This window comes from Oribacterium sp. KHPX15 (assembly GCF_900107835.1).
GTDB lineage: Bacteria > Bacillota > Clostridia > Lachnospirales > Lachnospiraceae > Oribacterium.
In genome coordinates this window covers 1-57671 of the sequence record NZ_FNRG01000006.1, presented here as the reverse complement: position 1 = coordinate 57671, position 57671 = coordinate 1, and the positions used below count along the sequence as shown (strand labels likewise).

Below are 57671 nucleotides of genomic sequence, written 5' to 3'. Positions count from 1 at the left end.
AAGGAGATAACTGACCGCCTTGAAAAAGGAGTATCAGAGATCTTTCAAAGTGAAAAGTATCAGAAGTTCCTTGATACCATGTCAAGGTTTCCTCACTACAGTCTTAACAATAATCTTCTTATCATGATGCAGAAGCCCGATGCCACACTTTGCCAGTCCTACACCGGTTGGAAACAGATGGGCCGCTTTGTGAAGAAGGGTGAGAAAGGAATCCGTATCCTGGCTCCGTCACCTTACAAGATAGAAAGAGAGCAGAACAAGCTTGATGAAAAAGGAATAACGATTCTCGATAAGGATGGAGAGCCCGTAAAGGAAACCGTGCAGATCAATGTCACAGCATTTAAACCTGTGAGCACCTTCGACATATCTCAGACTGAAGGAGAACCGATACCAACTATCGGAGTGGATGAACTCACAGGAAATGTGGATGGATATGCAAAACTCTTTGAGGCTATAAAAGAAGTAAGCCCGGTTCCTATAGGTTTCGAGGATATCAAAGGTGAATCCAAAGGATATTTTCAGACTGCAGAGAACAGGATCGCTATTCAGGAAGGCATGAGTGAGATACAAAATATCAAGACAGCAATCCATGAAATGGCTCATGCCAAACTCCACAATATGGAAATACAAAAGAACAGAGAGGATGGCGGACAATCGAGATCCAGTAAAGAGGTTGAAGCCGAATCCGTTGCTTATACCGTTTGTCAGCATTTCGGCATAGACACATCCGATTACAGCTTCGCTTATGTGGCCGGATGGTCAAAGGGAAAAGAAACGCCTGAGCTTAAAGAATCTCTGAACACCATAAGGACGGCGGCTTCGGAATTGATCACAGCGATCGAGGAGAAAACGATGGAACTTACAGTTAATAAAGAAAATACTGAAACAAAAGATGATCAAAGGAAAGACTTGATCAAGGATAATCCATTGAAAAATGCGGAGATGCAGGTTGAGGATGATTACAACACAATAGATGGCATCATTAACAATGGATCAAAAAAAGACATGGAGGAAGATCTCAAGACGGAACAGAAGTCTGTCAGGGTGAAGATAAGGGAAAACAGAGAAAAGCTGAAAAGTGAACATATGGATACTCCAAAAAAACATAAGGAGCGCCATTGCCGGGATAGAGGTCTTTGCTGATGGAAAGTAAACGAGATATGCAGATCCACTTCTTTGTAACCCCGGAAGAATCAGAACAGATCCATAAAAGAATAGAAGAGTCAGGAATCAAGAATGAATCCGCCTACTACAGGAAAATGCTTCTAAACGGCTACATTATCAAAATGGACCTTAGTGATGTAAAGGAAATGATCCGGCTCCTTCGCATCAATGCTAATAACCTGAACCAATATGCAAGAAAGGCCAATGAATGCGGATCTGTCTATGTGGATGACATAAGGGATTTGCAGCAACAGCAAAAACTCTTATGGGTAGAAATGAGAAAGATACTGGAAATGCTCAGCAAGCTAAACGAGTAATTTAAGAAAGAAGGTGCACACACATGGCTGCCACCAGACTGATAGCGATGCATCAGAATAAAGGAAGATCTGTAGCACAGTGCCTGAAGGACAGAACGGATTATGCCAAGAACGGTGAAAAGACAGAAAACGGAGAACTCATTTCTTCCTATGCCTGTGACAAGGAAACCGTTGACCAGGAGTTCTTACTGTCAAAGCAGGAATACTTGAGAATCACGGGTAGGAAACCAAAGGGAGATATCATCGCCTATCAGATCAGGCAGTCCTTCAAACCCGGTGAGGTCACTCCTGAAGAGGCCAATGCCATCGGCTACGAAACAGCCATGAGATTCACCAAAGGCAATCATGCTTTTATTGTAGCGACTCATACCGATCGGGCACACATACATAATCACATTATCTTCAATTCCACAAATCTTGATTGTGACAGAAAGTTCAAGGATTCCTGGTTAATAGCTCTGGTCCTTCAGAAAGTCAGCGACATCGTTTGTCTCGAACATGCATTGTCTGTAATAAAACCCAGAAAACCTTCTGAGCGTGATAACAGGAATCCTTATCACAGAGAATCCTTCAGAAAAGTTCTTAGGGAGAAAATCGACAGTATCTTAAATGAAGAGCCAAAGGATTTTCGGGAATTCCTTGATAGCTTAAAAGCCTCCGGCTACGAAATAAAGAATGGAAAGCACACAGCCGTCAGGGGACAAGGACAAAAGCGGTATATCAGATTATCATCACTTGGAAAAGGCTATACTGATGAAGAAATCAGAAAACGTATCACCGGAGAAATGGAATTTGATCCCGAGGAGCAGAGAAAGGAATTCCTTAGGAAGCACACAAAGAGAAAATCTATGGTTCCCGACCGTGGCTTTGACCTTCTTATAGACATCAACAAAAAGATGCAGGAAGGAAAAGGTAAGGGTTATGAACGCTGGGCTAAGGTCTTTAACATAAAGCAGGTTTCCAAGGCACTTCTGTTTTTACAGGAACATGGGATACGTAACTATGAGGAACTTTCAAAAAAAGCATCATGTAGTGCTGAGACATTCCGAACACTTTCAGATTCCATAAAAGAGAAGGAGAGCAGACTTAAGGAGATATCAGATCTCAGGACTCATATCATTAACTACGCAAAGACAAAGGATGTATACAAAGCTTTTGTGGAATCCGGCTATAGCAGAGAGTTTGAAGAACTTCACCGAAAGGAAATACTACTCCATAAAGCTGCAAAGGAAGAATTCAAGAAACTTGATGGCAAAAAGCTCCCTAAAGTGAAGGAGCTGTCAGAAGAATATGCAAAGATCCTTCAGGAAAAGAGAAAGCTCTATGAGAGCTACAAGGAAACTCGAAAGGAGATGATGGACTACCAGATTGCAAAACAGGACATCGACAGATTCCTGGAGATTGATGAAAAGCAAAAAGACAAAGAGCAGAAAAAAGAGATACAACTATAATTTCAAGAGGGCAGATAGCTATTAAATATGGCTATCTGCCCTCTTTTTTTAATGTGCAATTTTTTGCTTGGTCAATATGTTACGTTATGTATAACTTAAAAAGAATCACCCCTCAAAATGATTTCTTTTTAAAACATAGCTGCATCCGTGACCAATACAATGGCGGATGCATTATATTTCTATAACAATATATATATCTTTAATCAAATGATTATTGGGAGGATTTAATGTTTAGGACTCTTAAGAAGAAAACAATTATGGTTAAGAACATAGATGTGAGAATCAAATATGCTGCCGGCTACGATGATTATGAGATTGCAGAAAGCTGTGGTATGGATTTGAATACTTTCCGTGAAAAATGGAGAGAAGTTCTTGACCAGGAGAATTATCTTTACAAGCAGGGGTTTGATACAGATGCAAAAGATTTTATACGGGACGGAATCTTCTGTATAAAAGGTATGAATCAATCATGAACTAAATGTCAATAGATCTTAAATGTGAGGTGTGGCATGGAACGAGTATTATTTGAATCTGAAATTTTTAACGAGGAAGCAAAGGGAATGTTTCCCTTCAGGATCAGAGTATCTGAATCTATAGCAAATGGAAATCATACGGTGCAAGTCATCCGTGAAGAATTTGATAAAGTTGGAGACAATCTGGTGGTTAAAAACCAAAAGTTATTGAATGGTTCAGTATGGCATGAGTGAAAACCCGAGAACAAGTTGCTAATGGTTTTGAAAAACTTCACGAACTGATGTAGAGACATCCAAAGAAAACATTATGATTAGCCCTGCTCGTCAACGAGCAGATCAGGGGGATTGGGGGCTTCCCCTCAACAAGCAACGGAGACATTCTGTACAGGATGTCACTGCTTGCCAGGATTAGAGAATTGTTTTGAACTCATCAACATCAATATGAATCAAATCTTTACAAACTTAAAGATTTTCTGAACGATCTATTTGGCTCACCTTCATAAATATAGTATAATTTTCATATGTTGCGTAAACTGACAAGAGAGGTTTAAAAGATGGCTATATCTTATAACGGACTATGGAAATTGTTAATTGATAAAAATATGAATAAGACTGATCTGATGAATGAGGTAAATCTTAGCAGCGGTACAATTGCTAAAATGAGTAAAGGTGAACCTGTGTCTATGTTAGTACTTGAGAAAATATGTAAGAAACTAGATTGTGACTTCGGTGATCTTGTTCATTTTGTTAAAACTGACAAAGTAGAGGAAAAGGAGAATGGTTAATAATAAGAATAATTCTCCTTACTACGGGAATGGAAGCTTGACTAGAGAACAGTTCTTATTTCATGAGTCTAAAATTGTTGCAAAACTAATGACTGATGAAGGTTTGTCTGATGAAGACATAATAAATAGAGTGGTAGAAGATAATCTATTTCAGTTTCCTACAGAAAGAATGATTAAAAATATATCCAAGGTGTGTCTTAGGCGGTTACATAACTTAAATGATATTAGCTTGGTGGGAGTTATAGCGCATAGTCCATTAGAAATAGGAAAACAGATATGTCTGTACGCAATGATGAAGCAATATCGACTAGTCTGGGATTATATGATAACTGTAATCGGGGCAAAGTACAGAGAGCAAGATTTCTCTTATGGCCGCATCGACTTAAACGTATTTTTTTTTAGGATACAAGAACAGGACGATGAGGTGGCAACATGGAGCGAGTCTACCGTGAATAAGATAAAACAGGTACTCAATAAAGTTCTTATAGAGAATGAATATATCGATGGCCCGAGGGCAACAAAGCTTAATCCGGTGATGATATGTTCAGAGGTTGAAAATGCTATCAGAGCAAACGGCGATGAAGTAGCATTGCCCGCATTTAATTGTTTTTATTAAGGAGAGACATTTATGAGCGACATTTTGGAAAGGCTTGATAAACTAAAAGCCAGATTACAGGATGAGGATTTTCTCAAAGGAAATGGTCTCAGCAATGAGGTAAACATACATATTTTCTGTTACGATCCCGCAGATGAAATGGCAGTAAGATACTTTATAGAACAGCTTGCTGTAGATCAGGATGTAAATTGCAATGTTAAAGTGAAAAACTTATATAAGATCTTCCTTAAGCTGTGTACAGATAAGAGACTGATAGACAAGATTCCAGGTTTGGAAAAGAGCAAGGGATCTGAAATATTATTAAAAAATCTCGAGGGAAGAACGGCTTCGGCAAAGAACTTCGTTCAAGAAATCTGCAAGGATGGTTTTTCAGAAGGAGATGTGTTGTTAATAACCGGAGTAGGGGAGGCTTACCCTTTTATAAGATCTCACGATGTCCTTAATGCAATACAACCACAGGATTCAGGGAAGATTCCAATAGTTGTGTTGTATCCGGGGACTTTCGACGGACGCGATGTCAAGTTGTTTAATAGGCTACCCAAGAAGGGATATTATAGGGCATTTAACATAATAGGAATGGAGGAAAAACTGTAATGAGAATTGAACAGATGTTTAAAGATGACATCAATAGAACGATAAATGGCGTAGTACAAGTAGAACAAGAAACAGAGCGAGTTCTTATTCAGGAATTAGATGAATACGTTGTAACAAAGGAATTAAAAAAGCATTTTATCACTCTGTTCAACAAATACAGTGATGCTTTTGATTCAAAGACGAATGATATAGGTGTATGGATATCCGGCTTCTTTGGAAGTGGTAAATCTCATTTCTTGAAGATTCTGTCATATATTCTTGAAAATAAGGAAGTACAGGGAATAAAGACGGTTGAGAGATTCCGTAGCAAATTTGAGGATGATCCGGCTACATTTATGCTGATTGATAAGGCCACAAAGGGTGAGACGGATACCATTCTTTTCAATATTGATATCGAAGGTTCTATTAACAAGGATGCTACAGCAGTCCTTCGTGTATTTGCAAAGATGTTTTATAACCATCTTGGTTTTTATGGCGAAGACCTAAAGGTGGCAAAGCTTGAACAGTTCATCGCAAAGCAGGGCAAGACAGAAGAATTCCGTAAGACATTTGAAGAAATCAATGGGGATACATGGCTCAATACCCGAGAGTCCTTTGCTTTCTTCGAGGATGATGTGGTTGAAACACTTAAGCGTGTACTGGGCATGAGTGAAGAGGCAGCCCGTAACTGGTTCAATGGTACAGAAACAGTTGAAACAAGTATTGCACAGCTTGTATCGGAGATCCGTGACTATGTTAATTCAAAGCCCGATAATTACAGGCTCCTGTTTATGATAGACGAGGTTGGCCAGTATGTAGGTGATAACAGAGATCATCTGCTTAACCTCCAGTCACTTGTAGAGGATATAGGTAATAAGTGCGAGGGTAAAGTCTGGGTAATGTGTACCGGACAGGAAGCACTGGACGAGATTATCAAGACCAGACAGGATGAGTTCTCTCGAATCAGAGCAAGATTTAAGACAACACTCTCACTGTCTTCAACATCTGCAGATGAGGTTATTCAGAAGAGAATCCTTTCCAAGACTCCAGAGGCAGACAAGGAGCTTCAGAAGGTCTATGAGGAGAAAGCATCTGTTCTCAGTAATCTCTTAAAATTCAACAGAGACGATGCACTTCAGGATATCAGAGGGTATGAGTCTCCGCAGGAGTTCTCAAGAGATTTTCCATTTGTACCGTATCAGTTCCTGCTGTTACAGAAAGTGTTTAACGAGATCAGAAAACACGGTAATGCAGGTAAGCATCAGTCTGGTGGAGAGAGATCTATGCTCTCAGGTTTCCAGGAGGCTGCTCAGAAGCTGAAAGAAAAAGATGAAAATGCAATCGCACCATTTTATCTGTTCTATGACACCGTTCATGGATTTTTGGATGGTGCTATTCGACGTGTTATAGAAAGATGCCAGACAGCGGCAGACGAGGACAGAGGCATCAAGCAGCAGGATGTGGCTGTACTTAAGCTCCTATATCTTATCCGCTATGTGGATTCTGATATTAAGTCAACGCTTGATGCAATCGTCATTCTTATGACTGATAACATCAACCTCGATAAAATAAAAATGAGAGAGCAGGTGCGTGAATCTTTAGACCGTCTGCTTAGTCAGAACTATATCGGAAGGAATGGTAATACCTATAATTTCCTTACTGACGAAGAGCAGGATATCGCAAGGGATATCAAGGATACATCCGTAGATACAGCGCAGATCATAGAGAGAATAGGTCATTTGGTATTTGGTGAGATTTATGACAAGAAAAAATACCGCTATCAGATATATGATTTCCCATATGATCAGTATGTAGACGGAACCGCTATCGGCTCTGTGACGGGAGGCATGAAGCTCCAGATATATTCTATTGCAACAGATGATTATGAGAAGCAGGATCTCCGTCTGCAGACCAACTCCAAGGGACAGGCTATCGTAGTCCTTGGTGATGGTAAGTATTATGAGTGCATTGAGAATGCATTAAAGATCAGAAAGTATGTAAAGACAAGGAATATATCACAGCTCCCGAAGTCTGTGCAGGATATCATCCGCACACAGCAGGACGAGGCAACCAAGTACGAAAACGATGCCCTTGACTACATTAAGAGGGCTATCGAGTCTGCTGAATTTTATGTGGATAGTGAACATATTGATATCAAGGGTGGGGATGCCAAGAGTAAGCTGGATCAGGCTTTGGAGTATCTTGTGACCCATGTATATTATGACTTGGATCTGATTGGCGAGAATGCAAATGATGATTCGGATATAGTTACGATACTTACACAGATGCAAAGCTATACTCCCGGTACTCATCCAAACAGTGGAGCTGCTCAGAAGATAGAGGAATATCTTGAAATGCAGGATATGAAACACATCACAACCAAGATGTCCGACATTCAGAGCAGATATCAAGCTATTCCGAGCGGATGGAGAGAGATCGATATAGCTGCGGTTGTAGCCCTGCTTATATATGAGCAGAAAGTTACCATCAAATACGGTGGCATGACCATACAGCCAAATGATCCGAAACTTCCGGATATGCTCCGCAAAAAGAGCGAAGTCGGTAAGACTGAAATTACAAAACGTCATGTGGTAAGCCCTACAAAAATGAAGGAAGCAAGGGAGTTCCTCAGAGATTTCCTCGATGTGATGGATGTCCCGGCTGATGAAGACGGACTCATTGCATTTATCATAGAGAAGTTTACGGATCTGGAAGAACATTATGATTCCCTCAACAAGAAATATGAAGGACGCAAGTATCCTGATCAGAAGCTTGTCTGGGATGCAGTAAGGCTTGTAAAAGACGTGCTTTCACAGAAGAGCGACAATATTGCCCTTATAGATAAGGTCGTAAACAGTGAGGATGCCCTGTATACGATGCAGGACAAACTGAAGAATATAGAAAGTTTCTTCAAAACACAGGTCGCTTTGTTTGACAGTGCAGCAAATTTTGTTGAGAGCATTAAGAACGATCTTGATTATATCGACAGTGATGAAGAAGCTAAACATGCTCTTAACCAGATGCGTCTTATCACAAATATATTTGACGGAAAGACCTATGACTATTCAAGGATTCCTGAGCTGAATGAACTCCAGAGTACGGTTGAGAAGTCTCACAATGCAATGCTCGAAGAAAAGAGAGAGACACTGTATGAGGTAGTACGTTCATGCCTTGAAGAGATTCACAAGAATGCCATGGTAAATGAAAAGACCAAGGCTATCTCTGATAAGGCAGACAGCTTCTACACTCAGAAGAAAGAGCAGATAGCAGCGGAGAAGAGCCTTGCACTTCTTGATGGTGTATCAGTGCCGATGTGGTCATATAAGGATCAGGCAACCATGGCTATTGAAGCTGCTATGGCACCGCAGGTAGAAGAGAAGCCGCCTGTAAAGGGTAGTGATGAAGCTGAATCGCCTAAGAAGGTAATTATAAAAAAGGTGGCAAGACAGCAGATGTTCCCGGCAAAAGTTCTGAAAACAGATGATGAGATTGATGCCTATGTTGAGAATATCCGTAAGCAGATGAAACAGTATTTACAGGGGAGCGATGGTATCCAGATAACCAACTAAAGGAGATGCGCAGATGGATAAGAATGCGATAAAAAAATATGCGGTATGGGCAAGAAGAGAGCTTATAGAAAAGGTCTCTCAGAAAGCTTGGCAATATGGAATAGAGGAAGGAGCGAAACTTGATCCAAAGTTAGATAGCATCAATGGAATCCTTTTGAGTGATGATGAGAAGAAACAGCGTCAGGCTCTTATCCGCAAAATAAATGAAAATGGCTATGCACAGATGATGGAGGAAGTTGCATATACCTGGTTTAACAGATTCATTGCGCTCAGATTCATGGAGGTAAATGGATACTTGCCGAGCCATGTACGTGTATTTACTGATGAAGCAGGAGAATTTAACCCCCAAATCATGTCAGAAGCACTTCATTTGGAACTTGAAGGCTTAGACATGGAAAAGGTGTATGAGCTGAAGAGCGATAACAGGGATGATGAACTTTTTAAGTATCTCCTTATAACTCAGTGCAATGCACTATCTGGAATATTCCCTAAGATGTTTCAGAAAATTGCGGATTATACCGAACTGCTTCTGCCAGATTATCTTCTGCGAGAGGGAAGTGTTATTGAGCAGATGGTTAATCAGAAAGATGGTATTCCCGAAGCGGATTGGCAGGATCAGGTACAGATAATAGGATGGCTGTATCAGTATTACAATACGGAGCCTAAAGATAAGGTTTTTGCTGACCTTAAAAAGAATGTAAAGATAACCAAGGAGACCATTCCGGCAGCTACGCAGTTATTTACGCCGGATTGGATTGTTCATTACATGGTAGAAAACAGCCTTGGTAGATTATGGCTTGAAGGGCATCCGAATGAATCCTTAAAGTCTGAGTGGAAGTATTATCTCGATGAAGCAGAGCAGGAACCTAACGTTCAGAAACAGTTAGAGGAGATACGCAAAGAGCATGCAGGATTAAAGCCAGAGGAGATTAAGTGTATTGATCCGTCTATGGGTTCTGGACATATTTTATGTGTTTTGTTTGACACACTTATAAAAATTTACGAAGACTATGGTTATACTGCAAGAGATGCAGCTGCAAGTATTGTGAAAAACAACCTTTGGGGATTGGATATAGATGAGCGTGCTGCTCAGCTTGCATATTTTGCTGTAATGATGAAGGCGAGGCAGTATGACAGGCGATTCTTTACCCGTGGTATTCAGCCTCATGTTTATGCTATTGAAGAAAGCAATGGTTTGAAATATGACGGTGATTATGGCGATTTTTTGCTTAATAAGAATCAACAAGAGACACTTACATACATGTTTGATGTGTTCAAGGATGCAAAGGAATTCGGCTCAATCCTCAATGTGGAACAAAGAGATTATGATGATTTTATAAACGCATGGAATTTGACAGCAGAGCAGACTATGAGTGATGTTCGCATGATGGGATGGCACATGTATGCAGGCGAAAAGATATCTACGCTTGCAAATCAAGCAAAGGCTTTATCTCAGAAGTATCATGTGGTTGTTACAAATCCACCTTACATGGGCGCCAAAGGTATGCCGGCTACATTAAGTGAATATGTAAAAAAATATTATCCAGACACAAAGTCTGATTTGTTTTCTTGCTTTATAGAAAAGGGCAACCAGTTAATTTGTAACAATGGAATAAATTGTATGGTCACAATGCAGAGCTGGATGTTTATTGCAAGTTATGAAAAAATGAGGAAGTCTATTTTGTCTTCCTTTGATATAACAAACTTAATGCACATGGATAACATGGTTATGGGCATAGCGTTTGGAACTGCGGTCACATGTTTCAGAAAGTCGCACATAACAGGATATAAGGGTACATATAATCATATAAAGTTACAAGATATTGTAAATGAAGAACCAGAAGAGTTTCCGGCAACTGGAAATAGATTTAATCAGATTAGCAGCGATGTATTTTTGGATATCATGGGGTGTCCAATATCATATTGGGCTAATGATGCATATTTGGCTATATGTAAAAGAGGATACACTATTAATTCATTAGCGTCTCCTAAGACGGGAATGACTACTGGTGACAATGACCGTTTCTTAAGACTTTGGCATGAGGTGTCCGCTAGTAAGATGGATATATCCGCAGATAGTGCGGATTCAGCATTGGAGGGTGGTAAGAAATGGTTTCCATATCTTAAGGGCGGCGATTTCCGCAGATGGTATGGGAATAATGATTATGTGATAAACTGGGAAAATGATGGATACGAGATCAAAAACAATATAAAGCCCAATGGTCTGAAGGCAGCCAGTGTAAGAAGCGAACAATTGTATTTTAAACCGCTTATATCATGGTCGGCTGTTACATCTGGTTCATTTGCATGCAGATATAACTATGGAGGGGCATTATTTGATTCTGGGGGCTCTAGTTTATACATAGACAGGTATAGGTTCTACATTTTGGCTTTATTAAACTCTAAAGTAGGACAGTATGCTTTAAGTTTGACTAACCCTACAATTAATTTTCAGCCAGGCGATATTGCTGGTATTCCTTTATGTTTTGAGAACATTGAAATGGTAGAACGAAAGGCTGAGGCATGTGTAAAAATAGCGCAAATAGATTGGGATAGTTTTGAACGTTCATGGAGTTTCAAAGCACATCCATTGGTAATCGATAGGAGTAAAGAAGGTAATAATGTACAGATTAAAGAAAAATCATTGAAGCTATCAGAAATATATAAAACCTGGAGTGAAGAATGCGATGAACGCTTTTATGAACTAAAGAACACAGAAGAAGAATTAAACCGGTTATTTATAGATACCTACGGTTTATGTGATGACGTTTCTTTTGAAGTTGAAGAAAAAAATATAACTGCGACTAAGGCTAATTTACAACGGGATATCAAGGGATTGATTTCCTATGCGGTTGGTTGCATGTTTGGAAGATATTCTCTTGATATGTTTGGGCTGGTATATGCAGGTGGAGATTGGGATATATCAAAATATAATTCATATATTCCTGATAAAGATGCCATCATCCCAATTTGTGATGATGAATATTTTGAAGATGATATTGTTGGTCGCTTCGTAAAATTTGTTGAGGTGGTTTACGGCAGGGATGCACTTGAAGATAATCTTAAGTTCATATCAGAAGCACTTGGGGGAAGTGGTACATCTCGTGAAGTTATTCGTAACTACTTCATAAACGATTTCTTTACTGATCACGTGAAGACGTATCAAAAGAGACCAATATATTGGTTATTTGATTCTGGGAAAAAGAACGGCTTCAAATGTCTTGTATATATGCATCGCTATAAACCTGATACTATTGCACGTATTAGAACTGATTATGTGCATGAGCAACAGGCACGATACAGGACAGCAATCGAAGAAATTGAAAAGAGGATCGATAGTGTATCAAGCTCAGAAAAAGTGAAACTCAATAAGAAATTAAACACTTTAAGAGATCAAGATGAAGAGCTTCATGTTTATGAGGAGAAGATACACCACCTTGCAGATCAGATGATAAGTATTGACCTGGATGATGGAGTGAAGCATAACTACGCATTATTCCAGGATGTTCTCGCAAAAATAAAGTAAAGGACTGAAGACATGGATTTAGCAACAATAAGTCAGGAACTGAATAAGCGTTTTCTTGCTCCGTTGCCGGAGTTTTATAAGAGAAGGATTGTTGTTTGGTATGACGAGGAAAAGGAATTTGAGGATCAGATAGGCGAACTGGAATTGCAGGATGCCAAGGTTCTCTGTGTTACTGGCAATAACTATTTTGAGACAAAGAAAACACTTGCCGTGGATGAACCTAATCAAAATTTCCTTTTGTATAATCCTATGAACTATGAAAAGCCGGAAGATGACTGGTTGATTGATGTGGAGTTATATAGCGAGGAGTTCAGGGCGGATCTCATTTCAATATGGATGGATGAGATGGGAATTCCCTCATCTGTGGCACTTCGTAATCAAGTGAAGAAGTACCGTAAATTCCTTAATGCCAAGACAAGACGTGACGATGTGGTGAAGCTGTCGGATGGACTTGATTCACCTATGAAGTTGCAGCTTGCGGTTATGGCTTCCATCGGTAAGGCACAGAGGACAGATCCGATTTCAATCATCAAGTCTGTATTAAAAGCCGGACTGAATACAGATGACAACTATCTGTATCAGGAATTTGTAAAATACGAAGCGTCTGATTTGTTTTGGAGCATGGCAAATCGTATTACGGGCTATGGTGATGATCATAACCTTGGAAAGTTGGCTGTTCATATTATTCTGACAGCTGCAAGCAGAACCCTTCCCACCGCTGTATTTGACGGTCTTTCTGATTATATGTCACAGAATGGTCAGCTACAGGCATATTGCAGTGACCTGGTATCGGATTGGGTTCATAGCGACGACGCGACTTCATATATGGCAATGGCAGAAAATGTAGAGGAGGAGATGCATCTTGTAAAGAGATTATCAAAGCAGAGTGCATCAGAACTTGCAGACACAGAGATTTTACCGTCTATTAACAAGATTATTTTGACAAAAATAATGACGGACATTAAGAACGAAATTGTAGAGCCGGATAAGATATATTCCATAGCAGAAAAGCGCAGGGCATCTGCATGGTTTTCCGGGTATAAGGATTATTATGATGGCATTTTAGCTCTTGCAAAGATGGAGGATTTCTTTAAGGAAAATGCGGCCGGATTCCATATTGTTGGAGCTAAGAATATATGGAAGGCATATACAACTGATTATTACAAGATGGATACCTATTATCGGCAGTTCCATATGAGCTATGAGAACAGCAAGAAATCCTATGGTGGGGATCTTCAGGATCTGTTTACAGCGGTATGCGATAAGGTTGAGCGTCTTTATACAAATTGGTTCCTGGATGGCCTCGGACATAACTGGTCTGAACAGGCTGCGGCAGAGCTTGCAGAAAAAGGATATATCGATGAAATAGATCGACAGGAAAAGTTCTACAATAAGAAGATAAAGAATGCCGATAATAAGGTTTACGTTATCATATCGGATGCGTTGAGATATGAAGTGGCCGCATCATTACAGGAAGAACTGAGCCGTGAGATGCAGGGCAAGGTTAATCTTTCAAGTATGCAGGGCATATTCCCTACAGAGACCAAGTTTGGAATGGCAGCGCTTTTGCCGCATAACGAACTGACGGTAGAGATTAAGGAAAATGATGCCGGAAAGAAGATACTTAAGGTGTTGGCAGATGGTCAGTCATCTGACAGCGTGAACAGAGAGAATCTTTTGAAAGCTTCTAATCCTGAAAGCGTTGCTGTTAAAGCAAAGGATCTGATGGCAGTAAGCCGTGCAGAACGTTCGGAGCTTGTGAAGGGTAAGGATGTCGTTTACATTTATCATGACACTATTGATGAAACCAGCCATACGTCGGAGACAAAGGTATTTAATGCTTGTGAAGAAACGATAGAAGAGATCATTACGCTTGTAAGAACTATAGTGAATGATTTTGGCGGTATCAATATCATGATCACTTCGGATCATGGATTCTTATATACATACAGTCCGCTGACCGAGGAATCAAAAACAGAAAAATCCGAATTTGTTCATAGGATAGTAGAGTATGCAAGACGATTCGCCATTCTTACAAAGGGAGACGATCCGGAATATCTGCTTCCTGTAAAATTCATGGATGGCAAGACAGATTATTATGGGTATGCTCCGAGAGGGGATATCCGCATTAAGACAAGTGCCGGATCGGGTATGAACTTTGTTCACGGTGGTGTGAGCTTGCAGGAAATGTGCGTGCCGTTAATTGAGTATAAACATTTACGTAACAGCTCCAAGGAGTATCAGAAGAATAAGGATAAGTATGATACGAAGCCTGTTGAGGTAATGCTTTTATCTGCAAACCATAAACTTACAAACATGATCTTCTCTTTGAACTTCTACCAGAAGGATGCGGTAGGAAGCAACAGGGAGAAGGCTGTTTATGATGCTTACTTTGTGGATTCGAGCGGAAAGAAGATTTCTGATGTGCAAAAGATATTTGCGGATAAGATCGGGGCTGATGCTCAGGATAGAACATTCAGGTGCAATTTCAGCCTGAAGTCACAGGCATATGACAGCAAGGAAACCTATTATCTGATCATAGAGCAGGTGGATAGTACAGATCTTCCGCAGAGAATAGAGTTCCAGATCGATATTGCGTTTGCGGCAGATGATTTTGGATTTTTTAGCTAAGGAGACGGTGTAGTTATGGATTACATGGATGGGTTTAACGGGCAGAATCAAAATGAAGAGAAGGATTCTGATGTTGCTACAGCAGGTAGCCGAGAAGAACTGAATAAAAAGCTTCGCCAGATATTTGATGGGAAGATTGTCCGTAAAGACCTGACAAAGCATATCAAAGAGGGGGCAAATGTCCCTATCTATGTTTTGGAATATCTGCTGGGACAATACTGCAATTCTGATGATGAAGCAATCATTGAGCGCGGAGTAGAAACAGTAAAGAGTATCCTTGCCAATAATTATGTGAGACCGGATGAGGCACAGAAAGTTCTTTCTGTGCTTCGTAAGAAGGGATCCCATACGGTAATAGATCTTATCACTGTTGAGCTTAACATGAAGTATGATGAGTACGAGGCTACATTCTCGAATCTTGGTCTTACAAGGATTCCTATTTCAGAAGACTACCCGGAGCAGTATGATAGACTGCTCTGCGGTGGTATTTGGTGCATCGTCCAGCTTGAATATGGGGCTGAAGATGATGACTTTGGCGAAGTGGATGATTATGGCGCTGAACAGCGACAGAAGAAATCAAAGCAGAAAAATGATACACCGGTTTCAATAACGAAGCTAACGCCGATTCAGATGCCGAATGTGGATCTAAATCAGCTGAAAGAGGGAAGAAAAGCATTCTCTAAGGAAGAGTGGATAGATGTAATGCTTCGTTCCACCGGTATGGAGCCGGATGAGCTGACATATCGTGAAAAGTGGTTGCTGCTTACCCGTATGCTTCCATTGGTAGAGAATAACTTTAACCTTTGTGAGCTGGGACCACGATCCACGGGTAAATCTCATCTTTATAAAGAAATATCTCCGAACAGTATCCTTGTTTCCGGCGGTCAAACCACGGTTGCAAATCTGTTTTATAACATGAGCAGAAGAACGATGGGTCTGGTCGGATTATGGGATGTTGTGGCTTTTGATGAGGTTGCCGGTATCAATTTCAAGGACAAAGACGGCATTCAGATCATGAAAGATTATATGGCATCCGGATCTTTTGCCAGAGGTAAAGAAGAGAAGGCTGCTTCCGCATCAATGGTATTCGTAGGCAACATCAATCAGAGTGTGGATGTGCTTTTGAAGACTTCCAGCTTGTTTGATCCATTCCCGCCTGAGATGGGAACCGATACAGCATTTCTTGACAGAATGCACTGTTACAATCCGGGCTGGGAGATTCCGAAGTTTAGACCGGAGCATTTTACAAATGATTATGGATTTATCACTGATTATCTTGCAGGTTTCATCCGCGAGCTTCGCAAGGTTCAGTTTGGCGACGCAATAGATAAGTATTTCAGGCTCGGTAAGAACCTGAATCAGCGTGATACCATTGCTGTCCGCAGGATGGTGGATGGATATCTGAAGCTTCTGTATCCGAATGGAGAGTTTGGAAAAGAAGAAGTGGCAGAGGTATTGGAGATATCTTTGGAAATGAGACGACGTGTCAAAGAGCAGCTTAAAAAGCTCGGAGGCATGGAGTTTTATGATGTCAATTTCTCATACATTGATATGGAGGATATGGGAGAGCATTATGTTTCCGTTCCTGAGCAGGGTGGCGGCAAGCTGATCCCTGAGGGTATGTGCAATCCCGGACAGGTCTATACGATATCGCACGGTAAGTCCGACATGATCGGTGTGTTCCGTTTGGAATCTCAGATGCTTCCCGGAAATGGTAAGTTCGATAGGACTGGTCTTGGAAGCGATAGGGAATGCAAAGAAGCTGTGGATACAGCGTTTAATTTCCTGAAGGCAAACGGAAACCGGATCAGCGGATCTCTGGCTACGATGAACAAGGATTTTGTGATCAATTATCAGGATCTGCAGGGTATAGGGATGACAAAGAAACTTGCACTACCTACGCTTATTGCATTGTGCTCTATTGCTCTTGGAAGACCGGTGCAGAGCTCTATGGCTGTTATAGGTGATTTCAGCATAGGCGGAACGATCATGAAAGCGGATAATCTTGCAAGTACATTGCAGGTGTGCCTTGATAGCGGTGCGAAGAAGATATTATTGCCTCAGACATCGGCGGTTGACCTCGGAACAGTACCAGCAGAGCTCATGAGTAGCTTCAGCCTTGTGTTCTATCAGAGTGCCGAAGACGCGGTGTTTAAGGCGCTGGGGGTTGAGTAAAGAGGTGAGAAAAGTGATTGCGGAGCTGATATCTGCCATATTGGAAAATTTCATATATGACATTACTAGCTCTGGAATTAAGAGTTGGTTTGATAAAAGACGTCAAAAGAAATTTCTTAAGAATCTCAGGAAAGAAATTGATGAATTTTGTAGTAGAAATGAAAGCATTTATATTGATTCAAGCGCTTTCGAATATTTTTTAAGAAACAAGAGATTCATTGAAAAAGTCATTGAGAGGGCAATAGCCACTAAGCTAGAGAATAGTAATAAAGAGTTTCTAAAGATTGAAATTAAGAAAGCGCGTGATATAGCTAAAGCTGAAGAAATAGGATTCTCAAATGATGAGGAACGGATTATTAAGGATCTGTTCCATATTATTGATGAACGAGTTGGGAGTTATTATAGGGAAAAACTGTCAGTTGAACAGCGACATATGGTATCTGTTTGTCTTGATAAATTATCATTGTTACAGGAATCAGTAAACATTGGACTTAAAAATGACCAAAAGATACTTGAAGCGATAAATTCGAATAAGAATTTAACCGATGCGGAGGCTGTTATAATAGCAGATTTACTTTCAAAGGGACTTCGTGAAGGACGATTTGAAGAGTTTGATAATTTGGCTATGGTCGTAAAAGGAAAATCAAACGATCTTGCTATTTTTCAGGATTGTTTAACACAAATAATCCAAGCAGATAATTGTGCAGATGCTATAAAACGACTAGCTGATGTTCATAATGCACAAGTTCGGGATAATGCCATCAGAATTGCTTTGCCGGTGCTTTTGTTTAGAAGAGAAAAGATTGAAGGCCTTTCAAACCTTGCCTCTGCGGGGGCTCTTAGAGAGCTGGCATCATGTCTCGAAAAAAATGAAATAAATGGAATTTTGTCAGAAACAGTTACAATTGATTCAGGATTAGAGATACATAATTTTGAAGTTAATAAAAAATTGGCTTTCGAAGAAGAGTGGCTGACAAAACAGATTGCAGTACAGGTTTTGCATGGCAAGAAAATACGTAATATATACTCCGCAATGGAGGAAATTGAGAAAAATAACAATTCTTGGCTGACGGAAGTCTTAATAGCAGATAGAAAAATCGAAAAGTATATCGATGAAGTTGAATCCGAGGATGGCAACGCAAGACTTGAAGCTATATTGAATTCATTATTGCAGAAAAGAGATATTTATGATCGGATGGGTCGTGATATACGAGCATTTTATTATTCTGTTATTGCAAAAATACATCTAATCTTGGGCAGATGCGATGAAGCAGAGAAACTGCTTCCAGAGGACTTGTTGGTTTATACACCGCTTTCTGATTATGTTATTGCAATTAAGAATGAGAAGCAGGAAATTGATATTAATGAAATATATGAGTACGCTGTTAAGAATGATACATATTGGCTAATAAACAACTATTTTGTTGCAAAAAAAAATGAGAACGAGCTGATCTTATTCTGTAGAAAACATGAGGAGGTTTTAGACAAAGATATTTCTCTCTTTTTTATGTATATAAGTGCGCTTAGTATCGCCAATCTTAATGAGGAAAAAGAGAAGCAACTAAAAAAGTATTCAAATAGATTACAGCATACATATGAATACTGGACGGAAATATTTACAATAGATGCTTCAGAGGATATGAAGCAATTATTTATTGAGGCGTGCCGTGATGGAAAAATGAGTGGACTATTTGCTGGTTCAGAATATCGCATTATAGAAAGGCTGCTTCATTTTGGGGAATATGATATTGCTGAAATATATCTAAGAAAACACGAAAAGTGTGGTGAGAACAATTTTAGAATAAAAAAATACAATGCCATTATTCAACAGGGGAAGAAGAATGATGTAGAAGCAATAAAATGGTTCAAAGCTTCATTTGCAGAAAACCCAAGAGATATTTATGTAATAGATTCTCTTATTACATTGTCGTTGATGAATAAACGGAACATAGATAAAACGGTTATTGATGCGGCAATAAATGCGGATACTTCGCGACTTCACATGCTTGTTGCGGTGTGGTACTTATCGGAGGGTGATGTAACTAAAGCTAAGAATGAAAATATAAGATCTATTCTAATGTCAGAAGAGGGATATAATCCTGCATTCGGTCAATTCCTTTCAATAAAGACTCGTTCTGATAATAACGATGTCATTAGAATAAGCGGAATAGAAGGTGGTACTGCAGCATATTGTAAGGACAGTAATGGATTGTCGCGTTGGTTGTGTATATACAAGGATAATATTCTTCCGAGTTCTCCACATATTTGGAATGGTGACTATCATATTCATGTAGAAGATGCTGCGGGAATGGGATTTTTAAGGAAGCACAAGGGCGATCATATTGATATCGAGGGAGTAGATTATGAAGTACTGGATATCATACCTATTGACGCTTATCTTTTTAGAACATGTACCTCAAAAATGACGCAAACTGGTTTTGCAAAAGAAATCTCAATTCCTTCAAAAAATGGAAAAATGGATATTTCCGCTTTCAATGATTGGATCATTAATAATACACCGGATGAAAGAGAGACTTATAATTGGCTTGATCAATATAACAATATTCAAGACGTTCCTATGCCCTTGTTTGCATATAAGCGATTTACGAGGCTTACATATGTACAATTCGTTGATCAGATTCTAATGTCACAGGGAATATTTGTGAGGGAATTATTTCAGCAATCGCAACAGGCCAAAAAATACGTCATTTCATTTTCGGCACTTGTTGCCTTGTATAAGATAGGCTTCCCTGCTGAACAGATAGTAAACGCTGGCGGATTCATTATGGAATCAACTTTATTACAAGTAGAATCAGATGTATCAGAAATCATTAAGGAATATGATCGAGATACAGTGGCATCCCTTGGCGTTATTGATGGGAAAATCTTTTATAATCAAGTTGATGATGTGGGAAAGGATTTCTGGCTAAAAGAGGCAGGTTCGTTAAAAAGATATTGTGAAGCTATACCAACGGTCAATAGTGAAAATGACTTATCCGGACCGTTTTTTGGTGGATTCGAAAGTAAGGAGCTTCTAGGAATTTGTGATTATGATGCAATATCGTTCGTCATGCACAACATGGAATATTCATTAATAACGATTGAAGCGATGATATATTCAATGTCGATGAATGATGAAGTAAAGCTTAAGGTGACATCTATTCCAGACTGGTTTGTTAATCTGAATATTGACGCTTCTAAGTTGATATCATACATTAAGAAACTTTTGAGTCTGGGATGCTTAATGTCAATAACAAAAGAAGTAATAGAGCTACTTTCGGAAATTATAAAGAAATCTGATGAAGCTACAAAAAATAAAATATACTCCGATTGGGACAACATGCTCTCTTCAATTGATAATTTTCCAGAAAAATACAGGATTGTTGCTATTCAGGCTATTTCAGAGGTGTTTGGGTTATTTGGAGATAGGGCAATGGATATTGATAAGGAGTTGACACACATTCTCGTGAAGAACATGTTGATGCTTAGAAAACAAAAAATAGAGATGTTCATAGATGAAAGCGGTCAACTATTAGTTTCGTTAGTAGATATTAGCCCGGATGATCAGATTGCAGAAATAAAGGATCAAAAATGAATTATCCAGTTATAACACTTTGCGGTAGCACAAGATTTAAGGATGAATTTATAGAGGCTCAGAAGAGACTGACACTTGAAATCAGCGTAGGTCTGTTCGGACATTCCGGAGATCAGGAAGTTTGCGATGGGATGGAATGGATGAAGGCACTCTCTCAAAAACGAAAGAGATGCTGGATGACATGCACAAACGAAAGATCGATATGGCAGATTCTATTTATGTGATAAATGTCGGTGGATATATCAGAGAGAGTACGAGATCTGAGATCGAATATGCAAAAGCACATGGTAAAGGGATTGCTTATCTGGAAGAGCAATAATCCTTAAAATAATTTATAAAGGAGAAGTGAAATGGCAAAGAACATTGAACCGAAACTCAGAAAGATAGGCGACTATCTGCAGTTAGAGGATGATACAGTTTTTATAATCCCGGAATACCAGCGTCCGTATTCATGGGGTACTGATCATTGTGATAAATTATGGCAGGACATAGAGGACTTTATTGCGAGTGACAGCAAGGATAGATATTTCTTTGGAACCATAATTATCAACTGTCAGGACAATGATACTAAGTTCGGTCTGATCGATGGACAGCAGAGAACCACAACATTTCTTCTCCTTCTGAAGGCATTGCTTGTTAGGATTAATGTGGCTATAGGTAAGACCGAAGGAGATGAGGATTCTGAAAATCTTTGCAGAGGTTTGAAGGAACGTCGAAGAAGAATAATGGGAATCCTTTACAAGGCTGAGACGGAAGATATTCCTGATAAGCCGGATATCAAACGCGATACTGAGATATGCAGTGGCATTTCTATTCTTGAAAACTATTCTATAAATGAGCATTACAAGACCGAGCTTAATACTATTCTGCAATCTGTGGATTATGTAGAAGCAGAATCCAAGGTTATAAAAATACCGAGAAAACAGAAGGACAATAGATATACGAATTTCTTCCGGAACTTCAAGTATTTCTACGAGATGATAGATTCGTTATCTGAATCCGAATTGAATAAAATGGCAAAGGCTGTTACCGACAGTTGTGAAGTAATTGAAATCAAGAGCTGGCAGGTTGAGCAGGCCATTACAATGTTCAATTCATTGAATTCAGATGGACTTCCTCTTTATGATGCGGATATTATATCTGCTCAGCTATATGCGGAGGCTGAGAAACAGGGATCTGTTGATAAGTTTAAAGTATTATGGAAAGAGCTTCTTGATACAATCGAAGAATTGAAAGAAGCGGGGATTGCTAATATTGATTCCATCCTTATGCAGCAGATGTATTATGTCAGGACGGTTAAGAAGGAGACCGTAAGTGATACCGGATCTATCAATGTTACTACGCCTGGTTTAAGAAGATATTTTACAGAGATTAATAAGGATCTGTTGAATCATCCTATAGAACTGTGTGAGGGGATGATAAATCTCTCAAAGATATGGCTGAAAATATCAAACTATCCAATCGCACAGGTGCTATTCAAGTTTAATGAAAATACGAAGCTGTTCCTGGCAAGCTTTTTCTATCGATTCAAAGAGGAAGATGTTACAGAAGAATCTGTGAAGACAATTCTGGAAAGTGTTTTGAGACTGTTTACCATTATGGAGGTTGTTGATATAGGATATTCCAGCAGCAATTTCAAAACATTCCTTTTTGGTGAAGAGGTTAAATTTGTAGATCCGACCATCAGCGTCGAAGAAATAAAAGCTGACTTTGACAAGCATATCAGCGAGAAATGGAGCAGAGACGCTATTAAGGCGGCAATAAAAGATTATGACAAGCATATGCTGGTATATCTTAATGAATTCCTGTTTGCAAAAGAGAAGGGATTAGATTTCAGCATCGGCGCAAAGTATGATATCGAACACATAATGCCATATAGTGGGAAGAATCTTTCTGAGATCCGAAAAGATGCGGATATTGAGAGCGAAGAAGAGTTCAGAAACATTGTAAATAAGCTTGGAAACAAGATCCTGCTTGAAGAAAAAATAAACAGATCCATCGGCAATGAATGGTTCAGAACTAAAATATCCACAAGACTTGGTAATAGAACTGGGTATATTGATAGTAAATATCCAATTGCGTCTACATTAGTAGCTGACTATAAAAATGTTAATAAGCCTTATTGGAAGAAGGAAGATATAATTACGGCTACCGAAGCAGCTTCTGAACGTATTGTTAAGTTTATTTTTGGATTTTGATTTTAGATTTTATGATAGATAACCAGTCAAATATAGATGCAAAAAAGCTTATAGGAATGCAGGTAAGAAATACAACAACATTTTCTACCGGTAGAATAGAATACATAAAAGACGGAATCATGGCCGTAGATCATCATGGTGAGATAAGAAAATACTTATTTCCGGATGCATTTGCGGGGATACTTGAACTTGAAGATGAAGAAATACACGAAACCATGCGCTCACATGGTGTGGGTGCTTCGTTTGAATGGTTTAAAAACACCTACAAAGCAGCCATCTTAAGTGAAATCAATTATCTAAAAGCAACCGGTGGAAAGAAATACAGGATCGTTGACGGTGAAAGAATTTCTACAAAAAATGACGAGTACCTTTATGCATTTGATACTGATACTGATCTGCATTTTCCTGATGGAACAGGCATTAAATTATGGTTCCCAGAAAAAATAATCCTGGGATATATTATTTCATGTGAAGACTTTAGTATCGTATTAAGAACCAAGGAATATCTTGGTGAAACTATTGAAATTGTTGAGTTTACTGCTGATCAATGGCAGTTGCTTGAATCATTGATGGAACGCATGGATGAGATGGATCCTGATGAAAATTCTCTTGCTTATGAAATAGCATGTAATGGTAAATCGCAGATATCTTTGGGACAGAGAATTAGATCTGGTCAAAATTATGCGCTTAACAGAGCTACTTCAGAAAGGATAACATTTATCTGGGGACCACCCGGAACCGGTAAGACTGAGACCCTTGCAAGAATAGCATTGGAACATATTGAGCGTGGAAGAAGGGTCCTAATGCTTTCTTACAGTAATGTTTCTGTAGATGGAGCTTTATTACGAATAGCAAAAATAACAGATATAAGAGACGGAAGGATAATCCGTTATGGATACCCACGAGTGAAAGAGCTTTTAGATAGTAAAACTCTTACGTCTTACCAATATGTTTTATATAAGGATTCGGTTCGTGCAAAAGAATATGAGGACCTTATTGCTCAAAAGAAAAAAATAAAAGGAAAAACATTAGAGAAAGTAGAAATAAATAAGAAGATTAATAAAATACGAGATCAGCTGCTACTAGAAGAAATGATGTTGATCCAGAGCTCTGATTTTGTTGCTACAACTGTATCAAAGGCCATAGTAGATAAAGCCATATATTCTCAAAAGTTTGATGTTGTCATATTTGATGAGGCCAGCATGGCGTATGTACCGCAGATTATTTTCTCAGCCGGTCTTGCAAAGGATTATTTTGTATGTTTGGGTGATTTCTGTCAGTTGCCAGCTATAGTTCAAAATCCAGCGAATGATAGACTAATGAATGATATTTTTGATCATACCGGGATAACATCTGCTGTACAGAATAATCAAAATCATGAATGGTTAGTAATGTTGGACACCCAATTCCGTATGCATCATGATATAGCGGATTTTGTAAGTATAAATATGTATCAGGGTCTTCTTAAAACATCAGATAAGATAACTGAAAGCAGAGCAGAAATAGCAGAATGTTTACCATCTCCAGGGTCAGCTATGTCCATGGTGGATTTAAGCGGCATGTATTCCGTGTGTACCAGGACCATGGATGGATCCAGGATTAATATATTATCTGCGTTAATGTGCATGAGAATAGCAGAAAGGAATATCTCAAAGTATGAAGTAGGAATCATAACTCCATACAGTGCTCAATCACGTTTGATTTTATCGATGATCCGTGATATGCAGGAAATAGATGAAAGATGGCTGAAAGTAACTTGTGCAACTGTACATCAGTTCCAGGGATCTGAGAAGCCTGTAATAATCTACGATGCAGTAGATTGTTTCAGAATGCCATTCCCGGGAATTTTATTAACATCTTTGAAAAACGATACGGCAAATAGACTTTTCAATGTTGCAATGACTAGATCCAAGGGTAAATTCATCCTGGTAGCTAATAATGATTACTTAAGCCGAAAACACATTTCCAAAAAGCTAATGTTTTCCAAAGCTATGTCGCTCATTGAGAAACAAAAACATATTACAGGCGGTTTTGAGATATTGGATGAGATGATGCCGTCTGATAATGAAGAGCCTAGTGTATATATAGAAGACAGGGAGTCAAGCTGGAAAAAATATATTGAAGACTTGAAAAATGCTCAGAAAAAGATTCACATAGATATGCCTGATGTAATAGGTGAAAACGATAAAGCTATAAAAGAATTGATCCAAGTTTTGGTGCAGAAAAAGAGCGAAGACGTGGAGATATGTATTCGAATTCCGGAGGATATAGATTTGCCTAAAGGGTTGCAGGTATATATCAAGAATCATGAGTATGTAACAAATCCGGTAACATTGATTGATAAAAAAACATTATGGTTTGGTCAGCCATTATATGCCGCAGATTTTATTTCAGAAGGTGAAATACTCGATACAGAATATTTCCCTTGCGTCAGATTTACGGGTTCACATACCGCCAGATCTGCTCAAGCATTCTTAGAACTTTAAAGGTAGGTAACTTGATTTGAATTTGAATGATCATCTTGAGGATTTTAATAAAGAAGAACAAAAAGTGCTCGATGCTTTGATTTCCAAAATGAACAATGTTTTAAAAGACTTGGATGACAGGATGAAAAAATATGTCGCAGAGGCAAAGAATGCGGATATATCAGTAAATCCTGATGAATACCTTGCTAAACTTTTAGCGCAAAATGGAAAAAAAGATACCGAGGAAAATAGAAAAAAATTTCTTCAGGCGCGAGATGAATTATATCATACACGCTTACTTTTACGTGGTGAATCAGACTATTATGGCACAGACATAGAAGAACTCAAAATAGGTCTCCATTCTTGCAGTATAAATAGCGATCCATGTGTAGTGTCTTGGACGATGCCATTATGTAGACATTATCTTTTAGATAATGCTTCAACTGAGTATGAAAGTATTGTTAAAGAAAGCCTAGGTAAAGTATACCATACTCATTATACATTATTGGTTAAAAATTCAGTAAAGCTAAGATTTACCCATGTTGTTAAAGCTATGAATCTGTATCCAGGTATCTTCAACGATGAAGAACTGAAGATGATGAAGGGTAAAGATTTCTTTAGTGAAGAATTTTTGGATGAAATGATAAATCGTTTCAATCCTGATGAATATGATCCTGAAAGTGCTGCCAAGATCATATCAGATGAATTTCTTCAGGAGCTTCTTGAAAGAAGATCTTCGCCGGAGTTTAAAAATATTGTTTTCTCAATCCAAAAGAAACAGGGCGAGATTATACAGGCACCATATAAAAGGAATATGATAGTTCAGGGATGTGCCGGATCAGGGAAATCTATGATTATGATGCATAGACTGCCGATTCTTTTATATGATAATCAAACCAGCATTAGCCGTAAAGGTCTTTATATAATCACACCTTCTCAGATGTATATCCAATTAACTGAAAACATGCGCGATCAGCTTGAGATCTCTGATATAAATATGGGTACACTTGAGCAATATTATGATGTTTGTATTGAAAAATACTTGGGCCATAAAGCCGGTGAGTATGGAAGAATCAATTATACAAGTAAGATTAGCAGTGATAATGAAGCCTATGTATATTCAGAGGAATGTATTAATGACATCAAACGTTATTTTAGTGATCACTTAGATAAAGAGGGAGTTTCTCTTGAAAAGGCATATACAGATTTGAACCTACAAGAAAAAGAACAAACTTTAGGAACCACTTATATTCAAAAAATCAATAAAAGATCTTCAAAGCTACAATCAATATTATCAGCCAATAACGAGTCTTTAAGAATATATTTCAATGGTATAAAGGATGCACTCGAGGCTCTTAAACTTTTGGATGTTGCACTTCGTTATCGCAAGGATGGAGTTATCCGAGAATTATCAAAAGCAATCTCTGCAAGTGAAGATGAAATATTACAAGCACAAAAAGAAATTGAGAAACTTAATGAGAAAGACAATGAGATTGCTATAAAAAACCGAAAAATCACTATAGAAAATGCGAGAAAGAATATTCTGGATCTTACTGAACGAAAAATAACAGTAGAGAATGATACAAAATATTTTGATTCTTTAAACAATGTGAGTTTAAAGCTAACCTCAGTAATATCTCCAATAAAAGATTTAAAGGATGAGTTGAGTCAGAATACCATTAGTGATATTTACAATGCAATAAACAACATTGGTATGCTCATTGGCGGATTCTATATGGTGTCATGGGAGATTTCCAAAATCGAAGATAAGTATTTTACTTATGTAGAGCCGTTTAGTAGAGCTATCGATAACGCTCAAAAAGCTATCATAGTCCTTCAGGGATTGAATGCAAAATATCTGGAGTACGAATACTACAGTAAAATCAAAGAAGAAAACGATAACTTGGTAAATGAACTTGGCAACGGGGTTAGAAACGCATACAAGACCATAATGGAAAAAATCGGTGTCAAACCAAATGAAGATGGAAGTATCAGAGCTCTTAGATGTTCACCATACATATATCTTCAAGCACTTTATCATTTCATGGGAGCACCAATCCTTAAAAAAGAATATCTTCTGGCAATTGACGAATCTCAGGGAATTGCTCCTGAGGAAATCAGATTGCTAAAAAATATAAATGGTGAAAATGTTGTATTTAACCTCTATGGAGATATTTATCAGCATATTGAAGGAACAAAAGGTATAGACAGCTGGGATGCATATCGTGATGTTATAGATTTCGATATGTATGAGATGAATGAAAACTATAGAAATGCCTCTCAGATCACCGAGTATTGCAATAACCAGTTTGGCATGGATATGAATGCGATCAACACCCCAGGAAAGGGTGTTCATGAAATGCATGACTTTGATGAATTCCGATTAGGAATGATAGATCAACTTATGGACGATCAAAGAGCTGGACTTGCGGCTATCCTTGTGGGAAGTGATGCAGAAGCAAGATATCTTCTGGGAGAATTTTCTGTTTATGAGCAGAAATTCCATGATATGACGGATGAAGACTTTAGCATTCATCGTACAAGATGGAATATCATAAACATTGATGACGCTAAGGGTCTTGAGTTTAGCTCTGTTATAGTACTGTCCGGACGTATGACGAGAAATCAGAAATACATTGCCTATACAAGGGCTCTTGATGATCTGTATGTTTATCCAGAAGTCATCGATGTAAAGGATTATGAGAAGAAGCCTCGAAAGAAAGATGATGATAAAACAACCGATGATAAAGAACCTGTATCTAATGGGGACTCGACTCCAAATATAAACGTTTTATCAAAAACTTTACCAAAGCATTCTGCTCCAAAGAGTGTCACCAATCACGAAGATAGTGCGGTAAGAAAATTCTTTGAAGATAAAGGTCTTGAAGTTATCGATAATCGTGATTCTGGCGGAAGATTATGGGTTATTGGTGAGAAATCTGATATCAGAGACATTGTGAGTTCGGCCATTTCAAGGTTTGGAATATCTGGAAAGTATGCTTCAAATAAAGAAAGCCGCAATAGAAATGGATGGTATACTAAGTCCGACAAATAGTTTCAAAGTACAATAAATAGATAGTTATGGATTCTACAAGATACATGGTTATAGCCAAAGGACATATATGTACAGATGATGTCGAGACTTGCACTTATAATGCATCTACAAACAGCTATGACATCGTCTATAAAAATGGAAAATGTTACCCGTATTCTGCGGGTAACGTTATTTTCATGGAGAATCCAATCAAACTTGATCCTAAAAATTACATTATAGAAACCCAAAATGGTAAATATCTTTATGATATTAAACAGATTTATGAATTTACAGGACCTTATAGTAAGTACTGGCATATAATATTCGCTAATTTCGTACATAACTATAAGAAGGACGATTTAATAATACAGAACAACTGTCTGACAGATAAAAAGTCAGGTAGCACATTTGATTACCTTAGAGAAATATCTGGTCTTTGTAAACTTCCAGATGAATATAAAGACGAGGAAGTTATCTTAAAGAAGTATTTTGAAAACATAGGATTTGTGTCGGATGAAACGGTTTTAAGCCTATATCTCAATCCAAATAATGAACCAATTCATCGATGTGAAGAAAATCTGATATTTCCATTTGGATGTAATCAAAGCCAATATGATGCTGTTAGAAATGCCCTAGAGAATCAGATCAGTGTTATACAGGGACCTCCGGGAACCGGAAAAACACAAACAATCTTAAATATCATTTCAAACCTAATAATTAAGAGAAAATCAGTACTTGTCGTTTCAAATAACAATTCAGCTATAAAAAATGTTTTGGAAAAACTGTCAAAGACGAAATATGGCATGGATTTTCTAGTTGCTCCTTTAGGGAGTGTAGCAAATAAAGAAATGTTCATAGAAAATCAGAATGGCGTATATCCCGATCTTTCATTATGGAAGAGTGAAATAAATTCTTCGGCCATCTTGCAGGAAATATCAGAAATATCAAGCAAGTTAGAAATGGTGTATGGGATTAAAGAGACACTGGCCAGGCTTAAAGAAAAACGTTACAATGTTGAGCTTGAAGCTAAACATTTTGATGAATTTGCTGATGAGACGGGAGCTCTCTATAAAACCGTAAAAATACGTGATAATCTCTCGTCGGAGAAGATAATGCATTTATGGCAGGAATTACAGAGAAGAACTGACGAATCAAAGAAAATGTCAATTTTGTTCAAGCTAAAGAGTATCTTTCTGTATGGCATAGCAAATTGGGATTTTTATAAACAAGACATCTCGAAAATCATTTCGGTTCTTCAGGGAATGTATTATCAACAATCACTGAAGGAAATTGATAATAAAATAGAAAATTTCGAAAAGGATTTAGATGATAATAAAGGAGATTTTGAGAAACAGCTGGGAGAAAAGTCTCTTAAATGTCTGAAATCCGCAATAGAAGAACGTTACAATTGGAAATGTCTGAGAAGTATCTTTACGAAAGATGATTTATTCAAATCACCGTCTCTGGTTATGCAAGAGTATCCAATCATCCTAAGTACTACATATTCCGCAAGAAACAGTTTGAATGTTAAAGATGTTCAGTATGACTATGTAATCATGGATGAGGCTTCTCAAGTAGATTTGGCTACAGGAGCATTGGCTCTTTCATGTGCTAAAAATGCAGTTATAGTCGGAGATTTGAAGCAGCTTCCAAATGTCATAAAATCTGATGTTCGAAAAGTTGCTGAACAAATCATGGCAAAATACAATATTCCTAAAGCTTACGATTTTGCATGTAACAGTTTCCTTCAATCTGTTATATCTGCAATACCGAATATTCCGTCTGTCCTTTTAAGAGAACATTACAGATGTCATCCTCAGATTATCTCATTCTGCAATCAGAAGTTTTATGATGGAGATCTTATTGTGATGACAGAAGACGATAATCTCGGCAAGGCTCTGATGGCTATTAAAACTGTTGTAGGCAATCATGCAAGGGATAATTATAATCAGAGACAGATAGACGTTATAAAAGAAGAAATATTACCAACACTGGATGTTCCGAATGATGAAATAGGAATTATTACACCTTACAATGCTCAGGTTAATGCCATAAAACGGCAGATTCCGGAAATAGATGTGGCTACAGTTCATAAATTTCAGGGACGTGAGAAGGATGTGATCATTCTTTCAACTGTGGATAACCAGATAAATGATTTCACAGATGACCCTTACTTGCTAAATGTTGCAGTTTCCAGAGCTAAGAAAAGACTGATAGTTGTGATTTCTGGTAATGAACAAGATAAAAAGGGAAACATCTTTGATCTTATATCATACATTCAGTACAACAAGATGGAGGTTGTAGACAGTAAGGTATATTCAATATTTGATTTCCTGTATTCTCAGTATAAGGAGCAGCGATGGAAGTATCTGAAAGATAAAAAGCGGATTTCTGAGTATTATTCTGAAAATAGAGCATATAACTTTATCTTAGATCTTATCAAAGACCACAAGGAATATTCTGTTGTCTGCTTTGAACCGCTATCAATGATTGTGAGAGATATGAGCGGACTTACTGATAAAGAAGTTCGTTATCTCATGAATCCTGCTACTCATGTCGATTTCATGATCTATAACAAGGTTAATAAACAGCCGGTTGTAGCTATAGAAATAGACGGTTATTCATTCCATAAGGAAGGAACCGTGCAGCACGTAAGAGATAAGTTGAAAGATCATATCCTGGAAGTATCTGGTATCGGGCTTTTGAGACTTAATACAAATGGCAGCGGAGAGAAGGAAAAAGTGTTAAAAGCTATAGGTATAGAATGATATATATGAACAGATAGGATAAAGGAAGCATTAACCTATGAAACCACCATTCAACAACCAATTCTTCCAGGATCAGTTTAAAGACGATTTCATTGACAACATTGATCCCGAAGACATTAAACATAAAAGAAAGATAGCAGGCATCATGTTACAGGACCTGATGAACCGGCAGAGCGGCAATGTGGTTGCACCGGATACCACAGGTGTTGGCTTTGAATTTCTGATGGGTTTTATCACTCCTGAAATGTCCTGTGATTTTGCCCTTATCGAGCAGGATTTCCTAAAGAATTGCAGGAGTAAGCTGGAGGAGTTCCGGAAGGCTGGCTGGTACGGGGCAATGTCATTCAGGACACACAAACCACTAGATGCGATACAGAACAGTATTCTATGCCTTATATATAATGGTGCTAAGCTTGGGGACGAATACTGCATTGAGCTCATCAAGAACCTCTATAAGGTTTACCACAAAAAGGAGTATAACCAGCTGAAACGATTCAGGACCATCAATGCTCAGGAAATCCTTTCACTTTCCGAGGATGAAATAATCGGAGATTCATATCCAACAATGGGCCGGATAGTGGCAATGTGTCAGTTCTTAGGCATTGAGCTTCACGAGAATTGTTCTTTCATTTATAAGCTCCTTAATAATGACAGAGAAGAATTCCTTGCCATGGAGGATGAAGAAACAGAATTCCTGCAATTTGAAGAAGGGCTTTTCGATGAATGTACCGAGCAGATTAATGAGTGGGTTGAGGAGTTAAAAAAGAAAAACATTCCACGCAGAAAAAAGATCAAAAACTATCTGGATACTATTGATTTCATTGGCTTATGTATGAGGCAGCATGGTTATGTAGATGTCTATCCGAGGCTCTGTCTTGAAAATGACATGGGTGTCAAAATGCAAATGATCCGGACCCTGGCAATGCTCAGGACCTGGAAGCCCAAGAAGGAGTTTACCTTTGAGGAAGTGCAGTTCTACACCAATATCTATGATCTTGCAGCTGCATTGGCCGATACGGCTGACTGCCTGAATTACGATGTAGGGTATCTTATAGGTGATGAGATCGACGAGCTGGACATTGAGGATGCCCTGTTTAATCCTGCGAACATGACTGTTAATGTCAAGAACAGGAAGCCGGAGAAGAAGCCGGTGACAAATGTGGCTCCGGTAAGTAAGGGTGATGTGACGGCGGAGGATTACCTTGCCGAGATCGCCGAGCTCCGGAAGAAGCTCAATGAAAAAGAGCAGGAGAATAAGTACCTCCGGGAGATGTACAGAAGCGCTAAGCATTCTTCTGAGGAGACCGAGGGGCTTGTAAAGAAATATGAGGCTGAACGTGATGAGCTGATCGCGCTCCGGGAGTATGCCTATAACTCTGAGCATGAGAATGATGATGTAGAGGAAGACAAGCTCCCGGATATGGAGAAGGCAATCGCGGATAAGAAGATCGTCATCATCGGAGGACATGTGAACTGGCAGAACAAGCTTAAGCAGCTGTTCCCGGAATGGCTCATCGTCCACCTGGATGAATATAAAACCGTAAACAGCAGGATGCTGGAAGGTAAGGAGAAGGTTTATTTCTTTACGGATTACATTAACCACATAAGCTATAAAAAGTTCATTGCTATCGTGAGGGAGAAGAATATACCATTTGGATACATAGGAAGCAGCAACATTGGCAGTGTGGTGGCGCAGATTTATGAGGAGATGGTGAAGTAAAATCCGGATTTGTGGTGAAAGAGAAATGAGAATTATCACGAGTTGGCACCATGGTTAGATGCCTATAGAAGAGAGATGATTTTGAGAAGAGGAAAACGGATGCAGTACGAGTTTTCAAGCACTGATAAAGAAAAATTCAGTCTTCATGATTGTCGGTCAACATCTATTGAACTGATAAATGAACGATTGATATTCAAATTGCCGGATGGTTTATTTAACATTGATTATTCAGATAACTGGCCTAATACAGGAATGGCGGAGGTTGAATTCACTATAGATCCAAAGAGAGGCGTTTATCTCAACATATTTGAAGACTCAGAAGGACAGACAATACGTAAGGAAATTATGCTGAAGCAGCTGGTTGAAAAGATAAATAATTCTGAATGGGAACTTGAATTCGCTTACCGTTATGATGGTTACGAGGAGATTTTATATAAATGCTGGATTTGGATAAATCATGAACCATGGTCATATGAAGGCGAGTTATGGATCGGAACAAAAGAAGATACAGTTTTTAGATGGAATTCCCCTGAAGACACAAAAGATTATCCGAATACAAATACGAAAGAGAGATGAGACTAAAATCATCTTTGCTGTGCTGGTGGACGCATTGTTGGGAAGAGTTTTAATAAACCTATGCTTTTGCAAGAACATTTATTCTTAAAAAACTTGAAATTCCATTAGACTCAGAGTATAATTCAATCAAAGAACAGTTGTTTGATATGAAAGGATTGAAATGAGTAAGCGATTCCCTGTAGATGTAATACTACAACATAATACGGATGGTACAATAATACCGATAAGACTTAGATTTACTAATGATGACGGTGAAAGAACAGAATATACCATTAGAGGATACAAAGATTTGTCCGGCCAGGAGACAAGAACGATGCCAGATGGAGTTTTCGTCACTTCCTCGGATTTGGTGTATCAATGCAAGTTGATCGTCAATAACCAGCAACGATATATATACCTGCATCGTATTCCTAGTGGATCCTCATGGTTTATGACGGTATGTGCTTAAGACCGATCAATTATAATGAGGTTGGGGATGTATGAGGGGCCTGAAGCAAAAGAAAATTGATATTAAACGTATTCTTCTAGGTAAAACGGATGGAGTTTGTGCTCGTTGCGGAAGGACTCTTTCGCTAGAGAAGACAACGATAGAACACTACGTGCCAAAATACAGAGGTGGAGCAGATGATGAAAGAAATCTACTTCCGCTATGCAAGAAGTGTAATAAACAGAAAGGCTCCAGAATAGTGGCCGCAGAGGAGTACTATCCATTTCTTAAGAGCGAATATTGCTTGGAGGCAGACAAGTATAAAGTTGAAGAGGGGATATAATTATGACTTTTCTGGGAAATCTTATATGGCTTATATGTGGTGGCCTTCTGAGTGCCATCGGCTGGTGGCTGGCAGGAATTCTTTGGTGCATTACGATCATCGGAATACCGGTAGGGATGCAATGCTTCAAGCTGTCGGCATTATCGCTTTGTCCGTTTGGTAAAGAGATAATAAATGAAGGAGGCGCAGGTTCGTTTCTTCTAAATGTTCTTTGGTTCTTCTTATCAGGCTTTGAACTTGCTTTGGGGAATTTCCTGATTGGTTGTTTACTATGCGTCACTATCATCGGAATTCCATTTGGTCTTCAGTTCTTTAAGATCGCAAAGCTGTGTCTTTGTCCGTTTGGGGCAAATATCGTGAATATAGGTTGACAATACAAGCCGTTAGAACCGGACATCACCGGTTACTGACGGCTTTTTTTCAATTATTAAATGATTATAAACTTGTTATAGATGTTCATTTTTTTGTTTTGAGTACGAGTAGAATTAATATATCGAAGCAAGAGATAAGTCGATATTTAGAATAGGCAGGTATTTATATGGATGACGATGATGAGTTATTTGATTTATTTATGCTTGATAATATGCACCATAATTCCGGTGGCTGCCTCTCATGTTTGATCTTAATGATCATGCCTGTGGTGCTGATCGTAAGCATTATCGAGGCTATATGTTAAGGGTTTAAAAATATGGATAAGAAATTTAATAGAGAAGACATCCTTAGAAGGCTGCGTGCCTTAGTGATCTTGATCACCATCATTCTTATATACAATAATTTTTTAGTTAGTCGGAACCATCAAAAGGAAGAACAGATTCAAAGAGAAAAGGAAATGGTGGAGATTCGTAGACAAAAAGAGCGGGAAAGGATCGCGGCAACAAGTGTAGACATTAGTCTCGAAGAAACTGAATCCATCAAAAGTTATGAAATCAGTGCGGTGACCGATAAACTTAGTGAACCTGTTCCATCAGTTGAAGAAACAGAAGAGTATAAACCGACGGCAGATGTTAAATGGTTAAGAGAGCATGATCGATCTGTATATACATACTCCTATGTCTATCCCGGAACCCGGAAGAGCTCTTCAAAAACAAAGAGAAGACAGGACTATATGGAGAATCTGGCCGAAGAGTATATGGATGCCGAGGGACTGGATTACGATTCAGCGTATGAGGCAGCGGAAGAGGATTGATATTTTAAGATCTTAGTGTGCCAATTTCCTCAGTTTTGCTTAACCTCAGTACGCCAATGTTAATGAGAGGCAAAAATAGAAAATGACTAATAATATTGATGAATGTAAAGATCTTCAGACATTGTTTGAAATATGGAAAAACAAAGCTCCTAGAACTGTCAAAGGATTTGAAATAAATCACAAGGATAATGTATTCATTTCGGATGGTATTGTAAATCCTCTTGTTTGGAACAAACAAAAGCCGAGGATATTATTTGTACTAAAGGAAGCCTATAGTAACAATAATGATGGGGATTGGTCACTTACTGACTGGGTTGCCAGCGGTGAGTGTTTAAATTACAAAATATGGAGAAGGATTGCACTTTGGACGTATGGGGTACTTCATACTACAAGTCAAAGCATCTGTCAGTACAACACGCAAAAATCAGAAGAAGATTTAAAGTATATTCTTCAACGTATAGCTATTCTTAATATCAAGAAGAGTAATGGGAAAAGTGAATCTGATAATGATGAGCTAGAAGCCTACGCCTATGAGGATATGCTTGAAATCAAAAAAGAATTCATGCTTATAGATCCGGATCTTGTCATTTGTGGCAATTGTTTCCGTACATTAGACAATATTGTTTTTGGACTGGATAATGATAATGAAAAGAATGAGAATTGGTATTACTACAAAGAAATATTCGGCAAGGAACGTCTATTTTTAGACTTTTATCATCCGGGAAATCATTGGCCAGATCTATTGAACTATTATGGATTGATGGGGATTTATCAGCAAGCATTGATAAATAAACGCTGAACATAAAGTTTTAATGAGAATATATCTATGGGTACTGATATGACTTATGAAGAAATTGAAGCTTATAAAAAATCTGTAATCGAAAAAGAGAAAAAAGACGCTTATAAATTTGTCATTGTTCTTATTGTTGGATGTGTACTTTTGTTTGTATTTCCGCCGTTAGGAATGATTCTGATTGTAATTGCATTTATCATGGACATCATCTTATGTTTTAAATGTTTAAGAACACGAAGAAAGAATCCGGAAATATGGAAAAAACCTAATTCTAAGTATTCCGTAAACAATACGTATGCAGTATCGGAATCACAACAATCGCTTCATAAACAGGGAACAAATGATAGAAGAGGGATGAATGTTGCCCAAAAAGCCGTTACTTCTTATGCTTTGGGCAAAGCGGCAACTACTATGATGGACGCCGGCAAACAGAATGTAAAGCCTGAAAATCCAAATGCAGAGCGTTATGCTAAAGCCCAGCGAGATGCTATGAATCATAGAAATCTTAGCAGCACCCGAAAAAATGGCAGAGAAACAGTCAGATTTAAAAACGGTGGAAATGGATATATTGAGATCGAGTCAAATGGTGCTCAATACTTGGTAGACTATGGGCATCGTAGAATTGGTTCATATGATCCGATAAGAAATGAAACTTATAATAAGAATGGAAAAAAGGTCGGAAAAGGAAATTTGCTTAAGACATTATTGTAATATCTCGGTTTTTCTTTACGTAATGAATGACAAGGCATGAATTACTCGCTAAACCGCAAGGCATATGATAAACTGGATGTGTTGAGAAAAGGTTTGTATTTACAAGGATGGAGGACCTATGAAACACATCAGTTTTATGCCTCTCTGACACACACTTCTGACTAAAAAAATGCGGAAAGAGGATCTTCACATCGCCGCCGGACTGACCACCAATATGATTGCCAATATGGGGAAGAATAAAGGGATCAGCATGGAAACGCTGGCAAAGATTTGTGACGCTCTCCATTGTGATATCATTGATGTTATTGAACTGACAGATAGTTTCCCTGAAGACAATTAAGATTTAACAGATACTGTCTGTTAAATTCCGGAAAGGATGATGCACAATGGATAATGAATTGGTTCCACTTCCGGAAAATTTTTATGAAGTGCATCAGGCAACGAAGACATTCCAAGTCAGCGGCGTGGACAGAGAATAAACAGAGGTCTTATTTTACAAGGAATCCAGATGTCTTATACAAAGAAAACGTATCTGTATGCATTAAACAGTATCCTTCCGCTTTTTTGCGGACTGTTTATTTATTTGACCAAAAGAGACGACACGCTGGTAGCTCATTTGCTGTCTTCGCTGCGGTCTCTGATGCCCGTCATAGATTATCCGGCTCCAATACACAATTTTGCAGCTGATTTTCTATGGACATACTCCATGTTTTTCTGCCTGAGACTTACTCTGGGAGATGACCTGTGCGGAAAATACAACAGCTTTGTTTTCCTATTGACAGCAATTGTTGCTGTGGTCATAGAATGTCTGCAGCTGACAAAAGTCTTTCCCGGAACATTTGATTTCTTGGACATAGTCATTGAATTAGTGGCAGCAGTTGCTGCCTTATTGATTTCTAATATGATAGAACGGAGGAATAAATATCATGAAAAAGATTAATAATTCACCAAGAGTTATCCTGACATGTCTTGTGATCATTCTTTTTGCCTTGATGGCGATGGGCTCGATAGATTTTCCCTGGGCTCCGGAAGATGAAGACCCCCGGGTCATAGATAATCGCAGGGAAGACGAGGCTCGGGTTGCTCGCGACAATGCCAAAGTGGATGATGTAAATTCAGAGATTATGCGCTGTACAGGAAAAAACCTTACCAGTGAAGAAATGTCTCAGCATATCAAAGAATTTGAAAAGGTACAGAAAAAATGGAGCAAAAAAGAGATCGAGTCTGAGTTTATGCCCGCCATTTCAATGATTGTTCCTGATCTGCGACTGGAGATGTCCGGAGAACATGAACAAGATGAAAAAACCAGGTATGATATAACACCGCTTGAAAAAGATCAATTTGGTTTTTATACAGGAATAAAGGTAAGTGTCCTGAAGAATTCTTCAGACAGCGAAGACGAATCTGAATCTGAGTCTGAATCTCAGGAGAATGCAGAAACAACAGCCACTGCCGAGACCGCAGCCGGACTTCCGGCGAAGGAAGTAGAAGGTGCATATACCACTGTGTCCGTACTCAAAGTGAGGATGAAGGGCAAGGATGAGGATGAAGCCTGGAGGGAGATCGGATCCGAAGATGTTACGGCTACCTTTGATATTACCGCTGTAGATGAAAATACGATCAGGCTTGATCTATATGGGGTAAAATTCGGAGAAGGTCCTTATGATCCTGCAACAGGTATTTGTGAATTCAAAATAGCTTCCGAATTCAATGAGGCAATGAAAACCGCAAAGCCCGATGATAGAACCAGGCAGCTGACTTTTTCAAAAGATAATGAACAGATTAAGTTTAAAGTGATAATTGTTGGCGGTAATGATGATGACTCCGTTATGTTGGGAGTTAAAGAGGAATAACTACAAACCATAGGAACCATAGGCGGAAGCTTGAATGAAGCTTGAATGAAATAGTTAACGAGACCTTTTTGAGGGTATATTACGCACCATAGGTGCCTGCCCTGTGAACGATTGTTCACAGTGACAGGTACCTATTCTAAAGATAAATCACAGTTTTTCAATAAGGCTTTTCATTTCTTCGCGCCATTTTTCTACCTTTTTGCCCCCAGTAAACCATTTTGTGTCGTATTTTGGCAGCATAATTCTTAGCCATTCCTCTCTGGCTGCTTCGTACAAAGCTTCAGCGCCCTTTTTCTTTTGTATATCGACAAAAATCTCTCTTAACCATATAATTGCAGATTCCTTAATAAGAAAAGGCACTCTAAGAATCATATCGTCTTTTTCATACCTTATGTGTTCTATTTCCATCATGCTTTTCTTTGGTATTTTTCTATTCTCTATAAAAAAGTTGTTTTCATCAACATCTAAAATCTTGTGACATTCAAGATCCGCTTCGCAATTATCTTCAGTACATCTTACTGTAAGGATATATAAAATATTGTATTCCATATTTATTTTCCCCATGGATTTAAGTGGTTATTTAAGAATAAATTTATAGTAACAAAGAAAATGTGCAGAAAATGGCACATTTCTTTTGTTATGATTCATACAAGATTAGACTGATGTAAATTCTTTATATTCTTTTGTTTTTGTGTAATAGCAAATCCACCCATCCATTGAAATTCAAATTCTTTTCCGACAACTATCCCATTTTTAATTGTCCACGCCGGTCTTAAAGCCATAATCGATCTCCTCAATATGTTTTTTCTTAATTTATAGCTAAAGTTTTTCTTGTTTTGATACTTTGATTCAAATATACAGAGATGGATGTGCGTATTCGTGTACATCAAATCCTGTACTATATAGGCGCAAGGTGGCCATTATGAAAAAGAAAAATAGGGAGTAAGTATGAAGTATATTTTTTTAGATGTGGACGGTGTTTTGAACAATGAAAACACAAATGAGAGTACTCCTAGCGGTTATGTCGGTGTTTCCATGGAACTTGTTAGAAATCTCTCTAAAATCGTAAAAAGTACAGGTGCAAAGATCATCTTAACGAGTGACTGGAAACAAGGTTGGAGTGAACTTTTGTTTTGCTGTGACGATGATGTAAGTTATCTTCTGGATAAACTGAGAAAATGCGGTTTGAAGATACATAATCGTACCTATGACGAGAAGCTTGAGGATTATTTTTATACAGACCGGGGAGCTGGAATACGAAGTTTTTTGGAATCTTGTGAAGATGTAGAAGGATATGTGATTATCGACGATCATATATTTTCGGATTTCGATAAAGAACAAAAGCTTAATTTTGTACATACAGATTCAAAAAAAGGACTTACCGAAGATGATGTAAAAAAAGCAATTGAAATCTTATCGAGATAGTAAAGGAATATTTAATGAAAATGATCGATGTCTAACACATAGAACTGGGATGTCCATAAATGTGCTCATCCTTTTTCTTATTATTAGAACAACAAAAGACATAAAGAACAACAAGTTAGTTTAGAGAAAGGCTTAGGTGAAAATATGGAAATCACAATGGGAATGAATATCGTAAATCAGAATAAAATTGATAAAGAGGAGTTCAATAAAATAATGGAAGAGCATGCACTGTGGCTGAAAGACCATAATAAGGGTAAGAGGGCAGATTTGAGGATGACAGACCTGAGCAATATGGATCTTTCCGGAATAGATTTTTCATATGCAGACATGCAGGAAGTAGATCTAATGGAGGCAAATCTTACAGGTGCAAATCTTTCTCATGCAGATTTAAGTAGGGGACTTCTCCATGGTGTCAATTTAACAAATGCTGTGATCGATGAAACGGATTTTACAAAAGCCAATTTGATGCATGCTGTACTTAACGGATGCAAAGGAACTAAGGCATATTTTCCATTTACATGTATGTGGGGATGTGAGATTAAGAATGCCTCTTTGAAAAATGCAAGTTTTCTTGGAGCTGAGGTATGTGACTGTGATTTTACCGGTTCCTACCTTGAAGATGCAGGATTTGTAAACGCAGATATGGATAATACCATTTTTGTAGATACTAATCTTAAAAATGTTGATTTTTATGCGGCTGGAAGATCATATTGGTGTGATTTTGAAAATGCTGATATGACAGGAGTTAGGGTATACGGCTTAGATTTGGATGCCGAGAAGCTCAAAGGAGTAAAGGGTCTTAATATGCCTGTCTGCTGTCCTGAGGAGGGATCATTCATTGCGTGGAAAAAATGCAGAAAGGGAAAGTTAGTAAAACTTATGATTCCTGAAAATGCGGAAAGAAAAGGAACTACTCCCCGTTCCTGCAGGGCTTCAGAGGCAGTAGTGCTGGAAATATATGATAAGGATGGTAACCCGGTAGAAGATGCTGTGAGCATCTACGATGATGAATTTATTTATAGAAAAGGTGAAACGGTCTTCCCGAAAGATGCAGATAGAGAACATATGGGTGGTTGGGACGGAATCTATTTCGTTCTATCCCGAAAAGATACAGAGTTCTATGCGGAAGATGATGCTGAGTCTGAAGAAGATATCGATTCATAATTAAGTGACATCCATCTAAGTTTATTAGAAAATAGGATCGATTGTTTCTGTAAGAGGAGTTTTGACGATGAAGATATGGGTAGATGATCTCAGGCCTGTTCCAACAGGGTATGAATGGGCAAAGTCTGTTAACCAGGCGATATCCTTGATTAAAAAAGCTGAGGAAAATCATGAATTGATAGAGATATTGGATCTAGATCATGATCTTGGTGACTATTATTTGGATGGCGGGGATGCTATAAAACTTTTGGACTGGCTTGCTGAAAGAGAGACTTTTTATCCGATAAGTATACATACCGCGAATCCTGTGGGAAGAGCGAACATGGAGAGGATGATTAGAAGATATTGGCCATAATAATATCGAACATTACAAAGAAGGAACAGTATGCCATGGTTTTTAATTTTAGTAATTCCAATTTGGCAAATATGATTAACATATTCAGATGCAAGAACAAAGGTGATGGTAAAAGAGGTCCGTTTTATAATGGGTCTCAACCATGGAACTTCGATTTGGAGGATGAAGGTCTGTTTAGGAGCGCTGTTTGGCAAGGTTATTTGGATGCATCAAGAACCTTTGTTAAGATAAAGCATACGCAGGATTGCCGGTACGCGTTTAATAATCTTGCATCTTCTATTCAAAAGTACTTTAAGGATGAAGAAAACTTTGATCATTCTAAATGGTGTATAGCATTCATTAATGATATCCGAGAGTATAATGAATACGAGGCTAGATATGGTCAGGCACAAAAAGTTGTGAATATGGCCTTTAAGTATTTATACTGCTGTGAAGGAGCCGATAAATATAGAGATAAATTCGAATATTGTCACATGCCTTTGGATCAGTTTACGCTTGCTTGGTTATTTTCTGAAGGTGGTAAGTTCTATGCGGGTTGGAGTTATTTAAAAGAAGATGTTTATAATGAAACCCAGAGTAAAATAAAAGAAATACTTGGTGATAATATCATAGGAAAAGAATTTGTGATGTGGGAAGAAATGCAGAAACAGTATGTCGATTTAGAAAAAAACTATCATGGCCAAAAGAAGATTTAGAGTTAGTTTTGTAAGTTAAACTCGAATACAGAATCTATAAAGGGATGTGCATTAACATGCACATCCCTCTTTGTATTATATGCGTAAAGAAGATAGAGAATTCTTAAAGGATTTTATCTAGGTAGTTCTATAAATATCTTTATTGTAAGTTGAATGTTCGTTCTTTGGGCTGGATGCAGGAGGTATCATATGCAGTTTTATAAAATAAAAATGACCATCGATAAGATAAATGGAGAAGAAGTAGATTCCCCGATTAAAAGAACGGATCGAAGACATTCCTTGGATAAAAATTTGGGTGATACCATAGATATTATGTGTAAGCGGCACCAGGAAAAAATTCTGGACAAAGGCTTTTTCTTTATCAGTAATTCCTCATATGGAACGTGTGATCTAGGGTTGATATTACGTGATTATTTAAATGTAGACGAATTTATTAATAACTTTATTCAAAATGAAAAGATCGAAGTAGAAGATTTAGTTATCAATGAAACTACTTTTAGAGATTTTTATGAGATATTAAGTGCCGCAGAAAGACACGACTTTATTCGTGACACTGATGAGATCATAAATGAATTTGAATTATATGAATTGGCAAATACCAGTAGATTTGAATTTGATTATGATGAGAAAATAATCAGCATTCGCGAAAAAGAATCAATTTATTTGGGGGCAAAGAATTATTTTGCTAATGAAACTTTCATTCCGGAACTTGATCGTATCTATTCGGGAACCCCAAAGAAAAAGATATATGGGCATCCGGTAGATTATATGATAGAAAGTGATGATGAAAGAACGCAGAATGGCTTAACACAGCTTCTCATTCAGGCTTTATATGATGTCGGCCGTATTGATAATAAAAGATTCTGTGTTCTTGAGATATATCCAAAAAAACATTATTCAAAAAAAACAATAGATGCTCTGTATAAAACCTGCATCGGTGGTGCAGTAGTAGTAAATATCTATGAGAATTTGGGCGATGAGGACGATTGTGCAGATGGAAGTCTTTATTGTCTGGAAGAAATATGTCAGGTTGTAAGAAACCATTGCTGCGATGTTTTGACAATCATTAGACTTCCAAGAGAATGTACAAATCTTCGAATGAAGATTTTTGAAAACACCGGAGACTGCACATTTGTAGAGCTAAAGGAGGAAATGGCTGCAGATAACAAAGCCGTGGAATACCTTAGGAAAAGGGCAAAAGAATATGGCGTAAGGACAGATAAGGCGCTTATGTCCGGAGTAGAAAAGGGCCATGGCTATATGGCCCCGGAATTAAACTCTATTTTTGATGTCTGGTACAGTAAGAAGTTAAAAACAACCATTTACAGCCAGTATAAAGATATCGAAGGAGCGAAATCCGAAATCAAAAACAGTACGCCAAAAGGCTGTGCATATGATGAACTCGAAGACATGATCGGACTTGATTCTGCAAAAAAGATGATCCACCAGGCACTGGATAGCTATAAGGCTCAAAAGTTGTTTAAAGATAAGGGCATATCAAATGACGTAATCTGTAATCATATGATATTCACAGGGAATCCAGGTACTGCAAAAACTTCGGTAGCAAGACTTTTTGCACGTATCCTTAAGGATAATGATGTGATATCAAAAGGACAGATTGTAGAGGTAGGACGAGCAGATCTGGTTGGAAGATATGTCGGATGGACTGCACAACTTGTTAAAAAGAAATTTAGAGAGGCTCTTGGAGGAATCCTTTTTATTGATGAAGCGTATTCGCTTGTTGATGACCGTGATGGAATGTACGGAGATGAGGCGATAAACACTATCGTTCAGGAGATGGAAAATCATAAAGATGAATTGATAGTTATTTTTGCGGGTTACCCCGATAAAATGGAAGGATTTCTTGATAAAAACCCAGGATTAAGGTCACGAATTGCCCATTATGTACATTTTGAAGACTACAATACGGACGAACTTTGCAAAATAGCAGAGTTTATAGCACGAAAACAAAACATGATCCTGGATGATGGGGCTAAGGAAAAAATCAAAACCATCATGGATGAAGCGAGAAGATATCCTGATTTCGGAAATGGAAGATATGCGAGAAATGTTATTGAAAAGGCACGTATGGCACAAAGCAGTAGATTGGTCAGGATGAACTATGATGATGTCACAACGGAAGATGTCAGAACAATATGCGCTGAGGATATCGATTTAGATCAGAACAGGATATCACGAAAAGTAAGCCGTCCAATAGGCTTTTCTTTATAGCGGGTAGTAATTGGAGGATTTAAGAGCATGGCACAAAGAGGAGTATTCTGGGTTATAGATGATGAGCTTATGGATGATTACATTGTAGCCGAAATATTAGTTGAAAGGGCGAGTGTCGGATTATCAAAGTCCGGCACAAATTATAACCATAAACTGCTTTGGGAACATGTAAAGCCGCCGGGATGTAACAAGCCTTATAATTACTACCCAAGAGGAAGGGTAGAGATCAGCAATAAAGGAAAACCGGTCATATATATGAATAAGAACATCAGTGAGGATGCGGTTGGAAGAATATTAAAGCTGTTCGATATTAGCGAGCGTCCTAAGATCCATTACGATGGAAGCGAACATTATAAATGTCATCTGGACTGAGATTTATAAAATATAAAAAGTGGGAAAAAAATAAATTGGAAGGAGAACAATCAAAGTGGCCAGGAAATCATCAAAGAGTCTTAGTCTATTTAATACATTGGAAATTTTGAAAAAATATACGGATGAGGATCATCGATTAACTCAGACAGAAATAGTTACACTGTTAAAACAGGATTACGATATGGAGGTGGACCGAAGGACTATAAAATCAAATCTGACGGATCTTATAGAACTCGGCTATGAAATTGAGGCCCAGGAAACCAGCAGGATGTCCCGAAACAAAAAGACCGGTGTTCCTGAAGAAAACACGATAATGTCAAGTTTCTATCTGGTCAGAGAATTCTCAAAGCCTGAATTAAGGCTCCTGATAGATTCATTATTGTTTTCAAAGCATCTTCCATACAGCCAATGCAAAGAACTTGTGATGAAACTTGAAACTTTATCGAATAAATACTTTAAGTCACACATGAATTACATATGTACCATGCCGGAAGACAAGACCAATAACAAACAGGTTTTCTACAATATCGATGTTCTTGATGAAGCCATAAGCAAAAACAAAAAGGTTTCATTTAAGTATCTGGAATATGGAACTGACAAGGAACAACATATTAAGTTAAGAGATGACGGGGAAGAAAGAGTATACGTTGTAAGTCCATATCAGATGGCTGCAAAGGAAGGGAAATATTATCTTATCTGCAATTATGACAAGTACGATGATATCTCCAACTACAGGATAGACAGGATCACGGACATAGAACTTCTCGATGAAAAGGCTAAACCTTTTGAGAAGCTTGAATGGTCAAACGGGAAGCGGCTGGATCTTGCGGAATACATGAAGAAACACGTGTATATGTACTCAAGTGCTGATTCCAGTGTGAATTTCAGAATCATTAAACCTATGATCAGTGATGTGATAGACATGTTCGGAAAAGATGTCCGTTTCTATGATGAGACAGAAGATAAGGTTTGTGTGAAAGCCAATGTCAATGAAACTGCTATGGTCCAGTTTGCAAAAAGTTTTGCGCCTGATGTAGAGATACTTGAGCCTGTTAGGTTACGTGAAAAAGTGAAGGAAGATCTCTTAAAGGGGTTCAAGGCTTATGAATGATATCAGGTTACGGTAACAGAAACCGGAGTGTAAAGAAGAATGATTCAATTATCAAAATCAAAGTATTGTAACTTTTGGCAATGCCCGAAAATGGCATGGCTGAACAAGTATAAACCGGAAGAAAAAGTAGAGGATCCGAACACGGAAGACCTGCTTTCAAAAGGCAATGAGGTGGGTGATCTTGCGAAGGGGTTATTTGGGGACTATGTCGATGTTACGACTTATTTCGGAGACAGACTTGATATTTCCTCTATGGTCGACAAAACCCAGAAAGAAATAGCAAAAGGGACCGAAGTAATATGTGAAGCAGCGTTTTTATATAATGGGCTTTATTGTGCTGTAGATATCCTCAAAAAAGAGCATGATGGATACGCAATTTATGAAGTAAAGAGTTCAAATACGGATGAACAAGATTCGGAGCCAAAGGCTGTTTATGTTGCGGATATAGCTTATCAGAAGTATGTTCTTGAGCATTCCGGAATAAAGGTAACCGGAACCTATCTTGTCACATTAAACCGGTCATACATTCGCGGAAAGGAACTCGATATCAGTAGGCTTTTTCTTGTGACTAATGTAGATGAGTTTGTTGACAGTGAAATAGAACAGGTTGAACCCAATATAGAACTTGCTGAAGCAATCCTTAATAGTGATTCAGAGCCGGATTATGACCTTTCTGAGAGATGCCGGAATCCGTATGAGTGTCAATTCTTTAAATACTGCACAAGGGCATTGCCTGAAAAATCGGTATTTGATTTATACCGTATGTCATTTTCTAAGAAAATCGATTTTTACAGAAAAGGTATTGTGGAATATAAGGACCTTCTTATAAACGATTCTATAAAGAATAAGACACAGATCCGCCAGATGGAATTTTATCTACATGACAAGGGAACCTATGTAGAGAAGGATAATATAAGAGATTTTCTCGGGAATCTTTCCTACCCATTAAATTTCCTTGATTTCGAGACAATGCAGCCGGCGGTTCCTTTATTTGAAGGAACTAAGCCGTATCAACAGATTCCGTTTCAGTACTCACTTCATTATATAGAAAGTGAAGGCGGAACACTGGAACACAAGGAATATCTTGCAATATCTGGTGAAGATCCCCGTAGGGGAATTGCAGAAGCATTATGCAGGGATATACCTATGAATGTTTGCGTGACTGCATATAACAAAGCCTTTGAGTGTACGCGACTGAAGGAACTTGCCGAGACGTTTCCGGATCTTTCAGAGCACCTTCTTAACATAGAAGAGAATATAGTGGATCTCCTAGTACCGTTCCAGAGAGGTTACTATTACAACAAGGCTATGGGTGGTTCTTTCTCGATAAAGAGTGTGCTGCCGGCAATTTTTCCTGATGATCCTGAACTTGATTACCATAACCTGGAGGGTGTTCATAATGGTTCGGAAGCAATGAACATATTTCCGAAGATTCAATATATGGAGCCGGAAGAAAGGGAAAAAGCAAGACATGATCTATTGAAATATTGTGAGCTTGATACGTATGCCATGGTGAAGGTGTGGCATGAGCTGGTTAGAGTAACATCGAAAAACATTGAATGAGGTAGGAATTGTCATTATGAGTATTGATGTATGGAAACATTATACAGGAAAGGAAATAATTGAAGTTTCTGGGGAAACTAGCAGTATTGGTATAGATATCCTTGTTTCTGATGAGAAAGAAAAAAAAACTGGTATAAAGGATAGTTTTGAAAATACATTCAAAGACTATTATTTTCTAAATAATAACGGTAAGTACCGACCTAAAAAAGTAAATAAATCAAACCAGTCCAATAAAGATGTAGAAAAAATTTTTTTCGAAGGAAAAAATGCTATTTTTAATCGAAAAGTATGGTATAGAAAAGACGTGCTAGATATTCTAGCATGGAAAACGGGCAATATTGATCATCAAAGATCAAAAGATAATAGTATAGAGTATAAATCTGGTTTTATTGTGTCATCAAATAAAGAAAAAGATGAATATGAATATGAAATCAAACTAATATCTAGTAATAGTAAAATAACATTTAATGATTTTGCTGATAATATAATTTCTTTACGGAAAAAATATTATGATGAATTAGTAAAAACGGATAAATGCAACGATATATGCAATACTGTTTGGGAAAAAATATATGAATATGGAAAAAATGTAAGTGGACTAGGAACAGTTTATTTGATTACTATGCTCTTCTTTATAACTAAAGGGAAATGTCCAATTTATGATCGTTTTGCTATGGCAGCTTTACTAGCTATGTTATTGGCAAAAAAATATGAAGAATCCAATAATAATGAATTCTTGACCCTATTATATATGGAAGGTATTGTAAAACATACAACATTGCCTTCAAAGGCCGAATTGGTAAGCGAATCCGGAAAACTAAAAAAAATAAGTGAGATAACAAAATATAATGATTATATTTTGCTGTTAAGATATTTTTTTGATGAAGATTGGAAAAACAATAGGGATATAGATAGAGCATTATGGGTTTATGGCCACTATTTCGATGTGCCACAATAATATAGCGTAAATGTTATATGTCTAACAAAGATTTAAGTAAATATATTTCCTTAATCCTTCGTCACAAGCCTGAAGTCATTGATATTTCCCTAGATGAACATGGCTGGGCAAATGTGTCGGAGCTGATTGAAGGAGTTAATAAGACGCATCCGTTAGATATGGAAATATTAGAGCGTATAGTCTCAGAGGATGAAAAACAGAGATATGCTTTCAACGAGGATAAAACTTTGATACGAGCTAATCAGGGGCATTCTATTCCTGTAGATGTTGAACTGGAGGAAAAAGAACCTCCGGAGAATCTGTATCATGGAACTGGAGAGAAATATGTTGTATCCATCGATCAGCAAGGAATATTACCACAGTCGAGACTTTATGTTCATCTTTCTACAGATGTAGATACAGCTCGTAAAGTTGGAATTCGTCATGGAAGACCTGTGATTTACATGGTTGCTAGTGGGAAAATGTATATTGATGGGTACAAATTTTATCGATCAGTTAATGGTGTATGGCTTACAAAAGCTGTGCCGGTGAAATATTTGGAATTGAATAGAATATAGATACAAAATATCAATATTTAGAATCAGTATGAGGGATATGCAAATATATGCACATCCCTTTTTATATTATATCCATACAGAAACAAAAGTAATGTCTGAAGGACATAATTCATGAAAAACCTGGTCAGTGAATACTCGAGGGTTTCTGGAAAACAGAACAACCTTAAAGTATGTCAGAAATCACAGAAAAGTAACTATATTGATTGATAATCCAATGTAAAAGAAGGAGGATGTCGAAATGGCAAGATTTGAAAAGGTAATTGGTTTTGAGGCTATAAAGGAACAGTTAAATATGGCGCTGGATGCTATGCTTGATGTTGAAAAATACAGAAAACTTGGTGTTACAGTTCCCAAAGGAATCTTATTAGACGGAGTTCCTGGTATTGGTAAAACATTGATTGCAAAGGAATTTATTGCAGAAAGCGGAAGAAAAAGCTTTGTGATCAGAAAAAACAAAGCGGATGGTGAGTTTGTTGATTTAATACGTGAGACATTCAATGAGGCAGCGAGAAATGCACCGTCCATTATACTTCTTGATGATATGGATAAGTTTGCTAATGAGGACTCTTATCATCGTAACGCTGATGAATATGTTACGATTCAATCATGTATAGATGATGTAAAGGACAAAGATGTCTTTGTTATAGCTACTACAAACGAAATACAATACCTGCCCAGTTCACTTACAAGAAGTGGGAGATTTGACTGGATTTTCAATTTGAATGTACCTAACGCTGAAGACTCGGAAAAGATCTTTTCATATTATTTAAAAAACAAACATGTCGAGAGAGATGTTGATACTATGGAATTAGCGAGGTTTGCAAGAGGGTATTCCTGTGCAAGTCTTGAAAAGGTGGTTAACGATGCAGGGTTGCATGCAGGATTTGAAGGCCGCGAGCTTATTAGTCAGGATGATTTAATACAGTCTTGCCTTAGGACATTTTATGGAATGAAATCTACAGATAAAACCATCCCTGAAGCAAAGCTAAGAAGAATCGCTATTCATGAAGCAGGACATGTTGTGATTTCAGAATTACTATATCCCGGATTTGTTGATTTTTCTTCTATAAACTGCAACAAACATTCAAGTGCGGGAGGTTTAACTACATATAGGCCAAATGAAGAAGAAAATTATAAATTTGAAGGATTAGAAAATCGAATTATGATCTCTTTAGGTGGAAAGGCTTCAGTGGAAGTGGTTACAGGCGAAATTGATACAGGTGCAAACGGTGACATGCATAATGTATATGATCAGGTTAGATGTTTACTTGATGATCATACCGCGTATGATTTTGATTCGTGGTGTCATGGTAATGAAACTGCAGAAACTGTTTATTCAAACTTAGACCGTGCAACAGGATTGGAGGTGTCTCGTTACTATAAAAAAACTAAGCAGCTTCTTATCAAGAATAGGGAGTTATTAGATGCTGTCATTGAAGATTTGTATGCAAAGAAGACAATTTCATACAAGGATCTGGAACAGTTGTCGAAATTACGGAAGAGTGCTTAAAAGATAACAATTAATATGTAAACAGAATGTTGAAAAGAGATGTGCGAATATATGCACATCTCTTTTTATATAATATCCATACAGAAACAATAATAATGTTTGAAAGGACAAAATATATGGAAAAGATTGATATGAATCATGCTGTATCGTTTACCGGACATAGACCTGAGAGACTTGATATGCCCGAGTCTACAGTACAAGAATGGTTAGAAAATCAGATAAGAAATGCTGTGGAAGAGGGTTATACAGATTTTATATCTGGCATGCAGAGAGGCGTTGACCTTTGGGCTGCAGAAATTGTCATTAGGCTCCGTCAGGAAATAAAGGATAAAAATCTAAAGCTTTTTGCTGCATCTGCGTTTCGGGGAATGGAATCACGGTGGGAGAAAGATTGGCAGAATCGATATAATGCCGTACTTAGGGCAGCAAATGGTATAACCTACGTGTGTGACAGACCAAGTCGTATTGCGTTTTTTAAACGCAATGAATATTTGGTAGATAATTCCAAGAGGCTGGTTGGGGTTTTTACAGGAGCTCCTGGTGGAACAAAAGAAACAATAAAATATGCGAAGAAACATGGGAAAGAAATCGTTCTGATAGATGAAAGTAAGGTGAATTTTTAGGTGATATTCAGATTTTGATAGGATGTAAGTTTAAAGCGGAGGTTAGATTATGACTCTCTTTGGGCAATTTAACAATTTTGACAAAGTAAAGAATGAAATTTACTGGTTTTTTCAGCGAGGGATAAAAGGATATTGTGATAAGGATATTTGGGAGTTAAATACCTGGTTTGCAGAAACGTTCTCTCGTATGCTTATGGAATTAAGCGACAAAACATTATCTTATCCCGATGGATTTGGTTCTATAGATAATAAGATTCAAAAGGGGTTAAATCCGCAGAGTATCTCAAAGGATGAGAGCAATGAAGAATATATTGCATGGAAATCAGCAATCAAGAAAGCTGCAGAGCAATTTGCAGCTACAGGAGGTTATAGTTACAGGGTTCCCACTGAGGAACAAATAAAAAATCGAGATGAGGCGTTTGAATTCATCAGGAATAATTTTTATGATCTCTGGTGGTAGACGCTGATGAAGTCGAAATTAATAATCAAGAAAATCACCAATGGGATGTGCAATAATGTGCACATCCTTATTTTTATACTCTAAACATAGAGGAACATAATTTAATAAGAGGTTCAGAAGGAGGATTCTATGTCTTATATAGATAAATCAATGTTAGACAAATTAAAGAGTTGGTGTGACGGGAACAGACCGAATAATCAGTATATGCTATATGTAAACAGTCATGACCGTGTACTCACAAATGCGACAATCAGAAAGTTGATGAATGAGATAACAAATGAAGATGTAGAAGGCGAAGAGTATATTTCTTTTTATTCTGCTGAAAATTTTTATCACAATATGCAAAAGTATTTTTTTAAAATAGATGAGTTATATTTTCATAATCCAAATAGTGAAACTTTATTGAAGGATATCATAATGGATATTCCTCCTTCATGTGGATGGATCACACTTATTGTGGAAGATATTGAGATATTATCTGACAGTCCCCAAATAATGCGGGAATTGATAAAAACATTACTCCATTTTGCTTCAAGACGTTCGAACATCATTCTAATAGGGAATGGAAATTTCTATAATGTATTTTCAGGATGTGAAGATGCACTGGAGAGAATAATATGTGGGATAAGCGCAAAAGAGGAAGATAATATAGTTATGATTGGCTGTTATGATCAGGAAACAGCTCCTGTTAGAGAAAGTGTAACTTATGAAAATGAAGAGGAGCAGCGTGATGAATTAGAGCTATATTGGGCCTTTTTATATGAGCAGATTGATAAAAAATATTTCGATTATGAGGGCTTTAAGGATATCTTACAGGATACGTTAGAGTTACTTATTCCGCGTATTACAAAGGAAATGGTATATCGCAAAGATTTGGTACTTATAGAGAAAATAGGGGCCATTCGACATAAGGAAAATAAGGGTATTGAAGGTTGTAAACCGTGGGAATTTGAAGCTTCACAAAAAATTGCAAAAGGTTTACATGAAGCAATTGTTAATATGTACGATTACGACGATGATGAAAACTTAAAAAAAGGCGTATTAGAAATTGAAATAGAAATAGAAGGTCGTTGGGAGCATCATGGTGCTATTTCTGTGAGTACATGTAGGGGCGAATATATTGAAATTAATGCTGATAATGTTTGCTATGAAATCGACGATCTTTCAGAAGCCATTCGTAGATGTACTTATAAGGGAGAAGACGTGTTGAAGTTAGAATATTTTGAAAGAAAAGACAACATAGAAAACGTTAAATATTGCATGGATGCGTTATTTGAAGATATTAAGGAAGCGGCGGACAGAACAGTTAACAAGGTTCCTGAAACTAAAGTATATAGGTATAAAGGAAATAAAGACATCAACACAAATGATGTTATAGAGAAGGATGAGAAGACAAAATTTAAAATACTTGAGAGAAACTATGATATAGCTATTAATCAGATTAAGGGAAATGAAAAGGTTAATTCCGAACAGGCATATGTTGATAAAGGTAAATTATATCGTTATATAGTGGTTTTGGATAAATCTCGCTATAAGATAAATGCAGCAGGTAACCCGGAAATGGCACCAAATGCGCAGAAAGAATATGATGAATTTGTTGATGGCATCAGGCATAAAATGCTCAATGATAAATTAACTATATTGGACGAAGGATATGGAACCGGTGAAGATGAACTGGAATGGCATATTACAGCCTCCCTTATGGATTCAGAAACAGACAATCGTATTGTAGGCATTATAGAGATAGATACTTGTGTGAGAATAGAATCTCTTGAGTAGTTATTAATAAGGAGCATATAAATGGGTGTTTTTGTTGTTGGTGGATGTAAACCAGAACTTCCGGAACATTTTCTAGAAACATTGGACCGCCTTATGGAACAGGAAAATGATTTTTTGATAGGGGAATCTTCAAGAACTGATAGGGAAATACAGAAGTATCTGAAAGGTCATAACTATAAAAAGGCCGCAGTATATCGTGTTGGAACGACCTTTCGTTATAATTATTTAGACTGGACGATTCGAAATGTGAATACAAAAGATAAAAGGGGCGGTCAGATTTGGGTGGAACGTGCATTTAGGATGTGCGAAGAATCTGACCGAGGAATTATCATCCGAGATATATGGGACGATACATGTTGGACATTCTATTTTATGGCGTACATGTTAGCAGCCCGAAAACCCTGCAGTGTGTTTCTGCCTAAAGAAAATCGATGGATAGAAATTATATCACCGGATGATTTGATACCCTTTGCCGGTGAACAGCCGAAAAATGTGGATTCTATTGTGCGTGAGATCTTGCTAGTCTGCGGATTTTCATCGGATATTATAGATTATAGTATTTCTAAGAACTCTATTTCTACGAGAAAATTAATCGACATCATTTGTGAAGCACCTATTTCCTTGTATCAAAAAAGAAATCAGTTAGGTCATATGATGACAATGCGGAATATGGATTATGATGTCTTTAAGGTTTTATCGAAAGACATTTCGGAAGGAAAAAGTATTCAGGAAATAAAGATGGATATTCGCAAATTGATTTACTATGAGGATGAATTATCTGATTGGACTGTTCTTAGAAACCGTTATTGGGAACTCTATGATGCCTGGTATACTTTTCATGGCCCTGCAGGAGCAATCTTTACCGGTTCATATTATCTTTTTGAAGAATGGTATGACCTGGAGGAGATGAGATACGTAAGTTTTCCGGTTGGGATGTTCTTCAGAGTAAAGGATATTCTGGAATATATAAAAAATGACAAAGTGAATGTGGTTGCGGAAGAAGTATGCTATCGCGTGGAAATGTGGAATCGAAATGATCCTTTATGGAAATGTGTAAGATATGATTATTATTTCTATCGTGGAGAGCTGTGCTGGTTTGAGGTGTAAATGGTATTATAAAACCATCATTTTTCGGCAGTGAAAAACCAGCAGTTTGAGAATGGAATTCCGGTAATCATATGAATTTCTCCTATGCATGTCTATAATTGCATGCTAGGAGGTGAAGAAAGGATGATTGATTGGATGAAATATGCCGAGATTCAAACACTCAAACGCAAAGGCTTCAGGAAATCAAAGGTTGCCAGGAAACTGAAGCTCAACAGAGAGACAGTCTCAAAGTATTGGGATATGTCCCCCGATGGATATGAAGAGACAAAGAAAAAACACAGGGTTAGAAAGCCGGACGTATACAAAGAACTTATTGTTGAATGGCTGACGGAGTTTCCGGATATGACGGCTGCCCAAATTTATGACTGGTGCAAGGAACGAAGTCCCTTAGAAACACTGGACTTTCAGAAACGTTCATTTCAGAACTACGTGAAAAGCATCCGGGAAGAATACGACATAAAGAAACCGGAAACTGAAAGACAATATGAAGCAGTTGATGAGCGAGATCCAGGCGCTCAAGGACAAGTGGATATGGGTGAGATATATGTGCCCACGAAATCCGGCAGACAGAAGAAGGTTTACTGCTTTGCCATGGTACTTGCACATTCCCGCTACAAATTTGTTATGTGGCAGGAAAGACCGTTTACCACAACAACTTTCATAATGGCTCACATCAAGGCTTTTGATTATTTTGGAGGCCGTCCGCATCAGATCGTATATGATCAGGATAAGGTGTTGGCTGTAAGTGAAAACCATGGCGATATCATATATACCGCCGGGTTCCAAAGTTATCTTCAGGAAGTAGGATTTGATATATTTCTATGTCATGGTGCTGATCCTGAATCCAAAGGTCCGGTAGAAAACGTGGTCAAATTCGCCAAGTACAACTTTGCGGATCACCGTATGTTCACAGATATAGAGAGCTTTAATGAGGCATGTTTAGCATGGCTCAGACGCACCGCTAATCATGACGTACATGGCACAACACACAAAAGACCGGATGAAGTATTCGCCCTCGAAAAGGAATACTTGGTTCCGGTCTCTGAGTATAGCTTTGCTATCGCTAATGAAAACAGTATAGACTATGCCGTCCGTAAAGACAATCTTGTTCTTTATAAAAGCAACAGGTATCGTGTTCCGGTGGGGACATACCACAAGGGTGTGCGCGTCTATATGAAAATCAACGAAGAAACCGACGAAGTATCAATAACTGATTCCATAACTGGTGAGATATATGCAACACACCCGCTTTGTCACGAAAAAGGAAAACTGATAGGTCACTCAGAACGTTCAGAAAGAGACAAGACAAAGTCCGTTGAAGAACAGGAGAAGTTGCTTAGGGAACTCTTTAATAACGATGAGCTGGTCGGACCTTTTCTTGAACATATACATCAAGAAAAACCTCGCTATTACAGGGATCAGCTTGGTGTCATAAAAAAGCTTTTTGAGGAATGGAACCGTGATGACATCTTAAAGGGCGTTGAATACTGCAGTGAGAAGGAATTGTATTCTGCAGGAGATCTGAAATCGAGCATCATATATCTTACACAGGCAACTATTGAAGAAAAGAACATCAAAAAACGTGACAGTACTTCTCTTCCTGAAAAATATCGTGTAGACAAACCGGATATCCGGTCTTTGAGTGCATACGAGAATGCGATGAATGAAAGGAGTGCTGTCAATGGATAAGTTAACAGAACTAAAAGAGCAAGCGATTTCGCTGTCGCTATACAATACAAAAGACAGCATAGAAACCCTGATACATAAGGCAGAACAGGAGGAACAAACTTATACTGATTTCATTGCAAACATTTTTACCGGAGAATTGAAATACCGCCATGACAAGGCTCAGGCGCGACGTGTAAAAGATGCCGGATTCCCATATCCAAAGTACCTGAAGGATTTCGATTTGAATTTCTGCAGGGCTATTTCCAAGAAACAGTTCAAGCAACTGTCAGAACTTACATGGATAGATGGATTATACAATCTGATCCTTTCCGGACCGCCAGGAGTGGGCAAGACACATCTGGCTATAGGGCTGGGATACCATGCCTGTGAAGAGGGCTATAAGGTAAGCTATTCAACAATGCAGTCCCTGGTTCAATGTCTTAGAACAGAGGAGATAGACCGCCGCAGTCGTGCCAAAATGAACCGTATACGGAAGTCTAATCTTCTAATCATTGATGAAGTAGGTTATCTGCCGATCAACCCTACCGAAGGTAATCTGTTCTTTCAATTGATATCTGAGCTTCAGGAACAGACAGCTATAGTAATCACCACTAATAAAGGGTTTGAGGAATGGGCCGAGTTTTTAAATGATCCCGCACTTGCTACTGCAATACTGGACAGACTTTCGTACCGCTGCGATAGGATTAAGATATCCGGAAAGAGTTATAGATTGGAAAACCGCAAATCATTCTTAAATGATGGAAAGGATACTAGTGATGAAACAGTATGAAATGATAAAAAAGGAAGATCTGGACAAGATCAGTAAAGAGGAGCTCCTCGATAAATACAATGACGTAGTTGAAAGCACGTGGCTTTATCTTGAAAAGATCCATGAACTCACAAAAGAAAACGAAGATCTTATGAATGATTATGATAAAGTCTCGGAACAACTCTATAGCTACGAGTAACACGGATTGATTTCCTAATAGGTGGGATGATACCAGCCATCCCACCTTTGCAGCCCTGTCATCAGATGAAAAAGCTGATTTTGGGATGGTTCCCACAAAAACTGCTGGTTTTTCACTGCCGAAAACTGCTGGAAATTAAATGCCGAAAATTGCTGGTTTTTACTTGCCGTTTACA

48 protein-coding genes (1 of these 48 running past the window's edge) are annotated in these 57671 nt (G+C 38.0%); 46 read left to right on the top strand and 2 right to left on the bottom strand.

Annotated features, from left to right (window positions below; genetic code table 11):
- The 28 genes from BLV86_RS05700 to BLV86_RS05565 all read left to right on the top strand — a co-directional run.
- A protein-coding gene (locus BLV86_RS05700) for a JAB domain-containing protein (RefSeq protein ID WP_090815530.1) crosses the window boundary here: on the top strand, positions 1–1143 show its 3' portion. It extends 567 nt beyond the left edge of the window; 1143 of the gene's 1710 nt are visible here — the last part of the coding sequence; its start codon lies off the left edge, out of view; the stop codon is at positions 1141–1143.
- Entirely contained in the window at positions 1143–1481 is a 339-nt protein-coding gene (locus tag BLV86_RS05695) for a plasmid mobilization protein (RefSeq protein ID WP_090815528.1), read from the top strand. Before BLV86_RS05700 ends, BLV86_RS05695 begins: the two co-directional genes overlap by 1 nt.
- 23 nt (positions 1482–1504) lie before the next feature.
- A complete protein-coding gene (locus BLV86_RS05690) occupies positions 1505–2932 on the top strand; it encodes a relaxase/mobilization nuclease domain-containing protein (protein ID WP_090815526.1) in 1428 nt (475 codons plus the stop codon).
- A 227-nt stretch (positions 2933–3159) separates the two neighbouring features.
- Positions 3160–3405, top strand: coding sequence for a hypothetical protein (locus BLV86_RS05685; protein WP_090815524.1), 246 nt, complete (start codon positions 3160–3162; stop codon positions 3403–3405).
- Positions 3406–3441: 36 nt separating this feature from the next.
- Positions 3442–3639, top strand: a complete 198-nt coding sequence (locus BLV86_RS05680; protein WP_090815522.1) for a hypothetical protein — start codon at positions 3442–3444, stop codon at positions 3637–3639.
- 320 nt (positions 3640–3959) lie between these two features.
- The gene (locus BLV86_RS05675) at positions 3960–4190 is read left to right on the top strand and encodes a helix-turn-helix domain-containing protein (protein ID WP_090815520.1); all 231 of its coding nucleotides are present in this window, start codon (positions 3960–3962) and stop codon (positions 4188–4190) included.
- Positions 4183–4806: a DUF1819 family protein gene (locus BLV86_RS05670; protein ID WP_090815518.1), complete on the top strand. Its 624-nt coding sequence runs from the start codon at positions 4183–4185 to the stop codon at positions 4804–4806. The genes BLV86_RS05675 and BLV86_RS05670 overlap by 8 nt, the downstream gene beginning before the upstream one ends.
- Before the next feature lie 12 nt (positions 4807–4818).
- Positions 4819–5400, top strand: a complete 582-nt coding sequence (locus tag BLV86_RS05665) for a DUF1788 domain-containing protein (RefSeq protein WP_090815516.1) — start codon at positions 4819–4821, stop codon at positions 5398–5400.
- Positions 5400–8948 (top strand): BREX system P-loop protein BrxC, encoded by a 3549-nt coding sequence (gene brxC, locus BLV86_RS05660; RefSeq protein WP_090815514.1) that lies wholly within the window; start codon positions 5400–5402, stop codon positions 8946–8948. The genes BLV86_RS05665 and brxC overlap by 1 nt, the downstream gene beginning before the upstream one ends.
- Positions 8949–8961: 13 nt before the next feature.
- The gene (gene pglX, locus BLV86_RS05655; RefSeq protein WP_090815512.1) at positions 8962–12474 is read left to right on the top strand and encodes a BREX-1 system adenine-specific DNA-methyltransferase PglX; all 3513 of its coding nucleotides are present in this window, start codon (positions 8962–8964) and stop codon (positions 12472–12474) included.
- 12 nt (positions 12475–12486) lie between these two features.
- Complete coding sequence (gene pglZ, locus BLV86_RS05650) at positions 12487–15105, top strand: BREX-1 system phosphatase PglZ type A (protein ID WP_090815510.1); 2619 nt, start codon at positions 12487–12489, stop codon at positions 15103–15105.
- A 24-nt stretch (positions 15106–15129) separates the two neighbouring features.
- On the top strand, positions 15130–17280 hold the full coding sequence (gene brxL, locus BLV86_RS05645) for a protease Lon-related BREX system protein BrxL (protein ID WP_090815649.1): 2151 nt from the start codon (positions 15130–15132) through the stop codon (positions 17278–17280).
- Positions 17273–20875: a hypothetical protein gene (locus BLV86_RS05640; protein WP_139297884.1), complete on the top strand. Its 3603-nt coding sequence runs from the start codon at positions 17273–17275 to the stop codon at positions 20873–20875. The genes brxL and BLV86_RS05640 overlap by 8 nt, the downstream gene beginning before the upstream one ends.
- Entirely contained in the window at positions 20872–21099 is a 228-nt protein-coding gene (locus BLV86_RS05635) for a hypothetical protein (protein ID WP_242873246.1), read from the top strand. Before BLV86_RS05640 ends, BLV86_RS05635 begins: the two co-directional genes overlap by 4 nt.
- A gap of 126 nt (positions 21100–21225) precedes the next feature.
- Positions 21226–23073 (top strand): DUF262 domain-containing protein, encoded by a 1848-nt coding sequence (locus BLV86_RS05630; RefSeq protein ID WP_090815506.1) that lies wholly within the window; start codon positions 21226–21228, stop codon positions 23071–23073.
- 11 nt (positions 23074–23084) lie between these two features.
- Complete coding sequence (locus tag BLV86_RS05625; RefSeq protein WP_090815504.1) at positions 23085–25559, top strand: AAA domain-containing protein; 2475 nt, start codon at positions 23085–23087, stop codon at positions 25557–25559.
- Between the two features lie 16 nt (positions 25560–25575).
- Positions 25576–28593 (top strand): helicase domain-containing protein, encoded by a 3018-nt coding sequence (locus tag BLV86_RS05620; RefSeq protein ID WP_090815502.1) that lies wholly within the window; start codon positions 25576–25578, stop codon positions 28591–28593.
- 26 nt (positions 28594–28619) lie between these two features.
- Positions 28620–31340, top strand: a complete 2721-nt coding sequence (locus BLV86_RS05615) for an AAA domain-containing protein (protein WP_242873245.1) — start codon at positions 28620–28622, stop codon at positions 31338–31340.
- A 37-nt stretch (positions 31341–31377) separates the two neighbouring features.
- Positions 31378–33060 (top strand): DUF2325 domain-containing protein, encoded by a 1683-nt coding sequence (locus BLV86_RS05610; protein ID WP_090815500.1) that lies wholly within the window; start codon positions 31378–31380, stop codon positions 33058–33060.
- A 99-nt stretch (positions 33061–33159) separates the two neighbouring features.
- Complete coding sequence (locus tag BLV86_RS05605) at positions 33160–33636, top strand: hypothetical protein (protein ID WP_090815498.1); 477 nt, start codon at positions 33160–33162, stop codon at positions 33634–33636.
- A 479-nt stretch (positions 33637–34115) separates the two neighbouring features.
- Positions 34116–34406, top strand: coding sequence for an HNH endonuclease (locus BLV86_RS05600; RefSeq protein WP_090815496.1), 291 nt, complete (start codon positions 34116–34118; stop codon positions 34404–34406).
- A gap of 2 nt (positions 34407–34408) precedes the next feature.
- Entirely contained in the window at positions 34409–34777 is a 369-nt protein-coding gene (locus BLV86_RS05595; RefSeq protein ID WP_090815494.1) for a YccF domain-containing protein, read from the top strand.
- Positions 34778–34944: 167 nt separating this feature from the next.
- The gene (locus BLV86_RS17745) at positions 34945–35082 is read left to right on the top strand and encodes a hypothetical protein (protein WP_175456448.1); all 138 of its coding nucleotides are present in this window, start codon (positions 34945–34947) and stop codon (positions 35080–35082) included.
- A gap of 12 nt (positions 35083–35094) precedes the next feature.
- Positions 35095–35592, top strand: coding sequence for a hypothetical protein (locus BLV86_RS05590; RefSeq protein WP_139297883.1), 498 nt, complete (start codon positions 35095–35097; stop codon positions 35590–35592).
- Between the two features lie 82 nt (positions 35593–35674).
- Positions 35675–36391 (top strand): hypothetical protein, encoded by a 717-nt coding sequence (locus BLV86_RS05585; protein ID WP_090815490.1) that lies wholly within the window; start codon positions 35675–35677, stop codon positions 36389–36391.
- Positions 36392–36418: 27 nt separating this feature from the next.
- The gene (locus tag BLV86_RS05580) at positions 36419–37096 is read left to right on the top strand and encodes a hypothetical protein (RefSeq protein ID WP_090815488.1); all 678 of its coding nucleotides are present in this window, start codon (positions 36419–36421) and stop codon (positions 37094–37096) included.
- A gap of 157 nt (positions 37097–37253) precedes the next feature.
- Complete coding sequence (locus BLV86_RS05575) at positions 37254–37436, top strand: helix-turn-helix domain-containing protein (protein ID WP_442950757.1); 183 nt, start codon at positions 37254–37256, stop codon at positions 37434–37436.
- Between the two features lie 586 nt (positions 37437–38022).
- On the top strand, positions 38023–38949 hold the full coding sequence (locus tag BLV86_RS05565; protein ID WP_090815484.1) for a hypothetical protein: 927 nt from the start codon (positions 38023–38025) through the stop codon (positions 38947–38949).
- A gap of 147 nt (positions 38950–39096) precedes the next feature.
- Here the strand turns inward: BLV86_RS05565 and BLV86_RS05560 are convergent, their stop codons facing one another.
- Together BLV86_RS05560 and BLV86_RS17740 are read right to left on the bottom strand one after the other, a co-directional pair.
- Entirely contained in the window at positions 39097–39498 is a 402-nt protein-coding gene (locus BLV86_RS05560; RefSeq protein WP_090815482.1) for a hypothetical protein, read from the bottom strand.
- Positions 39499–39593: 95 nt separating this feature from the next.
- The gene (locus BLV86_RS17740) at positions 39594–39731 is read right to left on the bottom strand and encodes a DarT1-associated NADAR antitoxin family protein (RefSeq protein WP_175456447.1); all 138 of its coding nucleotides are present in this window, start codon (positions 39729–39731) and stop codon (positions 39594–39596) included.
- 166 nt (positions 39732–39897) lie between these two features.
- Here BLV86_RS17740 and BLV86_RS05555 point away from each other — a divergent pair, with 166 nt between their 5' ends.
- The 18 genes from BLV86_RS05555 (at position 39898) to BLV86_RS05470 (ending at position 57496) form a co-directional block, all read left to right on the top strand.
- On the top strand, positions 39898–40374 hold the full coding sequence (locus BLV86_RS05555) for an HAD domain-containing protein (RefSeq protein ID WP_090815480.1): 477 nt from the start codon (positions 39898–39900) through the stop codon (positions 40372–40374).
- Between the two features lie 144 nt (positions 40375–40518).
- A complete protein-coding gene (locus tag BLV86_RS05550; RefSeq protein WP_090815478.1) occupies positions 40519–41538 on the top strand; it encodes a pentapeptide repeat-containing protein in 1020 nt (339 codons plus the stop codon).
- A gap of 67 nt (positions 41539–41605) precedes the next feature.
- The gene (locus BLV86_RS05545) at positions 41606–41893 is read left to right on the top strand and encodes a cyclic-phosphate processing receiver domain-containing protein (protein ID WP_090815476.1); all 288 of its coding nucleotides are present in this window, start codon (positions 41606–41608) and stop codon (positions 41891–41893) included.
- Positions 41884–42588, top strand: coding sequence for a hypothetical protein (locus tag BLV86_RS05540; RefSeq protein WP_090815474.1), 705 nt, complete (start codon positions 41884–41886; stop codon positions 42586–42588). The genes BLV86_RS05545 and BLV86_RS05540 overlap by 10 nt, the downstream gene beginning before the upstream one ends.
- 189 nt (positions 42589–42777) lie before the next feature.
- Positions 42778–44820, top strand: a complete 2043-nt coding sequence (locus BLV86_RS05535; RefSeq protein WP_175456446.1) for an AAA family ATPase — start codon at positions 42778–42780, stop codon at positions 44818–44820.
- Positions 44821–44847: 27 nt separating this feature from the next.
- A complete protein-coding gene (locus tag BLV86_RS05530) occupies positions 44848–45192 on the top strand; it encodes a hypothetical protein (protein WP_090815470.1) in 345 nt (114 codons plus the stop codon).
- A 55-nt stretch (positions 45193–45247) separates the two neighbouring features.
- Positions 45248–46303 carry a helix-turn-helix transcriptional regulator gene (locus BLV86_RS05525; protein ID WP_090815468.1) on the top strand — a complete coding sequence of 352 codons (1056 nt, stop codon included), beginning with the start codon at positions 45248–45250 and terminating at the stop codon, positions 46301–46303.
- Positions 46304–46342: 39 nt separating this feature from the next.
- On the top strand, positions 46343–47866 hold the full coding sequence (locus tag BLV86_RS05520; protein WP_242873243.1) for a DUF2779 domain-containing protein: 1524 nt from the start codon (positions 46343–46345) through the stop codon (positions 47864–47866).
- 16 nt (positions 47867–47882) lie between these two features.
- Positions 47883–48824: a hypothetical protein gene (locus BLV86_RS05515; RefSeq protein WP_090815465.1), complete on the top strand. Its 942-nt coding sequence runs from the start codon at positions 47883–47885 to the stop codon at positions 48822–48824.
- A gap of 17 nt (positions 48825–48841) precedes the next feature.
- Positions 48842–49381 carry an RNA 2'-phosphotransferase gene (locus tag BLV86_RS05510; RefSeq protein WP_090815463.1) on the top strand — a complete coding sequence of 180 codons (540 nt, stop codon included), beginning with the start codon at positions 48842–48844 and terminating at the stop codon, positions 49379–49381.
- 238 nt (positions 49382–49619) lie between these two features.
- The gene (locus BLV86_RS05505) at positions 49620–50891 is read left to right on the top strand and encodes an AAA family ATPase (protein ID WP_090815461.1); all 1272 of its coding nucleotides are present in this window, start codon (positions 49620–49622) and stop codon (positions 50889–50891) included.
- Between the two features lie 116 nt (positions 50892–51007).
- Complete coding sequence (locus BLV86_RS05500) at positions 51008–51514, top strand: SLOG family protein (RefSeq protein WP_175456445.1); 507 nt, start codon at positions 51008–51010, stop codon at positions 51512–51514.
- A 49-nt stretch (positions 51515–51563) separates the two neighbouring features.
- Positions 51564–51974 (top strand): hypothetical protein, encoded by a 411-nt coding sequence (locus tag BLV86_RS05495; protein WP_090815457.1) that lies wholly within the window; start codon positions 51564–51566, stop codon positions 51972–51974.
- A 129-nt stretch (positions 51975–52103) separates the two neighbouring features.
- Positions 52104–53753 carry a hypothetical protein gene (locus BLV86_RS05490; RefSeq protein WP_090815455.1) on the top strand — a complete coding sequence of 550 codons (1650 nt, stop codon included), beginning with the start codon at positions 52104–52106 and terminating at the stop codon, positions 53751–53753.
- A 21-nt stretch (positions 53754–53774) separates the two neighbouring features.
- Positions 53775–54860: a hypothetical protein gene (locus BLV86_RS05485; protein ID WP_090815453.1), complete on the top strand. Its 1086-nt coding sequence runs from the start codon at positions 53775–53777 to the stop codon at positions 54858–54860.
- Positions 54861–54983: 123 nt separating this feature from the next.
- Positions 54984–56549, top strand: a complete 1566-nt coding sequence (gene istA / locus BLV86_RS05480; RefSeq protein ID WP_175456444.1) for an IS21 family transposase — start codon at positions 54984–54986, stop codon at positions 56547–56549.
- Positions 56542–57318 carry an IS21-like element helper ATPase IstB gene (gene istB / locus BLV86_RS05475; protein ID WP_090815449.1) on the top strand — a complete coding sequence of 259 codons (777 nt, stop codon included), beginning with the start codon at positions 56542–56544 and terminating at the stop codon, positions 57316–57318. Before istA ends, istB begins: the two co-directional genes overlap by 8 nt.
- On the top strand, positions 57305–57496 hold the full coding sequence (locus BLV86_RS05470) for a hypothetical protein (protein ID WP_090815448.1): 192 nt from the start codon (positions 57305–57307) through the stop codon (positions 57494–57496). Before istB ends, BLV86_RS05470 begins: the two co-directional genes overlap by 14 nt.
- The last annotated feature ends 175 nt before the right edge of the window (positions 57497–57671 follow it).

Coding starts and splice junctions, on each gene's coding strand:
- BLV86_RS05695 (WP_090815528.1), top strand. CDS start 1,143: ATGGAAAGTAAACGAGATATGCAGATCCACTTCTTTGTAACCCCGGAA.
- BLV86_RS05690 (WP_090815526.1), top strand. CDS start 1,505: ATGGCTGCCACCAGACTGATAGCGATGCATCAGAATAAAGGAAGATCT.
- BLV86_RS05685 (WP_090815524.1), top strand. CDS start 3,160: ATGTTTAGGACTCTTAAGAAGAAAACAATTATGGTTAAGAACATAGAT.
- BLV86_RS05680 (WP_090815522.1), top strand. CDS start 3,442: ATGGAACGAGTATTATTTGAATCTGAAATTTTTAACGAGGAAGCAAAG.
- BLV86_RS05675 (WP_090815520.1), top strand. CDS start 3,960: ATGGCTATATCTTATAACGGACTATGGAAATTGTTAATTGATAAAAAT.
- BLV86_RS05670 (WP_090815518.1), top strand. CDS start 4,183: ATGGTTAATAATAAGAATAATTCTCCTTACTACGGGAATGGAAGCTTG.
- BLV86_RS05665 (WP_090815516.1), top strand. CDS start 4,819: ATGAGCGACATTTTGGAAAGGCTTGATAAACTAAAAGCCAGATTACAG.
- brxC (WP_090815514.1), top strand. CDS start 5,400: ATGAGAATTGAACAGATGTTTAAAGATGACATCAATAGAACGATAAAT.
- pglX (WP_090815512.1), top strand. CDS start 8,962: ATGGATAAGAATGCGATAAAAAAATATGCGGTATGGGCAAGAAGAGAG.
- pglZ (WP_090815510.1), top strand. CDS start 12,487: ATGGATTTAGCAACAATAAGTCAGGAACTGAATAAGCGTTTTCTTGCT.
- brxL (WP_090815649.1), top strand. CDS start 15,130: ATGGATGGGTTTAACGGGCAGAATCAAAATGAAGAGAAGGATTCTGAT.
- BLV86_RS05635 (WP_242873246.1), top strand. CDS start 20,872: ATGAATTATCCAGTTATAACACTTTGCGGTAGCACAAGATTTAAGGAT.
- BLV86_RS05630 (WP_090815506.1), top strand. CDS start 21,226: ATGGCAAAGAACATTGAACCGAAACTCAGAAAGATAGGCGACTATCTG.
- BLV86_RS05625 (WP_090815504.1), top strand. CDS start 23,085: ATGATAGATAACCAGTCAAATATAGATGCAAAAAAGCTTATAGGAATG.
- BLV86_RS05615 (WP_242873245.1), top strand. CDS start 28,620: ATGGATTCTACAAGATACATGGTTATAGCCAAAGGACATATATGTACA.
- BLV86_RS05610 (WP_090815500.1), top strand. CDS start 31,378: ATGAAACCACCATTCAACAACCAATTCTTCCAGGATCAGTTTAAAGAC.
- BLV86_RS05605 (WP_090815498.1), top strand. CDS start 33,160: ATGCAGTACGAGTTTTCAAGCACTGATAAAGAAAAATTCAGTCTTCAT.
- BLV86_RS05600 (WP_090815496.1), top strand. CDS start 34,116: ATGAGGGGCCTGAAGCAAAAGAAAATTGATATTAAACGTATTCTTCTA.
- BLV86_RS05595 (WP_090815494.1), top strand. CDS start 34,409: ATGACTTTTCTGGGAAATCTTATATGGCTTATATGTGGTGGCCTTCTG.
- BLV86_RS17745 (WP_175456448.1), top strand. CDS start 34,945: ATGGATGACGATGATGAGTTATTTGATTTATTTATGCTTGATAATATG.
- BLV86_RS05590 (WP_139297883.1), top strand. CDS start 35,095: ATGGATAAGAAATTTAATAGAGAAGACATCCTTAGAAGGCTGCGTGCC.
- BLV86_RS05585 (WP_090815490.1), top strand. CDS start 35,675: ATGACTAATAATATTGATGAATGTAAAGATCTTCAGACATTGTTTGAA.
- BLV86_RS05580 (WP_090815488.1), top strand. CDS start 36,419: ATGGGTACTGATATGACTTATGAAGAAATTGAAGCTTATAAAAAATCT.
- BLV86_RS05565 (WP_090815484.1), top strand. CDS start 38,023: ATGAAAAAGATTAATAATTCACCAAGAGTTATCCTGACATGTCTTGTG.
- BLV86_RS05560 (WP_090815482.1), bottom strand. CDS start 39,498: ATGGAATACAATATTTTATATATCCTTACAGTAAGATGTACTGAAGAT.
- BLV86_RS17740 (WP_175456447.1), bottom strand. CDS start 39,731: ATGGCTTTAAGACCGGCGTGGACAATTAAAAATGGGATAGTTGTCGGA.
- BLV86_RS05555 (WP_090815480.1), top strand. CDS start 39,898: ATGAAGTATATTTTTTTAGATGTGGACGGTGTTTTGAACAATGAAAAC.
- BLV86_RS05550 (WP_090815478.1), top strand. CDS start 40,519: ATGGAAATCACAATGGGAATGAATATCGTAAATCAGAATAAAATTGAT.
- BLV86_RS05545 (WP_090815476.1), top strand. CDS start 41,606: ATGAAGATATGGGTAGATGATCTCAGGCCTGTTCCAACAGGGTATGAA.
- BLV86_RS05535 (WP_175456446.1), top strand. CDS start 42,778: ATGCAGTTTTATAAAATAAAAATGACCATCGATAAGATAAATGGAGAA.
- BLV86_RS05530 (WP_090815470.1), top strand. CDS start 44,848: ATGGCACAAAGAGGAGTATTCTGGGTTATAGATGATGAGCTTATGGAT.
- BLV86_RS05520 (WP_242873243.1), top strand. CDS start 46,343: ATGATTCAATTATCAAAATCAAAGTATTGTAACTTTTGGCAATGCCCG.
- BLV86_RS05515 (WP_090815465.1), top strand. CDS start 47,883: ATGAGTATTGATGTATGGAAACATTATACAGGAAAGGAAATAATTGAA.
- BLV86_RS05510 (WP_090815463.1), top strand. CDS start 48,842: ATGTCTAACAAAGATTTAAGTAAATATATTTCCTTAATCCTTCGTCAC.
- BLV86_RS05505 (WP_090815461.1), top strand. CDS start 49,620: ATGGCAAGATTTGAAAAGGTAATTGGTTTTGAGGCTATAAAGGAACAG.
- BLV86_RS05500 (WP_175456445.1), top strand. CDS start 51,008: ATGGAAAAGATTGATATGAATCATGCTGTATCGTTTACCGGACATAGA.
- BLV86_RS05495 (WP_090815457.1), top strand. CDS start 51,564: ATGACTCTCTTTGGGCAATTTAACAATTTTGACAAAGTAAAGAATGAA.
- BLV86_RS05490 (WP_090815455.1), top strand. CDS start 52,104: ATGTCTTATATAGATAAATCAATGTTAGACAAATTAAAGAGTTGGTGT.
- BLV86_RS05485 (WP_090815453.1), top strand. CDS start 53,775: ATGGGTGTTTTTGTTGTTGGTGGATGTAAACCAGAACTTCCGGAACAT.
- istA (WP_175456444.1), top strand. CDS start 54,984: ATGATTGATTGGATGAAATATGCCGAGATTCAAACACTCAAACGCAAA.
- istB (WP_090815449.1), top strand. CDS start 56,542: ATGGATAAGTTAACAGAACTAAAAGAGCAAGCGATTTCGCTGTCGCTA.
- BLV86_RS05470 (WP_090815448.1), top strand. CDS start 57,305: ATGAAACAGTATGAAATGATAAAAAAGGAAGATCTGGACAAGATCAGT.